Source organism: Sphingomonas sp. PAMC 26605 (genome assembly GCF_000241485.1).
Lineage (GTDB): Bacteria > Pseudomonadota > Alphaproteobacteria > Sphingomonadales > Sphingomonadaceae > Sphingomonas.
In genome coordinates, this window is record NZ_JH584241.1 from 3,268,353 (window position 1) to 3,326,023 (window position 57,671).

At 66.7% G+C, this 57,671-nt stretch carries 48 protein-coding genes and 1 tRNA gene (2 of these 49 cut by a window edge); 18 read left to right on the plus strand and 31 right to left on the minus strand.

The annotated features are described in order from the left end of the window. The 11 genes from bamA to RH90_RS15205 all read right to left on the minus strand — a co-directional run. Window positions 1–2,154, minus strand: partial view of an outer membrane protein assembly factor BamA gene (gene bamA, locus RH90_RS15155; protein WP_010186717.1) — the 5' portion only. The gene continues 636 nt to the left of window position 1, outside the view; 2,154 of the gene's 2,790 nt are visible here — the first part of the coding sequence; it begins with the start codon at window positions 2,152–2,154; its stop codon lies off the left edge, out of view. Window positions 2,155–2,222: 68 nt separating this feature from the next. Beyond that, window positions 2,223–3,356, minus strand: coding sequence for a M50 family metallopeptidase (locus RH90_RS15160; RefSeq protein ID WP_029625354.1), 1,134 nt, complete (start codon window positions 3,354–3,356; stop codon window positions 2,223–2,225). Next, entirely contained in the window at window positions 3,353–4,546 is a 1,194-nt protein-coding gene (locus tag RH90_RS15165) for a 1-deoxy-D-xylulose-5-phosphate reductoisomerase (protein ID WP_051124686.1), read from the minus strand. Before RH90_RS15165 ends, RH90_RS15160 begins: the two co-directional genes overlap by 4 nt. Beyond that, window positions 4,543–5,343 (minus strand): phosphatidate cytidylyltransferase, encoded by an 801-nt coding sequence (locus RH90_RS15170; RefSeq protein ID WP_010186720.1) that lies wholly within the window; start codon window positions 5,341–5,343, stop codon window positions 4,543–4,545. The genes RH90_RS15165 and RH90_RS15170 overlap by 4 nt, the downstream gene beginning before the upstream one ends. After that, a complete protein-coding gene (locus RH90_RS15175; RefSeq protein ID WP_010186721.1) occupies window positions 5,340–6,083 on the minus strand; it encodes an isoprenyl transferase in 744 nt (247 codons plus the stop codon). The genes RH90_RS15170 and RH90_RS15175 overlap by 4 nt, the downstream gene beginning before the upstream one ends. After that, window positions 6,080–6,637: a ribosome recycling factor gene (gene frr / locus RH90_RS15180; protein WP_010186722.1), complete on the minus strand. Its 558-nt coding sequence runs from the start codon at window positions 6,635–6,637 to the stop codon at window positions 6,080–6,082. The genes RH90_RS15175 and frr overlap by 4 nt, the downstream gene beginning before the upstream one ends. Window positions 6,638–6,640: 3 nt before the next feature. After that, a complete protein-coding gene (gene pyrH / locus RH90_RS15185; RefSeq protein ID WP_051124828.1) occupies window positions 6,641–7,315 on the minus strand; it encodes a UMP kinase in 675 nt (224 codons plus the stop codon). A 355-nt stretch (window positions 7,316–7,670) separates the two neighbouring features. Continuing rightward, a complete protein-coding gene (gene tsf / locus RH90_RS15190) occupies window positions 7,671–8,615 on the minus strand; it encodes a translation elongation factor Ts (protein WP_010186725.1) in 945 nt (314 codons plus the stop codon). Between the two features lie 84 nt (window positions 8,616–8,699). Then, window positions 8,700–9,548, minus strand: coding sequence for a 30S ribosomal protein S2 (gene rpsB / locus RH90_RS15195; protein ID WP_010186727.1), 849 nt, complete (start codon window positions 9,546–9,548; stop codon window positions 8,700–8,702). A 420-nt stretch (window positions 9,549–9,968) separates the two neighbouring features. Next, window positions 9,969–10,763: a CDP-alcohol phosphatidyltransferase family protein gene (locus tag RH90_RS15200; RefSeq protein ID WP_010186730.1), complete on the minus strand. Its 795-nt coding sequence runs from the start codon at window positions 10,761–10,763 to the stop codon at window positions 9,969–9,971. A gap of 79 nt (window positions 10,764–10,842) precedes the next feature. Then, window positions 10,843–11,571, minus strand: coding sequence for a phosphatidylserine decarboxylase (locus RH90_RS15205; protein ID WP_010186731.1), 729 nt, complete (start codon window positions 11,569–11,571; stop codon window positions 10,843–10,845). Window positions 11,572–11,731: 160 nt separating this feature from the next. On the opposite strand from RH90_RS15205, the gene RH90_RS15210 reads away from it, so the two are divergent. Then, window positions 11,732–12,955 carry an NADP-dependent isocitrate dehydrogenase gene (locus tag RH90_RS15210; RefSeq protein ID WP_010186735.1) on the plus strand — a complete coding sequence of 408 codons (1,224 nt, stop codon included), beginning with the start codon at window positions 11,732–11,734 and terminating at the stop codon, window positions 12,953–12,955. Between the two features lie 140 nt (window positions 12,956–13,095). Here RH90_RS15210 and RH90_RS15215 read toward each other — a convergent pair whose 3' ends face one another. Then, window positions 13,096–14,292, minus strand: coding sequence for an FAD-dependent oxidoreductase (locus tag RH90_RS15215; protein ID WP_010186737.1), 1,197 nt, complete (start codon window positions 14,290–14,292; stop codon window positions 13,096–13,098). Between the two features lie 38 nt (window positions 14,293–14,330). Here RH90_RS15215 and RH90_RS15220 point away from each other — a divergent pair, with 38 nt between their 5' ends. The 3 genes from RH90_RS15220 (at window position 14,331) to RH90_RS15230 (ending at window position 17,866) form a co-directional block, all read left to right on the plus strand. Beyond that, the gene (locus tag RH90_RS15220) at window positions 14,331–16,121 is read left to right on the plus strand and encodes a cation:proton antiporter domain-containing protein (RefSeq protein ID WP_010186740.1); all 1,791 of its coding nucleotides are present in this window, start codon (window positions 14,331–14,333) and stop codon (window positions 16,119–16,121) included. A gap of 385 nt (window positions 16,122–16,506) precedes the next feature. Beyond that, window positions 16,507–17,553, plus strand: coding sequence for a M4 family metallopeptidase (locus tag RH90_RS15225; protein WP_010186742.1), 1,047 nt, complete (start codon window positions 16,507–16,509; stop codon window positions 17,551–17,553). Between the two features lie 40 nt (window positions 17,554–17,593). Continuing rightward, window positions 17,594–17,866 carry a hypothetical protein gene (locus RH90_RS15230; protein WP_010186744.1) on the plus strand — a complete coding sequence of 91 codons (273 nt, stop codon included), beginning with the start codon at window positions 17,594–17,596 and terminating at the stop codon, window positions 17,864–17,866. 17 nt (window positions 17,867–17,883) lie between these two features. Here RH90_RS15230 and alaS read toward each other — a convergent pair whose 3' ends face one another. From alaS to RH90_RS15250, 4 genes are all read right to left on the minus strand, one after another. Beyond that, window positions 17,884–20,553, minus strand: coding sequence for an alanine--tRNA ligase (alaS, locus tag RH90_RS15235; protein WP_010186746.1), 2,670 nt, complete (start codon window positions 20,551–20,553; stop codon window positions 17,884–17,886). A gap of 660 nt (window positions 20,554–21,213) precedes the next feature. After that, window positions 21,214–24,279, minus strand: a complete 3,066-nt coding sequence (locus RH90_RS15240) for an efflux RND transporter permease subunit (protein WP_029625356.1) — start codon at window positions 24,277–24,279, stop codon at window positions 21,214–21,216. Continuing rightward, on the minus strand, window positions 24,279–25,310 hold the full coding sequence (locus RH90_RS15245; protein WP_010186749.1) for an efflux RND transporter periplasmic adaptor subunit: 1,032 nt from the start codon (window positions 25,308–25,310) through the stop codon (window positions 24,279–24,281). Before RH90_RS15245 ends, RH90_RS15240 begins: the two co-directional genes overlap by 1 nt. Next, on the minus strand, window positions 25,307–26,635 hold the full coding sequence (locus RH90_RS15250) for a TolC family protein (protein ID WP_010186751.1): 1,329 nt from the start codon (window positions 26,633–26,635) through the stop codon (window positions 25,307–25,309). The genes RH90_RS15245 and RH90_RS15250 overlap by 4 nt, the downstream gene beginning before the upstream one ends. Window positions 26,636–26,821: 186 nt before the next feature. Between RH90_RS15250 and RH90_RS15255 the strand changes: the two genes are divergently transcribed. From RH90_RS15255 to RH90_RS15270, 4 genes are all read left to right on the plus strand, one after another. Next, window positions 26,822–27,499: a winged helix-turn-helix domain-containing protein gene (locus RH90_RS15255; protein WP_010186752.1), complete on the plus strand. Its 678-nt coding sequence runs from the start codon at window positions 26,822–26,824 to the stop codon at window positions 27,497–27,499. Continuing rightward, window positions 27,486–28,877 (plus strand): sensor histidine kinase, encoded by a 1,392-nt coding sequence (locus tag RH90_RS15260; protein WP_010186754.1) that lies wholly within the window; start codon window positions 27,486–27,488, stop codon window positions 28,875–28,877. The genes RH90_RS15255 and RH90_RS15260 overlap by 14 nt, the downstream gene beginning before the upstream one ends. 67 nt (window positions 28,878–28,944) lie before the next feature. Next, window positions 28,945–29,955, plus strand: coding sequence for a YncE family protein (locus tag RH90_RS15265; RefSeq protein WP_010186757.1), 1,011 nt, complete (start codon window positions 28,945–28,947; stop codon window positions 29,953–29,955). A gap of 208 nt (window positions 29,956–30,163) precedes the next feature. Then, entirely contained in the window at window positions 30,164–32,722 is a 2,559-nt protein-coding gene (locus RH90_RS15270) for a TonB-dependent receptor (protein WP_010186763.1), read from the plus strand. Between the two features lie 268 nt (window positions 32,723–32,990). Here the strand turns inward: RH90_RS15270 and RH90_RS15275 are convergent, their stop codons facing one another. Continuing rightward, window positions 32,991–34,277, minus strand: coding sequence for a M24 family metallopeptidase (locus tag RH90_RS15275; RefSeq protein ID WP_010186764.1), 1,287 nt, complete (start codon window positions 34,275–34,277; stop codon window positions 32,991–32,993). A gap of 143 nt (window positions 34,278–34,420) precedes the next feature. Between RH90_RS15275 and RH90_RS15280 the strand changes: the two genes are divergently transcribed. Continuing rightward, on the plus strand, window positions 34,421–35,728 hold the full coding sequence (locus RH90_RS15280; protein WP_010186766.1) for a dicarboxylate/amino acid:cation symporter: 1,308 nt from the start codon (window positions 34,421–34,423) through the stop codon (window positions 35,726–35,728). Window positions 35,729–35,868: 140 nt separating this feature from the next. Here the strand turns inward: RH90_RS15280 and RH90_RS15285 are convergent, their stop codons facing one another. The 8 genes from RH90_RS15285 to smpB form a co-directional block, all read right to left on the minus strand. Then, complete coding sequence (locus RH90_RS15285) at window positions 35,869–36,501, minus strand: glutathione S-transferase family protein (protein ID WP_010186768.1); 633 nt, start codon at window positions 36,499–36,501, stop codon at window positions 35,869–35,871. Window positions 36,502–37,035: 534 nt separating this feature from the next. Then, the gene (recA, locus tag RH90_RS15290) at window positions 37,036–38,145 is read right to left on the minus strand and encodes a recombinase RecA (RefSeq protein WP_029625358.1); all 1,110 of its coding nucleotides are present in this window, start codon (window positions 38,143–38,145) and stop codon (window positions 37,036–37,038) included. Between the two features lie 134 nt (window positions 38,146–38,279). Further along, on the minus strand, window positions 38,280–39,161 hold the full coding sequence (locus tag RH90_RS15295) for an SDR family oxidoreductase (protein WP_010186774.1): 882 nt from the start codon (window positions 39,159–39,161) through the stop codon (window positions 38,280–38,282). An 86-nt stretch (window positions 39,162–39,247) separates the two neighbouring features. After that, on the minus strand, window positions 39,248–39,598 hold the full coding sequence (locus RH90_RS15300; protein WP_010186776.1) for a response regulator: 351 nt from the start codon (window positions 39,596–39,598) through the stop codon (window positions 39,248–39,250). 37 nt (window positions 39,599–39,635) lie between these two features. Then, window positions 39,636–42,041 carry a response regulator gene (locus tag RH90_RS15305; RefSeq protein WP_010186778.1) on the minus strand — a complete coding sequence of 802 codons (2,406 nt, stop codon included), beginning with the start codon at window positions 42,039–42,041 and terminating at the stop codon, window positions 39,636–39,638. A 136-nt stretch (window positions 42,042–42,177) separates the two neighbouring features. Then, window positions 42,178–44,232 carry a M13 family metallopeptidase gene (locus RH90_RS15310; protein ID WP_010186779.1) on the minus strand — a complete coding sequence of 685 codons (2,055 nt, stop codon included), beginning with the start codon at window positions 44,230–44,232 and terminating at the stop codon, window positions 42,178–42,180. Between the two features lie 57 nt (window positions 44,233–44,289). Then, window positions 44,290–44,862, minus strand: coding sequence for a DUF2062 domain-containing protein (locus tag RH90_RS15315; RefSeq protein WP_157134605.1), 573 nt, complete (start codon window positions 44,860–44,862; stop codon window positions 44,290–44,292). Between the two features lie 4 nt (window positions 44,863–44,866). Further along, entirely contained in the window at window positions 44,867–45,349 is a 483-nt protein-coding gene (smpB, locus tag RH90_RS15320; RefSeq protein ID WP_010186783.1) for an SsrA-binding protein SmpB, read from the minus strand. Window positions 45,350–45,501: 152 nt separating this feature from the next. Between smpB and RH90_RS15325 the strand changes: the two genes are divergently transcribed. Next, window positions 45,502–45,918, plus strand: a complete 417-nt coding sequence (locus RH90_RS15325; RefSeq protein WP_010186785.1) for an acyl-CoA thioesterase — start codon at window positions 45,502–45,504, stop codon at window positions 45,916–45,918. Window positions 45,919–46,047: 129 nt separating this feature from the next. On the opposite strand, the gene dapA is transcribed toward RH90_RS15325, so the two are convergent. Then, on the minus strand, window positions 46,048–46,929 hold the full coding sequence (gene dapA, locus RH90_RS15330; protein WP_010186787.1) for a 4-hydroxy-tetrahydrodipicolinate synthase: 882 nt from the start codon (window positions 46,927–46,929) through the stop codon (window positions 46,048–46,050). Window positions 46,930–47,014: 85 nt separating this feature from the next. Between dapA and RH90_RS15335 the strand changes: the two genes are divergently transcribed. The 4 genes from RH90_RS15335 (at window position 47,015) to RH90_RS15350 (ending at window position 50,845) form a co-directional block, all read left to right on the plus strand. Continuing rightward, entirely contained in the window at window positions 47,015–49,006 is a 1,992-nt protein-coding gene (locus RH90_RS15335; protein ID WP_010186789.1) for a lytic transglycosylase domain-containing protein, read from the plus strand. A gap of 270 nt (window positions 49,007–49,276) precedes the next feature. After that, entirely contained in the window at window positions 49,277–49,792 is a 516-nt protein-coding gene (locus tag RH90_RS15340; RefSeq protein ID WP_010186790.1) for a GreA/GreB family elongation factor, read from the plus strand. Between the two features lie 137 nt (window positions 49,793–49,929). Then, window positions 49,930–50,205 carry an acylphosphatase gene (locus RH90_RS15345; RefSeq protein WP_010186791.1) on the plus strand — a complete coding sequence of 92 codons (276 nt, stop codon included), beginning with the start codon at window positions 49,930–49,932 and terminating at the stop codon, window positions 50,203–50,205. 67 nt (window positions 50,206–50,272) lie between these two features. After that, complete coding sequence (locus tag RH90_RS15350; protein WP_010186793.1) at window positions 50,273–50,845, plus strand: Uma2 family endonuclease; 573 nt, start codon at window positions 50,273–50,275, stop codon at window positions 50,843–50,845. A 24-nt stretch (window positions 50,846–50,869) separates the two neighbouring features. Here the strand turns inward: RH90_RS15350 and ettA are convergent, their stop codons facing one another. Next, a complete protein-coding gene (ettA, locus tag RH90_RS15355) occupies window positions 50,870–52,549 on the minus strand; it encodes an energy-dependent translational throttle protein EttA (RefSeq protein WP_010186795.1) in 1,680 nt (559 codons plus the stop codon). Between the two features lie 101 nt (window positions 52,550–52,650). Between ettA and RH90_RS15360 the strand changes: the two genes are divergently transcribed. The 4 genes from RH90_RS15360 (at window position 52,651) to RH90_RS15375 (ending at window position 55,199) form a co-directional block, all read left to right on the plus strand. Then, a complete protein-coding gene (locus RH90_RS15360) occupies window positions 52,651–52,923 on the plus strand; it encodes a hypothetical protein (RefSeq protein WP_010186803.1) in 273 nt (90 codons plus the stop codon). Continuing rightward, the gene (locus RH90_RS22135; RefSeq protein WP_010186804.1) at window positions 52,920–53,363 is read left to right on the plus strand and encodes a type II toxin-antitoxin system VapC family toxin; all 444 of its coding nucleotides are present in this window, start codon (window positions 52,920–52,922) and stop codon (window positions 53,361–53,363) included. Before RH90_RS15360 ends, RH90_RS22135 begins: the two co-directional genes overlap by 4 nt. Further along, window positions 53,360–54,763 carry a M20/M25/M40 family metallo-hydrolase gene (locus RH90_RS15370; protein WP_010186806.1) on the plus strand — a complete coding sequence of 468 codons (1,404 nt, stop codon included), beginning with the start codon at window positions 53,360–53,362 and terminating at the stop codon, window positions 54,761–54,763. The genes RH90_RS22135 and RH90_RS15370 overlap by 4 nt, the downstream gene beginning before the upstream one ends. Window positions 54,764–54,920: 157 nt before the next feature. Continuing rightward, window positions 54,921–55,199 carry a hypothetical protein gene (locus tag RH90_RS15375; protein WP_010186807.1) on the plus strand — a complete coding sequence of 93 codons (279 nt, stop codon included), beginning with the start codon at window positions 54,921–54,923 and terminating at the stop codon, window positions 55,197–55,199. Window positions 55,200–55,273: 74 nt separating this feature from the next. Here RH90_RS15375 and RH90_RS15380 read toward each other — a convergent pair whose 3' ends face one another. The 4 genes from RH90_RS15380 to gspN form a co-directional block, all read right to left on the minus strand. Further along, window positions 55,274–55,897: a tetratricopeptide repeat protein gene (locus tag RH90_RS15380; protein WP_198283415.1), complete on the minus strand. Its 624-nt coding sequence runs from the start codon at window positions 55,895–55,897 to the stop codon at window positions 55,274–55,276. A gap of 99 nt (window positions 55,898–55,996) precedes the next feature. Next, the gene (locus RH90_RS15385; RefSeq protein WP_010186811.1) at window positions 55,997–57,049 is read right to left on the minus strand and encodes a Leu/Phe/Val dehydrogenase; all 1,053 of its coding nucleotides are present in this window, start codon (window positions 57,047–57,049) and stop codon (window positions 55,997–55,999) included. A 27-nt stretch (window positions 57,050–57,076) separates the two neighbouring features. Beyond that, a tRNA-His gene (locus RH90_RS15390) sits at window positions 57,077–57,153 on the minus strand. A gap of 54 nt (window positions 57,154–57,207) precedes the next feature. Beyond that, window positions 57,208–57,671 carry the 3' portion of a type II secretion system protein N gene (gene gspN / locus RH90_RS15395; RefSeq protein WP_010186813.1) on the minus strand. Its footprint extends 268 nt past the window's final position, so the window shows 464 of its 732 coding nt (coding positions 269–732); its start codon lies beyond the right edge, outside the window — the gene reads right to left on this strand; the stop codon is at window positions 57,208–57,210.

Consider the following 57,671-nt stretch of genomic DNA (forward strand, 5'->3'; position numbering starts at 1 on the left):
GCGAATGTCGAAGCCGCGGAAATCGGGTTCGCCGAGATAGAATCGATCGGTGATGCGGACATTGTCGATGCCCAAGCCACGGCTCTTCTCGAGCGACTTGATGTAACCGCCCTCGAGATTGGCCGAAGCGATGAAGCCGCTGCCGATGTTGAAGAACTTCGACCCTTCGAACTTGGTACGGATATACTTCACGTCGCCGCCGAGCCCGGCGAAATCCTGGCTGAAGATCAGGCGATGGCCCGCCGTAGGACGCAAGCGGCTGTTGAGGCTGTCATAGATCAGCGAGTAACCGACCGACGAGGTCCAGCGGTTGCCGATCGCGTCGCAGAGGTAGCGGCCAGCCTGGAGCGGGTCGCACGCGTCATTCGCCGAGTTGCCGCGGATGCCGTCAAAATTGGTGTCGGTGTAATAGGTCGATTTGTCGAGCCCGACCTGATCGTAAGTCAGACCATAGCGCCCGGCGAGCTGCCAATATTCGGTCAGCGGAACGCCCGCCCGGACCTGGAAGCCGGTCGAGACCTGCGTGTAGGTCGTCTGCCGCTGGTTATCGATCGTGTAGTTGAACGCGTTGTAATCGCGTCGGAAGATGTCGCCGCCGACCGCGATGTTCTTGTTGAACAGATACGGCTCGGTGAAGCCCAGCTCGACCGACTTGGAATAGGTCGAATAGCTGACGCTGGCGCGCAGCTCCTGGCCCTTCCCGCGGAAGTTGCGCTGGCGGATCGAGGCCTGGATGATGAACCGCTCGAGGCTGGAATAGCCTGCCGACAGCGACAATTCGCCGGTCGACTTCTCCTCGAGGTTCGCGGTCAGCACGACGCGGTCGGGCGATGACCCTTGCGTCTGCTTGATCTCGAACTTGTCCTGGAAATAGCCGAGCGAGTTGATGCGGTCCTGCGAGCGCTTGACCTGGAAGCTGTTGAACGCGTCGCCTTCGGACAGGCGGATCTCGCGCCGGATCACCTTGTCCTGCGTCTGCGTGTTGCCGTTGATGTCGATCCGCTCGACATACGTCCGCTTCGCCTCGGCGATGTGGAAGTTGATCCCCATCGTCAGCGTGTCCTTGTCACGCTGGAAGTCGGGGTTCACTTCGGTGAAGGCGTAGCCGAACAGCCCGGCCGCCTCGCTCAGCGAATCGACCGAGGTCTCGACCTTCTTGGCGTCGTACCAGTCGCCCTTCTTGATCCCGAGATTGGCGGCGAGCTTCTTGTTGTCGAAGTCGCGAATGTCGCTGTCGACGCTGACGTCGCCGAACTTGTAACGCTTCCCCTCCTCCACCACATAAGTGATGATGAAGTCCTTCTTGTCGGGCGTCAGCTCGGCGACCGCCGAGGTCACCTTGAAGTCGGCATAGCCCTCGGTCAGGTAGAACTGCCGCAGCTTCTGCTGGTCGTAGGCGAGACGATCCTGGTCGTAGCTGGTGTTCGAGCTGAGCAGCGTGGTGAGACGTGCCTGCTTGGTCGCCATCTGCTCGCGCAGCTTCGAATCCGAGAACACCTCGTTGCCGAGAATGTTGATCTGGCGGACCTTCGATTTCGGGCCTTCCGAAACCTCGAAGATCACATCGACGCGGTTCTGGTCGAGGCTGACCATCTTTGGCTCGACGACAGCCGCGAAGCGGCCTTGGCGGCGATACAATTCGATGATCCGCGCGACATCCTGGCGGACCGCGGTGCGCGTGAAGATCTGGCGGGGGGCGAGTTTCACCTCCTTCTTGATCTTGTCTTCCTTGAGGCGCTTGTTGCCCTCGAAAATGACACGGTTGATCACCGGATTCTCGCGCACGCGCAGCACCAGTTCGCCGGTATCGGCACCGGCGATGACCACGTCGGCGAATAATTCGCTCGCGTAGAGATCCTTGATCGCCTGATCGAGCGTCTCGTTGGTGAAGGGCTGGCCGGTGCGCAGCTTGGTGTAGGACAGCACCGTCTCGGGCTCGAGCCGCTGCGCGCCCTCGACGCGGATCGACTTGATCGTGCGCGATACGGCCGGCGTGGCAACCGCTGCGGCCGGAGCCGTCGTCTTCGCGGCAGGTGCAGCGGTCTGACCCGCCGTCTGCGCCGCCGCCGCGACGGGCAGGCCCGTCAGCATCGTGCCGGCGAGCAACACGGCGGTGGCCCGTGCGCCGAAATTGGAAACCTTGATCGCTGTCACATCCCACCCCAAATCGGAGAAAATTCCGCGTGGCCGATAAATCGTCGGCCCGCCCTGCCTTACCTGCGTCAACCGATCAAGCCGGTCAGCGACTTCCACAGGCCGAAAGCGCCGAGATCGTTGATCGTGACCATGATCATCAACGCCAGAATTGCCGCCAGACCGCCACGAAACGCCCATTCTTGAATCGCGGGGGTCACGGGCCGGCGCCGGATCGCCTCGATCGCGTAAAAGAAGAGATGGCCGCCATCGAGCAACGGGACTGGCAACAAATTGATGAATCCGAGATTAATCGACACGCCCGCGATCAGGAAGATCAGATCGGGCCAACCAAGCGCGAGCTGCTCGCCCGACACCTTGGCGATGCGCAGCGGCCCGCCCAGCTCATCGACCGAGCGTCGCCCGGTCAGGATCTGGCCGAGCCCGTCGAGCGTGGTGCGCAGGATTTTGCCGGTCATCGCGACGCCCTCGCCGGGCGCCTCGATCAAGCTCACCGGCCGCGCGACCGGCGCCGTCGGGCCGATCCCGAGCAGGCCCTTTTTGTATTCGTTGCCGAAGCGGTCGCGCTCGGTCGCGGTGCCGAGCACGGCCTCGCGCTCGATTGCGGTGCCATCGCGGACGAAATCGACCGCGACATGCTCGCCCGGGCGGAGCACGGCAAATTGCGCGACGTCGTTGAAGGTTGCGACCGACCGTCCGCCGAGCGCGGTGATACGATCGCCCGGCTGCAGGCCGATCGCCGCGGCCGCACTTCCGGGACTGACCAAGCCGACCACCGACGGCGTCCGGTCGATCCCGAAGGTCATCGCGAAGCCTGCCAGAATGATGATCGCGACGATGAAGTTGGTCACCGGCCCCGCCGCGACGACGATCGCGCGCTGCCACACCGGGCGCGCCTGCAAAGTGCGCGCGCGTTCCTCGGGCGGGAGTTCGAGCCAGGCCCGATCAGGCACGCTCGCGGCATTGAGGTCACCGGCAAATTTTACGTATCCGCCGAGCGGCAGCGCGCTGACCTTCCAGCGCGTGCCGCGCTGGTCGGTCCAGCCGAAGATCTCATGGCCGAAGCCGATCGAGAAGGCGTCGATCGTCACGCCGAACAGCCGCCCGGCGAGATAATGCCCCAGTTCGTGCAGGAAAACGAGCGGCCCGATCACGAGCGCGAAAGCCAGGATGGTAAGCAACAGACCTGGGGAGTGGCTCAAACCGAGATATCCTTCACGTTCGCCCCTCTCGTCGACCCACCGCGCGACCCGACATGGCCGCGCGCCATTCTACGTGCTTCGGCATCGACCACGAGCACGTCTTCCAACGTGGCCGGCGCGGACGGATCATAGCCCTCGAGCGTATCGCCGACGATTGCGGCAATTTCGAGGAAGCCGATCTCGCGGGCAAGAAAAGCCGCGACCGCGATCTCATTGGCGGCGTTCAAAATTGCCGGGCGCGCGCCACCCGCATCGAGCGCGTCGCGCGTCAGGCGCAGCGCCGGGAAGCGCACCGGATCGGGCGCGGTGAAGTCGAGCCGGCCGATCGCGACGAGGTCGAGCGGCGCCATCGGCGTCGCCATCCGGTCGGGCCAGGCGAGGCACGAGGCGATCGGCACGCGCATGTCGGGCGGGCCCATCTGCGCGAGCACCGAGCCGTCGACATAATCGACCAGCGAATGGATCACCGACTGCGGGTGGATCACGATCTCGATCGCATCGTGCGGGACCGGGAAGAGCCGCGCCGCCTCGATGAGCTCGAGTCCCTTGTTGAACAAAGTGGCCGAATCGACCGAAATCTTCGCGCCCATCGACCAGTTCGGGTGCGCGACCGCCTGTTCGGGCGTTACGCTGCGCATCTGCTCGGTCGACCATTCGCGGAACGGCCCACCGCTGCAGGTCAGGATGATCCGCCGCACGCGCTCGGGCCGCGCTGCGTCGAAGCACTGGAAGATCGCATTATGCTCGGAATCGGCCGGCAGCAGCGTCGCGCCCGATTGCGCGGCGGCCGCAAGGACGACCTCGCCCGCGGAAACCAGCGGTTCCTTGTTGGCGAGGATCACCGTCTTGCCCCCCGCGATCGCCGCCATCACCGGCTCGAGCCCGGTACAGCCGACGATCGCGCCCATCGTGATGTCGGCACCCATCGCCGCCGCCTCGATGATCGCGGCGCGTCCGCCCGCGCAGCCGATGTTGGTCCCGGCGAGCGCGGCGCGCAGTTCCGGCAGGCAGCTCTCATCCGCGACCACGGCAAGCTTGGCCTTGGTCCGGATCGCCGCCGCGGCGAGCCGTGTGACGTCGCAATTGGCGGTCAGCGCGAGCACCTCGAACCGATCGGGCTCGCGCTCGATCAGATCGAGCGTCGACGTACCGATCGAACCGGTCGCGCCGAGAATGGAAATCGTCTTCACCACCAATAGACTTTCGGTAACAGGACCAGCAGCGCGGCGACCGGCGCGACCGGAACGAGCCCGTCGAGTCGGTCGAGCACGCCGCCGTGTCCGGGGAGCAGCGAGCCGCTGTCCTTGACGCCGGCCTGGCGCTTGAGCCAGCTCTCATAGAGATCGCCCGCCTGCGCGAGCACGGCGAGCGCCGGCGTCGCAAGCGTCAGCCGAAGCGGCAGGCCGTATTGAACGTGCATCAGCGCGCCGAACAGGCTCGCCGCCGCGACTCCGCCGGCAAGCCCCGCCCAGGTCTTGTTCGGGCTGATCGTCGGCGCGAGCTTCGGCCCGCCAAGGAAGCGCCCTGCGGCATAGGCGCCAATATCGCATGCCCAGACCAACGCCAGCGCCCACAAGGTCAGCACGACGCCTTCGCGCTGATGCCGGATCAGCAGCAGCGCCATGATCGGCAAGCCAACATACAGAATGCCGCGCGCGAGACCGGGAAGCCGCGTCACGATCACGACGAAGAACGCCGCACCGATCAGCAGCCCAAGCGACAGGAACCCCGCCCCCGCCCCGATCACCGGCATCATGATCGCGAGCGGGACCGACAACGCATATTGCGCGAGCCGCTTGGTCTGCGGCGGCACGCCTTGCAGATCGGACCATTCGGCCATCATGAACAGGCCGAGTACGACGCACAACAGCCAGAAGGCGATGCTGCCGAGCACGATCCCGGCGAGCGCCACCGCGATCAGGCCGAGCCCGACCACGATCCTGAGCGTGAGGTTCGACGGCCCGGCGGTCTTGGGCGCAGCGCTCACAGGCCGCCGAACCGCCGCTGGCGCTGCCCGAAGGTCGCAATCGCCTCGGCCAGCGTCTCGCCATCGAATTCGGGCCAGAGGGTATCGACGAACAGCAACTCGGCATAGGCCGCCTGCCACAGCAGGAAATTCGACAGCCGGATCTCGCCCGAGGTGCGGATCAGCAGGTCGAGCGGCGGCAAATCGCGTGTCTCGAGTTCGTCTTCGAACATCGCCGCGTCGATCATCGCGGGATCGAGCTCGCCTGCGCGCGCGCGCTCGGCCATCCGCCGCGCGACATCGACGATCTCGGCCTGCGCGCCATAATTGAGCGCGATCACCAGGATCGGCCCGCTATTGACCGCCGTCCGCGCGATCGCGGTGTCGATCAGCTCGACCAGATCGGGGGTGAAGCGGCGATAGTCGCCGATGATGCGCAGCCGCACATTGTCGCGCACCATCTCGTCGAGATCGCTCTTGATGAAGACGCGCAGCAGACCCATCAGGTCGCTGACCTCTTCCTCCGGACGCCGCCAATTCTCGCTCGAGAAGGCGTAGAGCGTCAGCGCCTCGATCCCCATCGCCCGCGCCGCGCGCGCGACGCGGCGCACCGCCTCGACCCCGGCGCGATGCCCGGCGAGCCGCGGCAGATGCCGCTTCTTGGCCCAGCGGCCATTGCCGTCCATGATGATCGCGACGTGGCGCGGGAGCACCCCGGCCACGGTCGCAGGATCGGCAGCCCGGGCGGCGAACGGCCTCACTTGCCCAGGATTTCCTTTTCCTTGGCCGATGCCGCGGCATCGATGTCGGCGATCGTCTTGTCGGTCAGCTTCTGGACCTCGGTCTCGAGCTTCTTGCGATCGTCCTCGCCGAACAGGCCCTTCTTCTCGTCGACCTTGAGCGAGTCCATGCCGTCACGACGCACGTTGCGCGCAGCGATGCGCGCCTCCTCGGCATACTTGCCGGCGAGCTTGGCGAGCTCCTTGCGGCGCTCCTCGGTCAGATCGGGGATCGGCAGGCGCAGCGTGGTGCCGTCGACGATCGGATTGAGACCGAGGCCGGCCGAGCGGATCGCCTTGTCGCACGGTCCGACGTTCATCTTGTCCCACACCTGGACCGAGATCATCCGCGGCTCGGGCACCGAGACGGTCGCGACCTGGTTGAGCGGCATCTGCGCGCCATACACTTCGACCGTCACCGGATCGAGCAGCGAGGTCGAGGCACGACCCGTCCGCAAACCGCTGAGATCGCCCTTCAGCGATTCGACGCTGCCGGCCATGCGGCGTTCGAGATCAGCCTTGTCGTAAGCGGCCATGGATCAGTCTCCCTTGATATGCTGAACGGTCGTCGAGACGCCCTCGCCGCGCAGCACCGCGGCAAGATTGCCCGACTGACGGATGTTGAAGACGACGATCGGAATATTGTTGTCACGACACAAGGCGATCGCGCTGGCGTCCATCACCTTGAGATCCTGGGCGAGCACGGTGCCGTAACTGACGGTGTCATAACGCTTTGCGGTCTGCACGAGCTTCGGGTCGGCATCGTAGACGCCGTCGACCGAGGTGCCCTTGAACAGCGCATCGCACTTCATCTCGGCAGCGCGCAAGGCGGCGCCGCTGTCGGTGGTGAAGAACGGGCTACCGACGCCGGCCGCGAAGATCACGATGCGTCCCTTCTCGAGGTGGCGCTCGGCGCGGCGGCGGATGAAGGGCTCGCACACCGAGGCCATCGGAATGGCGGACTGGACGCGCGTCTCGACGCCGATCTGCTCGAGCGCATTCTGGACGGCGAGGGCGTTCATCACGGTTGCGAGCATGCCCATGTAATCGCCCGTCGCGCGGTCCATGCCGCGCGCGGCGCCCGAGATGCCACGGAAGATGTTGCCGCCGCCGACGACGACGCAGAGTTCATAGCCCTGGTGCTTCACGTCGGCGATTTCGGCGGCGACGCGCGCGATCACATCCGGATCGATCGACAGGCCGTTCGAGCCCATCAGGACTTCGCCCGACAATTTCAACAGGATGCGTTTGTGGGCGGTGGTCACGGTATTCCAGACTGCAATGGGCTTCGACCGCCAAAGGGCGGTGCGGCGCGGACCTTATCGGCGACGCCGGGCGATTGGAAGCGCGGAAACCGTGCAGGGCGCTCGGGTGGGCACGGATGGCTGGTCTCGCCCCCGCTTCCGTCACCCTCGCGAAAGCGAGGGTCCCGCTTCTTCTACTGTGCGCGGCCCAAGTAGCGGGATCCCCGCTTTCGCGGGGATGACGGGCGGCGGACGCAGCAAGGGCCGCACCATGCGGCGCGGCCCCTGCCCTTTATCGCGTAACCCAAAGGCGAAACCGAATCGCTTACGCGGTCGGCTGCGGCTGCTGCGGAACGCCCGAAGCGGCAGCGACTTCGGCTGCGAAGTCGCTCGACTCCTTCTCGATGCCTTCGCCAAGCTGGAAGCGGACATAGTCCTTGAGCTCGATCGGCTTGCCGGCGGCCTTGGCGGCGTTGGCGACGACGTCCGAGATCTTGGTCTTGCCGTCCATCACCAGCAGCTGGCTGACGAGCGCGTTTTCCTTGCAGTACTTTGCGATCGCACCGTCGACCATCTTGGCGACGATCTCGGCGGGCTTGCCGCTCTCCGACGCCTTCTCGGTCGCGATCGCGCGCTCGCGCGCGACGATCTCGGGGTCGAGGCCGTCCTCGTTTAGCGCGAGCGGGAAGGCCGCCGCGATGTGCATCGCGATCTGCTTGCCGAGCGGCAGGAGCACGTCCTCACCCGCTTCGCTCTCGAGCGCGACGAGCACGCCGATCTTGCCGAGGCCGGGAGCCGCTGCGTTGTGGATGTACGGCACGACCGCGCCGGCGGTCACTTCGAGGCGCTTGGCGCGACGCAAATTCTGGTTCTCGCCGATCGTCGCGATGTTGCTGGTCAGCGTCTCTTCGACGGTCTTCTCGCCGATCGAGGCCTGCTTGATCGTCTCGATATCGTCGCCGAGAGCGAGCGCGACCGCAGTAACGTCACGGACGAACGTCTGGAACTGGTCGTTCTTCGCAACGAAATCGGTCTCGGAATTGACTTCGACCGCAGCACCCTTGGTGCCGTTGACTTCGACGCCGATCAGGCCCTCTGCCGCGGTGCGGCTCGACTTCTTGGCAGCCGCCGCGAGGCCCTTGGCGCGCAGCCAGTCCATCGCCGCGGTCATGTCGCCAGCCGCTTCGGTCAGCGCCTTCTTGCAGTCCATCATGCCCGCGCCGCTCTTTTCGCGCAGGTCCTTAACCGCTGCTGCAGTGATCTCGGCCATGTGAAAATCCTCTTGTCTGTAGATACGAATATAGGCGGAGCGGGGCTGCTGCCCTACCCCGCCCATAGGTCAGTTCGGTGACGCTTACGCGTCGATCTGGCGCTCGGCCTCGGCGACCATTTCGGCCTGCAGCGCAGCGTCCGATGCCGGCGTGATTTCGGCGGCAGGCGCTGCTTCCGGGGTCGCGGTCAGCGCTTCCTCGGCGGGCGGCGCTTCCATCGAACCGATGTCCTGCTTGCGCGCCATCTGCTCGTTGCCACCGCGCGTCGCGGCGATCGCGATCGCTTCGCAATACAGGCGGATCGCACGGCTGGCGTCATCGTTTGCCGGAACCGGGAAGGCGATGCCGTCGGGCGAGACGTTCGAATCGAGGATCGCGACGACGGGGATGCCGAGCGTGTTGGCTTCCTTGATCGCCAGCTCTTCCTTGTTCGCGTCGATCACGAACATCACGTCGGGAATGCCGCCCATGTCGCGGATGCCGCCGAGGCTCAGCTCGAGCTTGTCGCGCTCGCGCGTCAGCTGGAGGACTTCCTTCTTGGTGAGACCGACGGTGTCGCCCGAAAGCTGCTCTTCGAGCGTCTTGAGGCGCTTGATCGAACCCGAAATGGTCTTCCAATTGGTGAGCATGCCGCCCAGCCAGCGATGGTTGACGAAATGCTGGCCCGAACGGCGCGCGGCGTCAGCGACGGGCTCCTGCGCCTGGCGCTTGGTGCCGACGAACAGGACCTTGCCGCCAGCGGCGGTCGACGCCGAGACGAACTCGAGCGCGCGTGCGAACAGCGGAACGGTCTGCGAGAGATCGAGGATGTGGACGCCGTTGCGGTCGCCGAAGATGTAAGGCTTCATCTTCGGGTTCCAGCGATGCGTCTGGTGTCCGAAATGCGCGCCCGTTTCGAGCAACGCCTGCATGGAGACGACTGGTGCCGCCATAATGTATTTCCTTTCCGGTTGTGCCTCTGGGAAGCGAGTAATCCGTTGATCCTGGGTGAAACCCCGGACGGACACCGGCAATATGTGCTTCCCATGCGGTGTGAAGGCGGCCCCGTTAGCCGAACCCGTCGCGCAAATCAAGCGCGACAGCGGCTTGACAAGTGGAACGTAAATGGAACATATCATGCTCACGAGCGGAACGGGGAACCGAGTTGCTCGAAAGATGTTGCTGGTTTGTGACGTCACACCGTGATGGACGGAGTTGAACGATGGCTGTTGTCGGTTTCCTGGTTTTCGCGAGCGCGTTTGCGGCGAGTGTTTCGGTGTTTTGGTTCACGCTCGCCCCGGCGTTGCCGCGGATCATCTCCCTGCTGCGCGACGGCGTCGACCCGATGGCGACGCGCGCGCCGGCCTGGATCGTCAGTGAGCCGCGTCTTCGGGCGCGGGTGCGGACGGTGTCGGCAGTGGCCCGCCCGACGCTGCGCGCAGCCGCTTGATCCTTGCATAGGCGGCGATGCTGAACGGCACCGTCGCCAGATAGGCCGCGCACAGGAATGTCAGCGTGTGCCAGGGCGCGGAGATCAGCGCCGCGCCGAGCATCACCACCACCGCGATCGCCTCGAAGCGGATATTGGTGCGCAGCTTGAGCGAAGACCAACTGAAGGTGGCGACGCTCGACACCATCAGTAGCGCCATCAACGCGACCCAAGGTCCGACGATGAATGGCGAGCGCCACAGATTGAGCCCGGTCCAGAACCACAGATAGAGCGGCAGCATCGCGAGCCCGGCGCCGACCGGCGCGGGTGCGCCGGTAAGAAAGCCCGCCGATTTATGCGGCTGCTCGGCGACATCGATCCCGGCATTGAATCGCGCCAACCGCAGCGCGCAGAAAACCGCGAACACCAAAGCGACGAGCCAGCCGAAGCGCGGCACTTCCTTTAGCGACCAGAGATACAGGATCAGCGCCGGCGACACGCCGAACGAAATCGCGTCGGAGAGCGAGTCGAGCTCGGCGCCGAAGCGGCTTTCCCCGCGCACCATCCGCGCGATGCGGCCGTCGATCCCGTCGAGCACGCTGGCGATCATCACCATCAGCACCGCGGTTTCCCACTGCCCAGAAATCGCGAAGCGGATCCCGGTCAGGCCCGAACACAGCGCCAATGCGGTGACGGCGTTGGGCGCGACCGCGCGCAGCGGAAGTCCACGGGTCGGCATTCGCCGTGTCGGCGACCTCATGCCGCAAAGCTCGCCTGGGCCGGGGTCGATCGAACGTGCAACCGAATCGTACGGAGCCTCACTGCGCGATCCCGCTCGCAACCGTTCCGCCGACGCGCCCGAGAATCGTTTCACCCGCGACGCTGCGCTGGCCGAGCACCACCTGGCAGGCGCAATCGTCGGGCAGGAAGACGTCGAGCCGGCTGCCGAAGCGGATCAGCCCGATCCGTTGGCCCGCCGCAACCATATCGCCCGGCTTGACGAACGGCACGATTCGCCGCGCGAGCAGCCCGGCGATCTGCGTAAAGCCGATCCGCCGACCATCGCGCCCCTCGACCACGAGATGCTGGCGTTCATTGTCCTCGCTCGCCTTGTCGAGCTCGGCGTTCACGAACTTGCCCGAAATGTAGACGACCTGCTTGACCGTCCCCGCGATCGGCGTCCGGTTGATGTGGACGTCGAACACCGACATGAAGACCGACACTCGGATCAAGGGCGCATCGCCCAGCCCGTTCGGCCCCGCAAGCTCGCGTGGCACCGGCACGCGCTCGATCATCGAGACGAGTCCGTCGGCGGGTGAAATGATCAGCCCGTCACCCGATGGCGTGACGCGCACCGGATCGCGGAAGAACAAGGCGACCCACAACGCCAGCCCGAGCAACGGCCAGGTCAAGACGGGCACGAAGAGCCACGCAAGAAAGGCGATCAGCAGCGCGATCGCGACATATTTGCGGCCTTCGGGGTGCAGGTCGGGCACTCGCCATTTGACGGCTTCGGCGGGCGGGTTCGGCTTGTCGTTGGATATCATGCGCGAAACTGTAGCCGACCCCCCTCCCCGCGACAATCGCCAACCCGAGCGGCAGTCGCGGTCGGCCGAGCCGGCGTCCGTCGCGACACGCGGCGCGGGTTGATCAGCGCGCGCCTTGCTCCTAGACGCTCCCCAAACCTCCCTTCAGGAAAGAGCGGAAATGGCCAAGATCAAGGTAAAGACGCCCGTCGTGGAAATCGATGGCGACGAGATGACGCGGATCATCTGGCAGTGGATCCGCGAGCGCCTGATCCTCCCCTATCTCGACATCGATCTCGAATATTACGACCTCGGCATGATGAGCCGCGACAATACCGACGACAAGATCACCGTCGACAGCGCGCGTGCGATCCAGAAATACGGCGTCGGCGTGAAGTGCGCGACGATCACCCCTGACGAGCAGCGCGTCGAGGAATTCGGCCTCAAGAAGATGTGGAAGTCGCCCAACGGCACGATCCGCAACATCCTCGGCGGCACGATCTTCCGCGAGCCGATCGTGATCAAGAACGTCCCCCGCCTGATCCCGGGCTGGACGCACCCGATCGTCGTTGGCCGCCACGCCTTCGGCGACCAGTATCGCGCGACCGACTTCCTCGTCCCCGGCCCCGGCAAGCTGCGGATGGTGTTCGAGGGCGACGACGGCAAGGTCATCGACCAGGAAGTCTTCCAGTTCCCGAGCCCCGGCGTCGCGATGGCGATGTACAATCTCGACGATTCGATCCGCGATTTCGCCCGCGCCTCGATGCATTACGGCCTCAACCTGAAGTGGCCGGTGTATTTGTCGACCAAGAACACGATCCTCAAGGCCTATGACGGCCGCTTCAAGGACCTCTTCGCCGAGGTGTTCGAGGCCGAGTTCAAGGACAAGTTCAAGGAAGCGGGCATCGTCTACGAGCATCGCCTGATCGACGACATGGTCGCATCGGCGCTCAAGTGGCACGGCGAGTTCGTCTGGGCGTGCAAGAACTATGACGGCGACGTTCAGTCGGACCAGGTTGCACAGGGCTTCGGCTCGCTCGGCCTGATGACCTCGGTGCTGCTGACCCCGGATGGCAAGACCGTCGAGGCGGAAGCCGCACACGGCACCGTCACGCGCCACTTCCGCCAGCACGAGCAGGGCAAGGCGACCTCGACCAACCCGATCGCGTCGATCTTCGCCTGGACCGGCGGCCTCAAGTATCGCGGCAAGTTCGACGGTACGCCCGAGGTGACCAAGTTCGCCGAGACGCTCGAGCGCGTCTGCATCAAGACGGTCGAGGACGGTCACATGACCAAGGATCTCGCGCTGTTGATCGGCCCGGAACAGCCGTGGATGACGACCGAGCAATTCTTCGAGCAGGTCCGCGTCAACCTCGAAGCCAAGATGGGCGAGATCACCGGCTGAGGCGCAATCCTCCCCCGCAAGGGGGGCACGCGCAGCGGGACGGAGGGGGCGGGGGCGCGGCGCTCTGTTGCGGAGGTGCCGCTTCCTCCCCCTCCGTCGCCTTCGGCGCCACCTCCCCCTGGCGGGGGAGGATTTTTCGGCTACCCCTCGGGCGACCGCACATGCTCCGGCCGGAGGCCGAGCCCGATCAATCGGGCCGGGAGCCGCCTGAGCAGCGGCAGATGATCGAGCAGCTGCGCCGCTAGCGGCGGCTGGGTCACCGGCGCCGAGCTCGCCAGCAACGGTGCGATCACGCGGTCCTGCACCAGGAGTTGCGCCTCCTGCGTCACCCTTGCGGGTCCCTTTCGCCGTCGCTCGACCCGTTCGAGCAGCGGATCGGGATCAGCGCCCGCCGCCATCGGCCCCGCCAGCACGTTCGCCGCCGCGACCCCATCCTGGACCGCCAGATTGATCCCGATCCCGCCGATCGGCGACATCGCGTGCGCCGCATCGCCGATCACCAGCAACCCCGGCCGATGCCAGCGCTCGAGCCGGTCGACGCTCACGCTCAGCAACTTCACCGCGTCCCAATCCGGTAGCGCCGCATCCACGCCCGCCGTTTCCGGCCCGACCGCGCGGACGCGTTCGCGAAACGCGGCTATCCCCTCGCCGCGGATCTGGTCGGCCGCGCCCTTCGCGAAGACGAAGGCGCATTGCCAATAAGCACCGCGGTCGATCAGCACGAAGATCCGGCCGCGGTCGAACACCCCCATCGACGCGTTGTCGGGCGCTTCGGTCTTCGGCAGGCGGAACCAGAAGACGTCCATCGGTGCCCCGACCGTGGTCAGCGGCAGCCCGGCCCGAAAATGCGAATCCCGGCCATCGCACGCGAGCACGAGCCGCGCTTCGATCGCGTCGCCATCGCCCGTCCGCACGCCGACCACGCGCCCGCCAGCTTCGATCGGCCCGACAGCGCGGCAATTCCGCCGCAGCGCGAAGCCCGGATACCGCCCCGCCGCCGCCGCGACGAAATCGAGAAACTCCCATTGCGGCATCAACGCGATGTAGGGCGCGGGTACGGGCAGATGCGTGAAATCGACGAGCTCGAGCTGCTCACCAGCAATCCGCGCACCGAGCATGCGCAACTTCTGATGCGGACGCGCGAGCAGCGCATCGAGCAATCCGAGCTCGGCGAAGATCCGCAGTGTCGAAGGATGCACCGTGTCCCCACGGAAATCGCGGAGGAAGTCGCCATGTTTTTCGAGCACCACCGTCTGCAATCCGGCACGGGCGAACAACAGCCCGGCGACCAGCCCGGCCGGCCCACCGCCGACAATCACCACATCCACGTCACGCATCGGCTGACAAAGCGTCTTCGAGCTGGTCTAACAGTGACATGGCATCCCCCCTTCTCTCTTCCGGTTTCAGCGACGCGCTCGTCATTCTCGGCGCAGCGGGACTGGTCATCCCGGCCTTCGCCCGCGCGAAGATCAGCCCCGTTATCGGTTTCATCCTGGTCGGCCTGCTCGTCGGGCCGTTCGGGCTCGGCGCGCTCGTCACGAGCTACCCCTGGTTGTACCACATCACCATCTCCGATCCGCATGCGATCGAACCCTTCGCCGAATTCGGCATCGTGTTGCTGCTGTTCTCGATCGGGCTCGAATTGTCGTTCAAGCGGCTTTGGTCGATGCGCCAATTGGTGTTCGGAACGGGCGCGGCGCAGCTGATCGCATCGGGCATCATCCTCGGCACGGGGTTGCATCTGCTGCTGGGCCTTAACTGGACGGGGTCGATGGCGCTCGGCATCGCGCTCGCGCTGTCGTCGACCGCGCTTGTCCTGCCGATCGCGGGGACCGCAAGCCCGGTCGGGCGCACCGCCTTTGCGATGCTGCTGTTCGAGGATCTGGCGCTCGTCCCGATCATCTTCGTGCTGGGTGCGCTCGGCCCGATGGCGGCGGCGGCGGGATGGTCGGGGTTCGCGAAGGTCGGCGGCCTTGCGGTGCTGACCGTCGCGATCCTGTTCGTCGGCGGACGGCTGCTGCTCCCGCGGCTGTTCGCCCAGGCGGCGCGGACCAAGAGCCCAGAGCTCTTCCTCGCCGCCTCGCTGCTCGTCGTCATCGCGGCGAGCCTTGCCACCACCGCGGCGGGCCTGTCGCCGATCGTCGGTGCGCTGATCGCCGGGCTGCTGATCGCCGAAACCGACTATCACAGCGAGGTCGAAGTGATGACCGCGCCGTTCAAGGGGCTCGCGCTCGGGGTGTTCCTGATTACCGTCGGGATGAGCGTCGATATCGGCGCGATCCTCGCCGACTGGAGCCGCTACCTGCTCGGCATCGCCGCGGTCGTCGCGATCAAGGCGGTGGTGACCTTCGGCCTGCTGCGGCTGTCGGGAATCCGCGGCGGGGTCGCCGCCGAGACCGGCGTGTTGATGGGCAGCCCGTCCGAGACGACGCTGATCGTGCTCGGTGCGGCGAGCCAGGCGCAGCTGCTCGCGCCCGGGCTTGCGAGCTTCTGGCAGACCGTGACCGCGATCGGCCTGACGATCACGCCGCTGCTGGCGATGCTCGGCAAGCGCGCGGCGAAACGGATTGAGCAACGCGCCGATACGCTGCCCGAGGCCGAGATTTCGCCCGAGGGACCAGGTACCGTGGTGATCGGCTTCGGCCGCGTCGGGCGGATGGTGTGCGACATGCTCGCGGTCCACGGCCAGCCCTATGTCGCGGTCGAGGCCGATATCGACGCGGTCACCGCTGCGCGCGCCGAAGGCTATCCGGTGATCTTCGGCGACGTGGTGCGTCCCGAGCTGGTCGACCGGCTCAACCTGGGGCGCGCCAAGGCGCTGATCCTGACGATGAACGATCCCGTGCTGAGCATCTCGATGACTCGGCGCGTCCGCGGCTGGGTGCCCGATCTCCCGATCATCGTCCGCGCGCGCGACACGGCGCATGCCGCGCAGCTCTACAAGGCGGGCGCGAGCGATGCGGTGCCCGAGACGCTCGAAAGCTCGCTGCAACTCGCCGAGGCGGTGCTGACCGATCTCGGCGTCGCGGTCGGGCCGGTGATCGCGTCGATCCACGAAAAGCGCGACGAACTGCGGCAGGAGATCAAGGCCGCAGCCGAGATGGAGGTCGTCCCACGGCTCAAGCGCGTTCGCAGCGGGGTTCGCACCGAAGGAACGATGAGCTGAGGGCGCATCGCCGCTTTCCCCGGAAACAAGGTCCGAAACGCTGCAATGACATCTGCTCGATAAGGCATGCGCGCGCGATAATTCTTCAGGGTATCTCCGTAACGTAGCGCTGACTCTTGCGCGCGCGCGGGCGTATCGTGCCCCGGGCTCGCGCCGACCGTCATCCGGGTCGGTCCGGAACTGCCGCAACCGGCTTTGACGACACCGACCACGAGTGCGACCAAGAGCGGCGCCACCGGTCGCACTGTCGAAACCATCCCCGATCGAACCGAACCCGCGGTGGACCCGGCCGCTGCTGCGACGGTCGTGGTGGGACCTTCCGGCGGCCCGCCGTGCTGCGCGCGTGATCGCGTCATCGCTTCATCATCGCTCAGGAGGGGGTAACATGGCTTGTCGTTGCTGCATCATTCCGGACGACGTGCTGCTCCGGTTCGCATCCGATCCCGACCTATCCGACGAAACCCGCCAGGCGCTGCATCACACCGCCGCGCTCAGCGACCAGATCCGCGCGCTGCGCCAGCAGAACGCGGCGCTGACGCTGGCCGCGATCCAGCTCCCGATCGCGAAGGGCGCGAGCAACGCGGCGCTCCCGCAAGCGCTTCCCGCGGCGCATATCTTCGATTGTCATCATACGATGACGCTGCCGGGCGCGCAGGTGGCCAATCCGGGCTCGTCCACCACTGGAACGATCAAGCGCGCCTATGGCGAGTCCGAAAACGTCGCGAAATTCTATTGGGATATCTTCCAGCGCGATTCGATCGACGGCAACCACATGACGCTGGTCTCCTCGGTCCATTACGGCGTGAAGTATAACAACGCCTTCTGGAACGGCGCCCAGATGACCTATGGCGATGGCGACGGCCAGATCTTCCTCGACTTTACGCGCGGCAACGACGTGATCTGCCACGAACTCACCCACGGCGTCACGCAACACAGTCTCGGTCTCGCTTATTCGGGCGAAGCGGGCGGGCTCAACGAAAGCATGTCCGACGTGTTCGGCTCGATGTTCCGGCAATGGGAAAAGCGGCAGGACGTTCATCAGGCCGACTGGCTGATCGGCGCCGACATCATGGGGCCGCTCGCGCATAAGAAAGGCTTTACCGGCCTGCGCGACATGGCCGCGCCCGACAGCGCCCACGCCATGGCACCGCAGCCCGCCCATTACTATCCCGGCATCGGCAATCTCGACCCGCATAGCTCGAGCGGACCGCCCAATCTCGCTTTCTACAAGGCCGCGAAGGCGATCGGCGGGCATTCCTGGGAAAAGGCGGGCAAGATATGGTACAGGGCGCTGACGACGGCACCCGCGACGCCGAACATGAAAATGGCGCAATTTGCTGCGCGCACCCGGACTTCCGCGAAGAGCTTGTTTCCCGATGACGCTTCGATCCATACTGCTGTCGACAACGCTTGGACTGCTATCGGCTTGTGATCCGGGCCAAGCGGCGGTCGTTCCAACAAAGGCTGTCGCTATGCGCGAGATCACGATCGAGGCGTTTGGCGGGTTCGTCGGCGCGGGTGGGCCGGGAAGCCATGTCCACCAACGCGGCAAGATCGCCTGGTCCGCTTTGTCTTCGGCCGACCAGGCGGCGCTCGAGCGGCTGTTCGCCGCGCGGGCGAAGGTCAACGCCAATCTCTATTACCGGCTGACGCGGACCGGCGACGGCGCGACCGAGACGGTCGATGCGCTCCCCGATCAGGTACCGGCCGCACTGCTGGCGAGCGTGCAGAGCACGCTCGACTGAGATCCAGCGCGGGGGTGTCAGGCGGTCGCCAGCGCCGCCTTGACCGCGGCGATCGCCGCATCGGCTTTGGCGCCGTCGGGTCCGCCGCCCTGCGCCATGTCGGGCCGGCCGCCGCCGCCTTGCCCGCCGAGCGTGGCGACCGCGATCTTAAGCAGGTCGACCGCGCTCCGCGTCGCGACGAGATCGGCGGTGACGCCGACCGCGACCGAGGCGCGGCCGTCGTTGACCGCGACGATCATCGCCACGCCCGACCCGATGCGCTGTTTCATCTCATCGACGGTGCCGCGCAGACCCTTGGGGTCGAGGCCGTCGACCATCTGGCCGAGGAAGGCGACGCCGTTGATCGTGTCGGGGCCAGCTTGTGCCGCCCCCGCCCCGCCGCCGAGCGCGAGCGCCTTCTTGGCTTCGGCCAGTTCGCGCTCGAGCCGACGCCGATCCTCGACCAAGGCGGCGACGCGCGCGGGCACTTCGTCGGGCGAGGATTTGAGCGCGGTCGCCGCCTCGCGCAATTTCTCGTCGCGGCCGGTGAAATAGGCGCGCGCGGCTTCGCCGGTGAGCGCCTCGACGCGGCGGATGCCCGACGACACCGCGCCCTCGCCAATTACCGCGAACAACCCGATATCGCCGAGCGCGCGAACGTGCGTGCCGCCGCACAGCTCGAGCGAATAGGTCTTATCGCCTTCGGTGCCCATCGAGACGACGCGGACCTCATCGCCGTATTTCTCGCCGAACAGCGCCATCGCGCCTTCTTCGATCGCTTCGTCGGGCGTCATCAGCCGCGTCGCGACCGGGCCATTGGCGCGGATGTGGTAGTTCACATCGGCCTCGACCAAGGCGAGTGCGGCGGGATCGATCGCGCTCGGCTGCGAGAAATCGAAGCGCAGGCGCTCGGGCGCGACCAGGCTCCCCTTCTGCGCGACGTGCAAGCCGAGCCGCTGGCGCAGCGCCTCGTGGAGCAGATGCGTCGCGCTGTGGTTGGCGCGGATGCGGTCGCGCCGCGCGCGGTCGATCGTCAGGTGGAGCGCGTCACTGACCGCAATCTCGCCCTCGGCGATCGTCGTGGCGTGCGCGAACAGGCGACCAAGATACTTCCGCGTGTCCTCGACCTGCCCGAGCACGCCCGGCGCGGTGAGCGTGCCGGTGTCGCCGACCTGCCCGCCGCTCTCGGCGTAGAACGGCGTCTGGTTGAACAGGATCTCGACGCTCTCGCCCGCGCTGGCGCGCTCGACGCGCACGCCGTCCTTGACGATCGCGACGACCTGGCCCTCGCCTTCCTCGGCGGTGTAGCCGATGAATTCGGTGCTGCCGGTCGCCTCGGCGATGTCGAACCAGACGTCGTCGGAGGCGCGCTGGCCCGAGCCCTTCCAGGCGGCGCGCGCGGCGCGCTTCTGCTCGGCCATGGCCACGTCGAAGCCCGCGCGGTCGATGCCGAAGCCCTGTGCGCGCAGCGCGTCCTCGGTCAGATCGTAGGGGAAGCCGAACGTGTCGTAGAGCTTGAACGCGGTCTCGCCGGGGAGCGTCGCGCCCGGCGCCATGCTCGCGGTCGCCTCGTCGAGCAGGCGCAGGCCGTTGACGAGCGTGCGGCGGAACTGGGTCTCTTCCTGCAGCAAGGTCGATTCGATCGAAGCCTGTGCACGGACGAGCTCGGGGTACGCCGCGCCCATTTCCGCGACGAGCGCGGGGACGAGCCGGTGCATCAACGGCTCCTTCGCGCCGAGCAGGTGCGCATGGCGCATCGCGCGGCGCATGATCCGGCGCAGCACATAACCGCGCCCCTCATTCGACGGCAGCACGCCATCGGCGACGAGGAAGCCCGACGAGCGCAGATGATCGGCGATCACGCGGTGGCTCGCCTGCGTCTCCGCCGTCAACGCCGCGCCCGACTGCGCGACCGAGGCGGCGATCAGCGCCTTGAAGGTATCGGTGTCGTAATTGTCGTGGACGCCCTGCAGCACCGCGGCGACGCGCTCGAGCCCCATGCCGGTGTCGATCGACGGGCGCGGCAACGGGTTGCGCGTGTCCTTGTCTACCTGCTCATATTGCATGAAGACCAGGTTCCAGATCTCGACGAAGCGGTCGCCATCCTCGTCGGGGCTGCCGGGAGGGCCGCCGGGGATGTGATCGCCGTGATCGAAGAAGATCTCCGAGCACGGACCGCACGGCCCGGTGTCGCCCATCGACCAGAAATTGTCGTTGGTCGCGATGCGGATGATGCGCTCTTCGGGGAGCCCGGCGATCTTGCGCCACAGGTCGAACGCCTCGTCGTCGGTGTGATAGACGGTGACGGTCAGCCGGTCGGGGTCGATCCCCCATTCTCCGGTCAGCAAATTCCAGGCGAGCGTGATCGCGCGCTCCTTGAAATAATCACCGAACGAGAAATTGCCGAGCATCTCGAAGAAAGTGTGGTGGCGCGCGGTATAGCCGACATTGTCAAGGTCGTTATGCTTGCCGCCGGCGCGGACGCACTTCTGCGACGAGGTGGCGGTGACGTACGGTCGCGATTCGAGCCCGGTGAAGACGTTCTTGAACGGCACCATCCCGGCATTGACGAACATCAGCGTCGGATCGTTCTGCGGCACGAGCGGCGCCGAGGCGACCTTGGCGTGGCCCTCGCCCGCGAAATAGTCGAGGAAGCTGCGACGGATGTCGTTGGTCGAGACGGGCGTCGAGATCGAAGGCTGGGTCATGCGCGTGGGCTTAGGCGAGCGCGCGGCTTAGCTCAAGCGGGGGGCGGTTGGTCTTGGCGCGGTATTGCGATGGTGATGATGCCGATGGTTGCGGTCTCGGGTGTGCGGAGGCGGGGACGGAGCGTTGAACGGAGTAGCTGGTTGACGCGATTGACCCCTAGACGTGGTATTTAAAAATGCGATCGTTTCCATTCCTGCGCTAATGCAGATGCGGTGGATCCGACGATTTCAAAGAGCAGCATCGCTCCATACCATAACTGCGGCGATGTAGGACAGAGCCATGTCGGCAAGCGACCAGTTTAAGCCATTCCGCGGTGGACGCTCGAACGTCCGCTCATGCCTGAACCGGTCATTCGCACGCAATTAAGCAGCTGGACGAATGCGGGACCAGTTGTTGCAGTTCAATCGCACATCACGGAATCTCGAGATCGGTCTTACATCGAGCAGCGCAGGCGGTCAGTCGTTGGGACGTTTACGATTGACGCAGCGTGACGTTCGGCCTCGCATCGGCCGAATGCCGTAAAAACCTGTTTGTCGCACAATCGTGATCGGTGCCGGGTTGCCCGTGAATCTGACCGCCGACAGCAATGGAGGACGAAAGGTCGCGGCGAACGGCCGGTTATGGGGCACGACCGATAAGCTGGTTGTCCCACGGTAAGATCAAGGCGTCGGAACCGGGACAGGATGTCGCCCCTCCTTTGGTAACGTGAGCCGGACGAGGACCGGCATCGCAAGCAGCACTAATGGATATTGCAGCATGAGGCCGGCAATGATCGCAATCGCGAGCGGCTGCTGGATCCCCGAGCCCTGGCCGATCGCCAGCGCCAGCGGCAGCAGCGTGAAGATCGCCGCCAGCGTCGTCATCGTGATCGGGCGGAGCCGGTTGCGGCTTGCCGCGCGCGTCGCTTCCGCGGACGGCATGGTCCGGGCCAGTTCCTCGAATTCCGAGACGTAGAAGATCGCCATCTCGGTCCCGATGCCGATGATCATCGTCATACCCATCAGCGCGGTGATGTTGAGATCGACCCCCGCCGCCCAGAGCGCCGTGAACACCGCGGTGGTCGACAGCAGCGAACAGCCGATGATGATCAGCGGCAACCAGAAACGGCGATAGAGAATCAGCAGCAACGCCAGTTCCGCGATCAGCGCCGCGCCGAACACCTTGATCAGCCCGGCAAAGGCGATCTGCTGCTGCTGGTAGAGGCCGCCCAGTTCGTAGCGCACACCGGCGCCGAGAACGCTTGGCCGGTCGAGCGCCGCCTGCACGTCGCCGACCGCCGCACCGATGCCGCGGCCCTGGATCCGCCCGGTCACCGCGATCATCGGCTCGAGATTCTCGCGGCTGATCTGCGGCTGGCCCGTCACCGACTCGATCGTCGCGACGCGCGACAGCGCGAAGACGTGCCCGTCGCTCGCGCGGATCGGCAATTGGGCGAGCCCGGCTTCGCTGAGCGTCAGCGCATCGGGCAAGCGCACGCGCACGTCGACCGCCTTGCTCGGCTGGGCGAGCGTGGTGGCGACGCTCCCGGTCAACGCGGCGCTGAGTTGCGCCTCGACATCGGCGGGGGAAACGCCCTCGAGCCCGGCGCGGACCGGATCGACATGGACGTCGAGCGCATCCCCCGCGAGCTGCACCCCATCCTTGACCTCGACCACGCCGTCGATCTTGCCGATCAGCGCGGCGACCTTGCGCGCCTCGCTCTGCAGGACCGAAGGGTCGGTGGCATAGAGCTTCACCTCGATCGGCTGCGGCACTGCGGTCAGATCGCCAATGAGATCCTCGATCAGCTGCGCGACCTCGACCTGGACGCCGGGCACCTCCGCGGTGATCCGGTCCGCCACCGCCGCCGCGATTTCCTCGGTCGGGGCGGCATGATCGGGCTTGAGCCGCACGAAATAGTCGCCGTGATAGCTTTGCCCGAGATCGCCGCCGAGCCCGGTGCCGAGCCGGCGCGAGAAGGTCAGGACCGCCGGATTGGCCTTCAGCATCGCGTCGATCTGGCCAACCTGCCGGCCGGTCTCGTCGAGCGACGTGCCGGGCGCGGTGTAATAGTCCATTACGAACCCGCCTTCGTCGACCTTTGGCATGAAGCCGCTCGGCACGTTTTCGTAGCTGATATAGCCGATCACCAGCAGTGGCACTGCGGCGACGGCAAGCAGCCAGGGTCGCGCCGACAGCCGGTCGAGAATGCGGTCGTGGACCCGCGCCACACGCCCGACGCCGGGAGAACCGGGGTCATGCCACGCGCTGAAATCGACCAGCCAGCGCACCAGCACCGGCACCACGAAGGCGGTCATCGCCCAGGAGATTGCGAGCGCCGCCGCCATCGTCAGCGACAGCGCCTTGGAGAAGGCGCCGGTGACCCCGGTCAGGAACGACAGCGGCACGAACACGATCAGCGTCGCGAGGCTCGATCCGGTGAGCGGCGCGAGGAACTCGCGCGCCGCCGGGATCACCGCAGCGTCGCCGGCGGGGCGGCCATCCGCGCCGATCGCCCCGGCGCGGCGCGCGATATGTTCGACCATCACGATGACGTCGTCGATCAGCAGCCCGACCGCCGCGGCGATCCCGCCGAGCGTCATGATGTTGAAGCTCATCCCCAGCATGCTGAGGACGAGCACCGTCGCCGCGAGCGTCGCGGGCACGACGATGACCGCGACCAGCGTCACCCGCCAGCTGCGCAGAAACCCCAGCAGCACCGGGGCTGCGAGCACGAGCCCGATCAGCACCGCGTCGCGCACGCTCGCGACCGATTGCGTGACGAGCTCGCTCTGGTCGTACCAGCACACCAATTTGACGCCAGGCGGGAGCGCAAGCGTGGCGAGCTTCTGCTGGACGGCCTGCGCGATCTGGACCGCATTGCCGTCGGGCTGTTCGTAGATGTTGAACAGCACCGCGGGCGTGCCGTCCTCGACGATGCGCTGCCAGACCGGGACGGCACCGTTCTGCACGCTCGCCACGTCGCGCACGCGGACGACGCCCTGCGGATCGGCGGAAACGACGATCGCGCCGATCTGCGCCGCGGTCGTCACGCTGCGATCGGCGATGACGAGCGACAGGCGGCCGCGATCCTGCACCTGTCCGACCGCGCTCAGCACATTGCCGTTGCGGATCGCGGTGGCGAGGTCGGCCATCGACAGAGTGTGATCGGCGAGCCGGTGCGGATCGGCGAGCACCTGCACCTCGGCGGTGTCGCCCCCCTGCACCCCGACGCGCGCGAGCCCTGGCACCGCGGAGAGCAGCGGGGTTATCTGGTATTTCGCGATATCCTGCAGCGCGACCGGATCGGCGGCGGTCGAGACGAGCGCATAGGAGATGATCGGGAACACCGTCGGGTCCATCCGCCGGACGGTGTATTGCGTGCCGGTCGGGAGCGACGGGATCGTCCGCGCGATCGCCGAATCGACCAGCAGCGTGCTCGCGACCATGTCGCGACCCCAGCCGAAATCGATCGAGATCTGCGCCGAGCCGCGGCTGGTCGCGGAGCGGACGTCCTGCACACCGGGAATCGCGCGGAGCGCTTCCTCGATTGGGCGGGTGACGGTCAGCGCGGTCTGGTCGGCGGGGCGGCTGCCGGCATCGAGATCGACCACGACGCGCGGGAAGGACACCTGCGGAAACAGGCCGATCGGCAAAGACAGCGCGGCGACGAGCCCCGCCAGCGCCAGCGCGAGGGCGATCAGGACGAAGGCGCGCGATTGCTCGCGCAGCAACCGTTCGAGCATCAGCGCGTCCACCGCACGGCGGCACCGTCGCTGACCTGATAAGCGCCATCGACGATCAGGCGATGCCGAGGATCAATCGGCCCGCTGACGACATCGCCCGCGTCGGAGGCGAGCAGCACCGTGACGGGGACGGCGACCGCCTTGCCGCCGCCGACCTGAAAGACGTGCGCCGGCCGGCCCGCGGTGACGACCGACCGATGCGGCACGACCCAGCCGGCGATCTGCCCCGTGGAGATCGCGACCTGCATGCCTTCGCCCGGCAACAGGCTCCCGGCCGGAAATGCCACGTCGACATCGATCATCCGTGTCTTGGCATTGAGCGCAGTGCTGACCCGCAGCACCCGCCCGGCCAGCGGCGTTCCGCCCGACAGCCGGACGAGCGACGCCGATTGCCCAACCGCGACGCGACCGCGCTCGGCAGGATCGACCCCAGCGGTCACGACGATGCCGCCGGCCTTGGCGACCGTCAGGATCGGCGCGCCCGCTTGCGTCCGGTCACCCTGCGCGACGCTGACGGCGGTGACGACGCCGTCGAACGGCGCGGTCAGCGTCTGTTCGCCGTTCCCCGCGCCATCCGCCTGCAGCGCGGCGAGCGCGGTCTGCGCGTCGGACACCGCCTTTTCCGCCTGGACGAGCTGGTCCTGCGTCGCGAGGTGCTGCGACAACAACTGCGCAGTGGTCGTGCGTTGCTTGCGCGCCGCGGTCAGCGCGTCGATCGCTTGTCGGTACAGGCTTCGCGACGCGGGCGCGGTGGCGAAGGTGGCGAGCGGCTGACCACGGCGGACCGCGGTGCCGGGTACGACCATCAGCCGGGTAATCTGGCCCGGTTGCGCCTCGTTCAAGGTGCGCGTTCCGTTCAGCGCCGGCGCGACCGAGCCGTAAGCGGTGACGGTTTGCGGCAACGACCCTTGCGCCGGCGCGACGGTGGAAACGAGCGCGCTCGGTACCGCCGTTTGCGCGGCCTCGGAGTTACCCCCCGCGCCGCATCCCGACAGCGCCAGCGCGATCGACAGGCAAAGCGGCGCCCTCATTGCGGCACCGTGCGAGCATCGCCGGTGGGCAAATCCACGGTTGGCAGGCCATCGCCGACGAGTGTCTGGATCGCGACCTGTCGATCGAGCAGCCCCAGTTCGAGCGTCATGATCTCCTGTTCCTTGGCAAAGCGGTTGTAGACGAGGTCGACATAGCCCCGCTCGTCGATGTTGGAGGCGCCGAACGCGGCCTGCGCCCGCTCGGCGGCGGAGCGCGCCGCAGGCAGGTCGCGGCGTGCGACCGCGAGTTGCGCGGACAGCTGCTCGATCTCGCGCAGCAGCGCGCCGACAGTGCCGATCGCCGTCGCGAGGCGCGCCGTATAGTCGGCATGGAGCTGGGCACGGGTCGCACGGGTGATCAAGACATTGCCCTGGTTGCGGTCGAAGATCGGCAGGCCGATCGCGGCATTGGGGCCGCTGTTGATGACCTTCGAGCTGTCGCTGCTGACGCTGCCGCCGAGCACCAGATCGGGGAACTGCGCGATGATGGCCTGGCGCAACTGTTCGTCGGCGGCGGCATAGCCCAGCCGCAGCGCGATCAGATCGGGGCGGCGGTCGGGCAAGGTCGCGAGCCCGGCGCGGATCGCGGCGGGGTCGAACTGCGGCAGATCGAGTTGCGTCGCGAGCGGGACGACGACGTCCGGCGCGAGCCCGAGCAACGCGTCGAGCTGATGCATTAAAGCCAGTTGCCGCTGATCGAGCGCATCGAGCGCGGTCCGCGCGGCCTGCAGTGCGACCCGGTCGGGCGCGACCGTCACCAGCGTGACGTTGCGCGCGGCGAGCGCCTGTTCGAGCTTGGCGTTGCGCGCGGCGAGCAATCGATAGGCCGCGACATAGCTTTGCCGACTGGCCGCGCCGAGGATCAGGTCCCCGGCGACTTGCCGCGCCTGTCCCGCGACCTGCCATTCCTGCCAGACGATATCGGCGGCGACCTGGCGTTCGCTGTCGATCGCGGCGCGGCGGCGCGTGCGGTAGGTGAGCAGCGCCTTGATGTCCTGGCTGAGCCCGATGTTCCACGCGGGCACCGACCCGCCACCCGACAGCAGCGGAAGGAAGGCGCCGGTCAGCGACGGATTGGGCAGGACGCCGGCCTGCCGCGTCTGGCCCGCGGCGATTTCGCGGCGCAACCGTGCCGCCTTGAGGTCGGGGTTGTTCGCGAGGACGAGGTCGACCACCCGCGCGACCGACAGCGGCTCCGTCCCGACGATGGTTTCCGCGCGCGCCAGCGATCGTACGTCGGTCGCCAGCGGCGGCGCGGTCGCAAGCGGCAGCGGGGTGTAGCGCGCGCACCCGGTCACCCCGCTCAGCGCGGCGAGCGCGACCATGGCGCGGCGCGATAGGGGACGTCTCAACGCATGCAACTCCGGAAGCCAGGCGACGGTACGGACGTGCGCCTATCGCGCGATATGGCATAGGCGGGTGATGATCCGGATGTTGTTTATTCCCAACTTGCGCGCGAAGCGTGACGTCCGGCTAGGCGTTCGTGCTAGGCGGCTGGTGGAGGTGATGCGGTGAAACTGCTGCTGCTCGAGGATGACGAGGCGACCCGCACCCATCTGGAGCGTACGCTGGTGGCGGCGGGGCATGTCGTCGACGCCTGCGACAACGGGAGCGACGCGATCGTCCTCGGGTCCAGCGGCGATCATGCCGTCCTGATCCTCGATCGCATGGTCCCTGGGGTCGATGGGCTCGGCGTGCTCAAGGCGCTTCGCGCGGCCGGCGTGCGCGCGCCCGCGATCTTCCTCACCGCGATCGACGGGGTTCATGACCGTGTCGAAGGGCTCGACGCCGGCGCGGACGACTATCTGGTCAAGCCGTTCGCCGGGATCGAGTTTCTCGCCCGGGTCAACGCGCTGTTGCGCCGCCAGCCGGCCCAGGATGTCGCGACGGTGCTGCGCGTCGCCGATCTCGAAATCGACCTGATCAAGCGCAGCGTGCGGCGTGGCGGACGCACGATCCCGTTGCAGGCGCAGGAGTTCAAGCTGCTCGAATATCTGATGCGGCACGCGGGCGAGATCGTCACCCGGACGATGCTGCTCGAAAACGTGTGGTCGTTCCATTTCGACCCGCAGACCAACATCGTCGAAAGCCACATGAGTCGCTTGCGCTCGAAGGTCGATCGTGGCTTCGATCAGGAACTGATCCAAACGGTGCGCGGATCGGGTTATCGGTGCGATGGCCTGGCTTAGCGGTTTCCGGAGCGGAGCGTTCCGCTTCGCCTGCCTGCTCGCGCTCGCGTTCGCAGCGGGATCCGCGCTCGTCTTGAGCGTCGTCGAGCGGTCGATCGCGCATTATGCGGTCGACGCCACCGAAGGCGGCTTGACCAGCGAGGCCGCGATCCTCGCGGGCGAGGATCGCGAAGGAGGGCGGCCGAGCCTGCTCGGGGCGATCGCCCGGCATCGGCGCGCGAGCGGCGCGGAAGCGTTCCGATACCAGGTGATCGACCGCGCGGGACGGCTGCTGGTCGACGATATCGGCGCGCCGACGGTCAGGCTCGGCTGGGGGCAGGTCGCGGTGCACGACGACCCGCAGGACCCCGCCGCCGAAACCTTGAAGAGCCTCGGGGTTGCCCTCCCCGGCGGCGGCACGCTCGTCGTCGCCACCGACACCTACGACATTCAGGAATTGCGGCGTGGCCTCGACCGCTTCCTGGTCGTGGCGGGAGCGGCGATCACCGGGCTTGCGCTGTTGGGTGGCTATACGATCGGCGCGCTCTTCATGCGTCGGCTCGACCGCGTCAATGCCGCGATCGGCAGGGTGATGGCGGGTAATACGGCGGAGCGCCTGCCGCCGATCGGCATCAGCCGCGAATTCGACCAGCTTTCCACCAACCTCAATGCGATGCTCGACCGGATCGACGCGCTGATGGACGGCCTGCGCCAGGTCACTACCGACATCGCGCACGATCTCCGGACTCCGCTCGGGCGGCTTCGCCAGCAACTCGAGCAAACCCGCGACGCGCGGGACCCGGCGCGGATCGAGGCCGGCATCGACACCGCTATCGCACAGACCGACGAGGTTCTCGCGATCTTCCGGGCGCTGTTGCGGATCGGGACGCTCGAGGGGGGCGACGGGCGCCAATACTTCGCTACACTCGACCTGAGCGAATTGGTCGGGCGGGTGATCGCCGCATATCAGCCGGTCGCCGAGGACGCTGGCAAAAGCCTCGTCGCGGAGCATGCCGACGGTCTGCTGGTCGAGGGCGATGCCGAACTGCTGGCGCAGATGATGACCAATCTGATCGACAATGCAATCCGCCATACCCCGCGCGGCAGCACGATCGTCAGCCGGCTCGAGCGGATCGACGGCGCGATCGTCGCGAGCGTCAGCGACGACGGACCCGGCATTCCGCCGCACGAACGCGACGCCGTGCTGACGCGCTTCTATCGCCTTGACCGCAGCCGGAACTTGCCGGGCGCCGGGCTCGGTATGGCGCTGGCCGCCGCCATTGCGGCGCTGCATCACGTTCGCCTCGACCTGCTCGACAATCGCCCCGGATTGCGGGTGCGCCTCGCTTTCGCGCTGCATGGACGGGGGGTCGAGCCCGGCGGTGGGTCGGTGGGTTAGCGATCCCTAACGTGACCGCGCGCGCGTGCTGGGGCAAAAGCCGGCCCTCATCTTCGTGGAGACTGCAATGCGCCGCCCTTCGCTTCTCGTCCTGCTCGCCGCCACTGCCGTTACGCCGTCCGCGCTCGCGGCGAAGCCCATGCCGACCTATGCCGTCGCCCAGTCGATCGCCGGGCCCGATGGATCGTGGGACTATGCCCGCGCCGACGAGGACGGCACGTTCGTGTATGTCGCGCGCAGCAACGCGGTCACGGTGCTGGACGTGGCGACCGGGAAGGTCACCTCGCTCGGCAGCGTGCAGCGCGGCCATGCGGTCGTGCCGCTGCGCGGCGGCAAGCTGCTGGTGACGAGCGGGACCGATGGCACGGTGCGCTTGTACGATCTGCGCTCGGGCGCCCAAACCGCCAGCATCGCGGTCGGCAAGAAACCGGACGCCGCCATTCTCGACCCGCAGAAGACCCATGCCTATGTCATGAATGCCGATAGCGGCACCGTGTCGGTGATCGAGCTCGCTACGAGCAAGGTGTCTCGGACGATTCAGGTCAAGCCCGCGCTCGAATATGCCGCGTTCGGCGCGGACGGGACGCTGTTCGTCAACAATGAGGATGCCGACGAGATCGAGACGGTCGACGTCGCACGTGGGGTTGCTGGCAAGGCGATCGCGCTGCCGGGCTGCAAGGCGCCGACCGGGCTCGGCTATGACAGCGCGCACGACCGCCTGATCGCTTCGTGCGCCAACGGCAAGGCCGCCATCGTCGATGCCGGTCGGCGGCAGCTGACCACGCTCGTCGATATCGGTTCGGGACCGGACGCCGTGATCATGGACGAGGCGCGCGGGCTCGCCTTCATCCCCTGCGGGAAGGACGGGGTGCTCGACATCCTTTCGCTGAAGGGTGCGAGTGTCGAAGCGGTCGGTGCGGTAAAGACCGAGGTCGGCGCGCGCACCGGCGCGCTCGATCCCAAGACTGGCGCGCTGTATCTGCCAACCGCGACGTTCGGCCCGCCAGTGGCGGGCGGCGGTCGTCCCGCGATGGTGCCGGGCTCCTTCCATATTCTGGTGGTCAAACCAGCGCGCTGAAGGTGCGGTTTGCCGATCATCGAAATTTTGTTGAATGATCTCAATAGAGTCGTGGCGGTGCGCCGGCCGCGCCAATATTGATTCTTGCCAACCTAATAAGAAACAAAGATAAATTCGCCGTCCTGTAACAATTGAGTCCCACCCGAACCTCTTCGGGAGCGTCATAACGCGCAGTCGTTGTCGACCGCTCAGCGCAAGGACTGGGACCATGACGAAGACGCGAGCACTGTTGCTTATCTCCACGACGGCGTTCGCGCTGGCACCGCTCGGCGCGAGCGCCCAGGTCGCGGCAGGACCGGCCGACCCGGCGGACAGTGACATCGTCGTCACCGCGACGCGCGCGGCGAAAACCGCGCGCGCCGAGGAGAAGGCGGCGCCCAATCTCATCAACGTTCAGTCCGCCGAGGACATCGTCAAATATCCCGACTTCAACGCCGCCGAGGCGCTCGGTCGCGTTCCCGGCGTCAGCCTGGCGATCGACACCGGCGAAGGGCGCTTCGTCAATATCCGCGGGATCGACGGTAACCTCAACGGCACGACGTTCGGCGGCGTCACCTTGCTCAACACCCAGCCCGGCGGCACCTATTTCGGTGGCGGCGGTCGTGCGGTCGAACTCGATACGGTCCCGATCGGCGCGGTCGATCGCCTCGTCGTCCGCAAGAGCGGGCTACCCGATCAGGAGGCCGAAGGGCTCGGCGGATCGGTCGAACTGACGCCGCGCACCGCGGTCGGCCTGACCAAGCCGTTCTTCGAAGGGACGATCGGCGGCGGCTATCAGAGCGCGCACAACAATGGCGATGTCTTCATCGGCGAGGCGGCGGCGGGAACGGCGTTCGGTCCGGACAAGCAGTTCGCGATCGTGCTGACCGGGTCGTTCCACACCGACCAGCGCGGCTTCGACGACGTCGAGCCGGGTTTGCTCGATGCGGTGCAACCGGGGACGCCGGGCGACAAGGTGCTCGATGCGCTCGACCTGCGGCGCTATTCGTACAACCGCCGCCGCTTCGGTTTCGGGGGCGAGCTCGACTGGAACCCGGATGCGCAGAGCCATTATTATCTGCGCGCCAACAATGCCGGCTACACCGAGTCGGTCCATCGCTCGATCCTGCAATATCGCGGCCTCGGCGACGCGACCACGCAGAGTGGCAACGTCATCACCGCGACCGGCGTCGATGCCCGCGTGACGCTGCGCGACGAACAGGAATCGCACCTCAATTTCATCGCCGCCGCCGGCGGTCGCAACGATTTCGGCAAGGTGATCATCGATTACCAGCTGTCCTATACCGCCTCGACCTATCACCGCGACTATGATCGCAACACGACGTTCTCGCGCGTTGGGCAGCCCGGCTTCACCGTCGCCTATGACAATGCCACGCGACTGTATCCAACGCTGACGCCGACCGGCTTCAATCCAGGCGATCCGACGCAGTTCACGCTGACGGGCGCCAATAACGCCACCGAACGGGCGCACGACCGCGAATATGCCGGCGTGCTCAACATCACCGTACCCACCACACTGCTCGGCGGGGACGGACGGTTCCAGTTCGGCGGCAAACTCCGCTTCCGCGACAAGATCGACCAGCCCAACAACCTGAGCTATGCGGGCGTCCCGACGACATCGCTGGCCGCAGTGCTGGGCGGCGGCCCCTATACGGACTATTACGACGGCGCCTTCAACGTCGGCTATGCGCCGGGGATCGGGGCAGTCCGCGCGGTGCTCGCACCCTTGGCCCAGTTCACCAGCGCGGCGAACGCCGTGCGCAATGCGCAGGCATCGTTCAACGATACCGAGAACGTCTATGCAGGCTATGCGCAATATACCGGCACGTTCGGCAAGCTCGGCGTCCTGGCCGGGGTGCGCGTCGAGAATACCGACGGCACCTATCGCGGGACGAGCGTCACCAACGGCAACCGCTTCACGCCCTCGGCGCGCAAGTCGGCTTACACGAATGTCTTTCCGACGCTTCAGCTGCGCTACGACATCACCCCGAAGTTCGTCGCGCGCGCAACCTACTCGACGGGGATCGGCCGGCCCGGTTTCCTGCAGCTGCTGTCGGGGGCCGTCATCGATACGGGCAACCTCGCGGTATCGGTCGGAAATCCCAATCTCAAGCCCACTACGGTGAACGCATTCGACGCGCAGATCGAATATTATTTGCCCAATTCGGGGATCGTGTCGGTCGGCGGGTTCGACAAGGAATTCACCAATTATATCGTCAACAATCTCCAGCAGAACGTAACCTATGTCGACGGCAGCGGCGCTTCCTTTCCGGGCTATGACGTATCCAGCTACACCAATACCAAGACCTCGCACGCGCGGGGAATTGAGGCGCAGTACAATCAGAAACTGAGTTTCCTGTCGGCCCCGTTCGACGGCTTCGGCGTGCTGGGCAACGTGACCTATGTCTGGTCGAAATTCGCGATCCGGCCCGGCGAAACCAGTCGCCTGCAGGGTACGTCACCGCTGACGTACAACCTTGCGGCCTATTACGAAGCGCACGGGCTTCAGTTGCGGCTTTCGCTCAGTCATGTCGATGCGGCGATCTTCGGTGCCGGCGGGAGTGCCGGGTTCGACACGTTCGAGGACCAGCGGACCCAGCTGGATCTGACCTCGTCCTATCAGGCGACGCGCAACATGGCGGTGTACTTCAATGCGAAGAACCTGAACAATTCGCCGCTGCGATACTATGAAGGATTTGCGAACCGCACGACGCAGCGCGAATTCTACGATCAAAGCTACGAGGCGGGCTTCCGGTTCAAGTTCTGATCGATAGAACGCATCGTACAGCTTTGCCGTGCCGTGATATGGCAGGGAGCAGCGGCAACTTTTCTCGCGTGAGACCAATCTCGGCTAAGTCGCTTCCTTGCAGACCCAGCTGATCTCGAAAGCCCCGCGAATGGCCAGTTTAACTGAAACCTGACGTTCACGGCTGAATCCTCGAACGACGGCTTCGTCCCAAAATCTAGACACCCCGCCCCACCATCAGGCCGTTTCGGCGCAAGCACAGCATCAATCGTGCCGGCCCCGCGCCGCGTCATCCGAGCGGCGCGTCGAGCGACGTCGGCGGCGCGCTGAACCATTTGGGCCCCGCCGCGGTCATGTGGAAGCAATCCTCGATCCGCACGCCGAACTTGCCGGGCAGATACAGCCCCGGCTCGTCCGAGAAGCACATCCCCTCCGCAAGCCGGGTCGTTTCGCCGTGGACGAGGTTGACCGGCTCGTGTCCGTCGAGCCCGATGCCGTGGCCGGTGCGGTGCGACAGGCCGGGGAGCGCGTAGCGCGGGCCATAGCCGAGCGAGGCGTAATAGCCGCGGACCGCGTCGTCGACCGCGCCCGCCGGCGTGCCGAGTTGCGCCGCAGCGAAGGCTTTCGCCTGGCCGGTGCGGACCTGGTCCCACACCGTGCGCTGCTCCTTGCTCGCCGCGCCGTAGACGAAGGTGCGCGAGACGTCGGATTGATAGCCCTGCACGGTGCAGCCGCAATCCATCAGCACGACCTGCCCGTCGGCGACGATCTGCGGATCGCGGCTGCCGTGCGGGAAGGCGGCGGCGGGGCCGATCAGGACGAGCGCGAATTCGGGGTCGCCGCCGAGCTGCACCGTCGCGGCGTTCATCAGCGCGGCGATGTCGGCTGGCTTCATGCCCTTTTCGACGCGCGGCCAGGTCCAGCGATAGGCCGCGATCGTGACGTCGGTGGCGGTCTGCATCAGCGCGATCTCGGCGGCGGTCTTGCGCATCCGCACGCCGCGCACGACGGGGTTGGCGCTCACGATCTTCGCGCCCGGCAGCGCATGCGCGAGCCCGTCGACCGCGAAATAGCGCACCGTCTCCTCGATCGCGATCGGGCGGCCGGCGAGCTTGCGGTCGCGCAGGAAACCGGCGACGAGCGTCGCGGGGTCCTCGTCCTCCTGCCAGACGCGCACCTCGGCCGGGACGCCGAGCGTCTGGCGGACCGAGGGTTCCTCGAAGAACGGCGTGACGATGCAGGGTTCGCCCTCGACCGGCAGGATCGCCGCGGTGAGGCGTTCGCTGCGATGCCAGGTGATTCCGGTGAAATAGACCAGGCTCGACCCCGATTCGATCAGGACGGCGCCGATCCCGTTCGCGCGCATCAGCCCCTGCGCGCGCTCGATCCGGGCGCGGCGTTCGGCCGGTCCGATCGGCGTCGTGCCGACGGTCAGCGGGCGCAGGCCCGCCAGATCCGGCGCGGAGGCGCGGACCACCGCGGACGACAAAGCGGGGATCGCGACCGCTGCGCCGACGAGCGCGCGCCGTGTGATCGCTCCGCGTGGCACCAACGCGGTTCGGTTCTGATCGGCCATGCTCGCACTCTCCCATTCGGGTACCGCTCTGCCAGCCCTGCGCTCGAGCCGCAACGCCCCGACCGGCCCCGACCCGCGGTGTGCGCTTGACCGCGCGGATAATCTCCCCTTGATGACCCGAAAGATGAAAACTGGGGCGACACGTGGCGAAACGGCTGACTAGCTATATTCTGATCGGGCTGGTGCTCGGGTTGATCGTCGGCTGGGCGATCAATTTCCAGATCGCCGACGGCAGCCCGCAAGCGACCGCGCGGCTCAAGGAGATCGGCGCGGGCTTCACGATCGTCACGACGATCTTCCTGCGGCTGATCAAGATGATCATCGCGCCGCTCGTCTTCTCGACGCTCGTCGTCGGGATCGCGCATATGGGCGACATCACCGCGCTCGGCCGCGTCGGGGGGCGTACGATGGCGTGGTTCGTCACCGCATCGCTCGTATCGCTCGCGCTCGGGCTGCTGCTGTTCCACGGGATCGAGGCGGTGATCGACCTGGTCGCGCCGGGCACCGGCTTCGGCTTCAAGCTGCCGCCGCCCGCCGCCTCGGTCGGGCTCGACGAGAAGGCGTTCAACCTCACCAATTTCATCACGCATATCGTGCCCTCCTCGATCGTCGAGGCGATGGCGACCAACGAGATCATCCAGATCGTGTTGTTCTCGGTGTTCGCCGGCGTTGCTCTCACGGCGATCGGCGAGAAGGGCGAACCGATCGTGCGCGGCGCCGAGGCGCTCGCCGCGATGATGCTGCAGATCACCGATTACGTGATGCGCTGCGCGCCGTTGGCGGTGTTCGCGGCGATCACCGCGACCATCACGGTCAACGGGCTCGGCATATTGTGGTCGCTCGGGCTGTTCGTCGGGGGCTTCTATCTGGGGCTCGCGACGCTGTGGCTGCTGCTGTTCGGCGCGGCGTTCGTGTTCGTCGGGCCGCGGGCGTTTGGCCTGGCACGCTATATCCGCGAGCCGATCCTGCTGGCGTTCTCGACCGCGTCGTCCGAGGCGGCGTATCCGCGCACGCTCGAGGCGCTCGACCGGTTCGGCGTGCTGCGGCGGATCTCGAGCTTCGTGCTGCCGCTCGGCTATTCGTTCAACCTCGACGGGTCGATGATGTACATGACCTTCGCGACGCTGTTCATCGCGCGGGTCTACGGGATCGACCTGCCGCTCGGCACGCAGATCGTCATGCTGCTCGTGCTGATGATCACCTCGAAGGGGATCGCCGGCGTGCCGCGCGCCTCGCTCGTCGTGATCGCGGCGGTGATGGGGCAGTTCGGGATCCCCGAGGCGGGGCTGCTGCTGATCCTGCCGGTCGACCAGTTCCTCGACATGGGGCGATCGGCGACCAATGTCGTCGGCAACGCGGTGGCGACCACGGTGGTGGCGAAGTGGGAGGGCGCGCTTGGTGAGCCGGTGGCGGCGGAAGTCGAACCGCCGCACGCGCCGCATCGGGCATAGCGGTCAGCGCGCGATTCCTTCCTACCGTCACCCCGGTCTCGTGCCGGGGTCTACCGGGCCGCGCGTGCTACGACGGCAAGAGCGGGATCACGGTGGAACCCGGGACGGGCCCGGGGTGCCGGAGTGTGTGGCAGGCCTGCTCACGCATAAGCGTAGGGGCCGCCCTTTTCGAGCGCGGCCTGATAGGCCGGGCGGGCGTGGATCTTGTCGAGCCAGGCGATCGTCGCGGGGCGGCTGTCGTCGAGCCCGGCGCGGCTCTTGGCGGCTTCGAGCGGGAAGCTCATCATGATGTCGGCGCCGGTCAGCTCGCTGCCCGCGAACCACGGGCGCTTGGCGAGTTCGGATTCGACATAGTCGAGATGGACGTCGATCATCGGCTGGATGCGCTTCGCAGCGGTTGCGCCGATCACCGGGATGCGGTTGAGCACGAGCAGCAACAGCAGGGGCGGCATCACCGAACCTTCGGCATAATGCAGGAACTGGCGATAGCGCAGCACGTCGTCGCGGTGCGCCGGCGGCCCGAGCTTGCCGTCGGCATATTCGACGAGATAGTCGATGATCGCACCGGTCTCGGCCAGGGTCTGCCCGGCGGCGGTGTCCTCGAGGATCGGTGACTTACCGAGCGGGTGGACGCGCTTCAGTTCGGGCGGGGCGAGCATCGTCTTGGCGTCGCGCTGATAGCGCTTGAGCTCGTACGCCAACCCGAGCTCCTCGAGCATCCACAGGATGCGCTGCGAACGCGAATTGTTGAGGTGGTGGACGATGAGGGTCATGCGCGCGCTCCGATGGGTCGATCGTCTAGATCGTAGCGCGGAACGCGGAAGCTCGCACTAAAGTCGTAATGTAACGGGGTTCGCCTCGTCGCGACGATGCCAGGACCGACCGGCATCGGTGTTCCCCGACTTCGGATGCTGCTCGGGCAGAGGGGTGGACCCCGGCACGAGGCCGGGGTGACGGGGGGCTTTTGGATTGGCGGCCGATCCCGTGATGGGCCTGCCGTGTGGCGACATCGCCACTCACCACGCCGCCACTGAGACGCCCGTCACTGACCCAACCCTTACTGACGCGCCCATTACCGACGCGCCCTCTCTGGAGAGCCCGTCACTGGCGCGCCCGTCACTGGCGAGACCGCCACTGGAGAGCTCGCCACTGGCGAGGCGCTCACTGGCGAGCCCACCATATGAAAGGCCCGCCATTGCTGGCGGGCCTTCCCGGTTTTGCGACGGCGTGGTCATGCCGCCTGTCGTAAGAGCGCGGCCGAGCCCTGCCGTCGCTCCCTGCCCCGGACCGACCGGCCCGGAGCGAACTCACATCTCGGGTTCGTCCCCGTCGTCGGGCTCGCCGCCGACCATCATTTCCTCGGCGACCTTGTCGGTGCGCGCGCGGATCGAGGCTTCGAGCCGGTCGGACATTTCGGGATGCTCCTTGAGGAACGTCTTCGAATTCTCGCGGCCCTGGCCGATGCGGACGCTGTCATACGAGAACCACGCGCCCGACTTCTCGACCAGCCCGGCCTTGACGCCGAGATCGAGGATCTCACCGATCTTCGACACGCCCTGCCCGTACATGATGTCGAACTCGACCTGCTTGAACGGCGGAGCGACCTTGTTCTTGACGACCTTGACGCGCGTCGTGTTGCCGATGATCTCATCGCGATCCTTGATCTGCCCGGTGCGGCGGATGTCGAGCCGGACCGAGGCGTAGAATTTCAGCGCATTGCCGCCGGTCGTCGTCTCGGGATTGCCGTACATCACGCCGATCTTCATGCGCAGCTGGTTGATGAAGATCACCATGCAGCGCGAACGGCTGATCGAGCCGGTGAGCTTGCGCAGCGACTGCGACATCAGACGCGCCTGCAGGCCGACATGGCTGTCGCCCATCTCGCCTTCGATTTCGGCGCGCGGCACGAGCGCCGCGACCGAATCGACCACCAGCACGTCGATCGCGTTCGAGCGCACCAGCGTGTCGACGATCTCGAGCGCCTGCTCGCCGGTGTCGGGCTGCGAGACGATCAGCTCGTCGATGTTGACGCCGAGCTTCTTGGCATAGACCGGATCGAGCGCGTGCTCGGCATCGACGAACGCCGCGGTGCCGCCGGTCTTCTGCGCCTCGGCGATCACGTGGAGCGCGAGCGTCGTCTTGCCCGATGATTCGGGACCGTAGATCTCGATCACGCGGCCGCGCGGCAGACCGCCGACCCCGAGCGCGATGTCGAGGCCGAGCGAGCCGGTCGAGATCACCTCGACCTGCATCGTCTGCTTCGAACCCAGCTTCATCGCCGAGCCCTTGCCGAACGCGCGATCGATCTGCGCGAGTGCGGCTTCGAGCGCCTTCGCGCGCTCGTCCTTGGCCTTTTCGGCGGCCTTGTCCGTGGATGCTGCCATTTTGCTGTCGATGACCTTCAAAGATACCGCCATTGGTAGCTCCCGTCGCTAGACCGAACGCCCGTCGCGTTCAATGCGTGACGACGATGTATCGCATTTGTTCTGCGAGAACAAGTGCGGAACGACGGGCGTTTTGCGAAGGTCACAGCACAGGTTACAGCGGCAGGTTAGGGAAGCCCGCCGCCGCCCATCGCGCCATAGACCTGACCGGTGGTGAAGCTCGCATCGTTCTCGGCGAGCGCGACATAGATGTTGGCGAGTTCGCCCGGCTGGCCGGGGCGGCCGAGCGGAGTCTGGCTGCCGAACTGTTCGAGCTTCTCCATCGTCGCGCCGCCCGAGACCTGCAGCGGCGTCCACACCGGCCCCGGCGCGACGCCGTTGACGCGGATGCCCTTCTCGGCGAGCTGCGCCGCGAGGCTGCGCACATAGCTCGTCGTCGCGGCCTTGGTCATCGCATAGTCGTACAAATCCTTCGACGGCATCGTCGCCTGTTCCGAGGTCGTGCCGATGATCGACGCGCCGGGCTGGAGATGCGGCAGCGCCGCCTTGATGATCCAGAACGGCGCGTAGATGTTGGTCTTGATCGTCGCGTCGAAATCCTCGCTGGTGAGGTCGAGGATCGAGGCGCGCGTCTGCTGGCGCGCCGCGTTGCTGACGAGGATGTCGAGCCCGCCCAGCTGTTCGACCGCGGTCGCGACGAGCGTCTCGCAGAACGCCTCGTCGCGCAGATCGCCCGGGATCGCGACGCCCTTGCGCCCGGCCTGCTCGATCAGCGCGATCACCTCGCGCGCATCCGCTTCTTCATCGGGGAGATAGTTGATCGCGACGTCGGCGCCTTCGCGCGCATAGGCGATCGCCGCCGCGCGGCCCATGCCGGAATCGCCGCCGGTGATGAGCGCCTTGCGCCCTTCGAGCCGGCCCGAGCCGCGATAGCTGTCCTCGCCGTGATCGGGCTTCGGGTTCATGTCGCGCGCGAGCCCCGGCCAGGGCTGCGTCTGCTTTTCGAACGGCGGCTTGGGCCCCTGCCGCGGATCCTTGAGAATGGCCATGTCATGTTCCCGTCGTCTTGAGGTTCGACGGGGAAACCCGTCAGCCCATCACGGGTTCATTGAAAATCGACAGGCCGCGCCGTGTGTCAGCCGAGCGCGTCGAGCGCCTTCGCCACACCGTCCATCGTGAACGGCTTCGGCAATGTCGGCCGGTCGCGATATTCCTCGGCGACCGTGTCATGCGATCCGCCGGTCGCGAAGACGAACGGAATGCCCTTCTGCGCCAACACGTCGGCGATCGGGAAGCTCTTCTCGCCGCCGCGCAGGTTGACGTCGAGGATCGCAGCCTCCACCCCGCCACCAGCGATCACCGCGAGCGCCGCCTCGACCGTATCGGCCGTGCCAGCGACCGCTTTGCCGAGCACGTCGAGGAAATCCTCGATCATCATCGCGATGAGGGGTTCGTCCTCGACGATCAAAATGCTGTGCACGCTCATTCGGCGGCCTTAGCGCCACCCGGCGCCATCCGCCAAGTCATTTCGCGCGCAGCGCCTCGCGCGTCGCCTCCGCAAGCTGCTGGACGGTAAAGGGTTTGGCGAGAAAGGCGACATTGTCGAGATCGATCGACTTGCGCAGCGTTTCCTCGGCATAGCCCGACATGAACAGGATCGGCAGATCGGGATAGCGCGTGCGCACCTGGCGGACCATCGTCGGCCCGTCCATCAGCGGCATCATCACGTCGGAGATGAGCAGATCGGGCTTGTCGCACGATACGAGCAGTTCGAGCGCCGCCTCGCCATTCTCGGCGGTCAGCACGGTATAGCCCTGCCGCGTCAGCGCGCGCTCGGCGACCGCGCGGACCATGTCCTCATCTTCGACGAGCAGGATCGTCCCCGTTCCCCACAGATCGGCGGGCTTCCCGCGCGGCGCGGCCTTTGCCGGCGCTGCATCGACCAGCGCCCCCGCCGTGTGGACGGGAAGGTAGATCGTGAAAACCGCCCCGGCCGGGCCCTGGGGGCCGGCCTTGACGCTGTCGGCGAAGATCCAGCCGCCCGATTGCTTGACGATGCCGTAGACGGTCGAGAGGCCGAGCCCGGTGCCCTTCCCCACTTCCTTGGTGGTGAAGAAGGGTTCGAAGATCTTGGGCAGGATCTCGGGCGGAATGCCGCCGCCGGTATCGGAGACTTCGAGCACGACATAGTCGGCCGGGGGCAGGATGTCCGAGCCGAGCTTGCGGACCTGCGCCGCGGTGACGGCATAGGTCTGAATCGTCAGCGTGCCGACGCCGCGCGGATCCTTCGCGATCATCGCGTCGCGCGCGTTGACCGCGAGGTTGACGACGACCTGTTCGAGCTGCCCCGGATCGGCGCGCACGGGGGAAAGGTTGCGGCCGTGCTTGACGGTCAGCGTTACCGTCTCGCCGAGCAGGCGCTTCAACAGGTTCGAGACTTCGGAAATGATGTCGGGCAGTTGCAGCACCTGCGGGCGCAGCGTCTGCTGGCGCGAGAAAGCGAGCAATTGCCGCGTCAGACTCGCCGCGCGGTTCGAATTGGCGCGGATCTGCTGGATGTCGTCATAGTCGCTGTCGCCGGGCGAATGACGCATCAGCATCAGGTCGCAATGCCCGATGATCGCGGTCAGGATATTGTTGAAATCGTGCGCGACACCGCCGGCGAGCTGCCCCACCGCCTGCATCTTGGTCGCCTGTGCGACTTCGCGCTTGAGCCGCGTCTCCTCGCTATTGTCCTTGAGGCTGAGCAGCACCGCCGAATCGCCCAGCCCCCGCGCGCCCGCGATCGACAGCGCGACGGGCTCGTCGGGATGATCCTTCAAGCGCACCGCGAGATCGGTCGAATGCGTCGCCCCCCCGGCGAAGCGCCGGATCGCGTCGGCGACGACGCCCTTGTCCTCGCGCACCAGCAGGTCGCCCGGATAGATTGGCGGGCTCGCCGGATCGACCGCCGCGGCGCGCGCGAAGGCGTCGTTCATCTGCAGGAAGCGGCCGTCGCCACCGATCAGCGCGACGCCGAACGGCATCAGCGCGACGAGACTCTTGATATGCGCGCTCGCGCTCTCGCCGATCGCGGCGTGGCCCTCCTCCTCGTCGATCAGCGCGACGAGCATCGGTGCGTCGTCGCCGTCGAGGAACGGGATCTGGAGCACGCGCAAGGGGTTGCGCGTCAGCCCCTCGCGCTCGAAGCGCGCCATGCCCTGGGCATCGGTGATCAGGAAGCGAGCAAAGTCGCGTCCGACGATCGCGCCTTCGTCCTGCCCCATCGCGCGTGCGCGCAGCACACGATTGGCAGCGCGGATCCGGCCGTCGGGATTGATCAGCGCCGCCATGATTCCGGCGCCGCCGAGCCGATCGCCGGTCGCGCCGGCGATCAGGTTTTCCATCGTCTGTGCAAGGTCGAGCCCCTGCGGGGCGAAGAACCGCCAGACGAGCAGATTCTCCTCCTCGCCCGCGCGCGTGACTTCGGCGGCGAGCTTGGCACCCTTGAGCGCGAGCCGGTCGAGCGTCGCCCGCCCGTCCCGCCACGCAGCCCGACCGACGCTACCGAGCCGATCGATCTCGCCCGGCTCGAGCGGCAGGCCGGGGGGCGTCGGGAAGCCGCCGAACACCGTCTCGTAGCGATCGTTGGCGCAGACCAGCCGGCCGGCGCGGTCGGTTACCGCGATCGCATCGGGGCTGCTCGCGGCGAGCGCACGCGCGACGCTCCAATCGGGTTCGGGCGCGGTCCCGCCACTCGGCGGGAAGAAACGCCGCGCGGCGATCAGACCGCCGGTGAGCACGAGCGATCCGGCAAGAAACGCCGCCGCCAGCGCCACGCTGTGGACGAGCAGCAGGATCACCGCCGCCGCCGCAACGCCGCAGCCGAGCGCGATCAGGGCGGGGTTGCGCGGCGCGGGAGCGGAAGGGGGCGCGGGGAACGTGGCCATTGCCGCATGCTGTGAGCGCTGCGCCGCGCGCGTCAAGGCTTAAGCGGCGGGGTGCCGCGGCGAGCGAGCGGTTTCGCGACGAAGCCCAGCCGCGAAGCGATCGGGCCCCCGCGGCGGACGCGGGGACCCGAGCATCTTACCAGACCTTCACGCGCTCGGCGGGCGCGAGGTACATCTTGTCGCCCGGCTTGACGCCGAACGCCGCGTACCAGGCGTCGACGTTGCGGACTTCCGCGGTGCGGAACGGACCCGGCGAATGCGGGTCGCTCAGCAGCTGCGAGCGCAAAGCGGGCTCGCGGAACTTGATCCGCCAGACCTGCGCATAACCGAGATAGAAACGCTGATCGCCGGTCAGACCGTCGATCACCGGCGCAGGCTTGCCGCCGAGCGAGCGATGATAGGCGTCGTACGCGAGCGCGAGGCCGGCGAGATCGGCCATGTTCTCGCCGAGCGTGAGGCCGCCCTTGATGTGCTGACCCGGGAGCGGCTCGTACGCGTCGTACTGCTTGACCAGCTGATCGGTCATCGCGGTGAAGCGCGCGACGTCCTGCGGCGTCCACCATTCCTTCAATGCACCGGTCGGATCGAACTTGCGGCCCTGATCGTCGAAGTGATGGCTGAGCTCATGGCCGATGACCACACCGATGCCGCCGTAATTGACCGCGGGATCGGCCTTCGCGTCGAAGAACGGCGGCTGGAGGATCGCCGCCGGGAAGACGATCTCGTTCATCGGCGGGTTGGCATAGGCGTTTACCGTCATCGGGGTCATGCCCCATTCGGTGCGGTCGATCGGCTGGCCGAGTTTTTTCAGATCGCGCTGATACTCGAACTGGTTGCCCGCCGCGACGTTGCCGACGAGATCGTCGCGCTTGACCTGCAGCGCGCTATAGTCGCGCCACTTGGTCGGATAGCCGATCTTGGGGGTGAAGGCGGCGAGCTTGGCGTGTGCCTTGACCTTGGTCTCGGGCGCCATCCAGGTCAGCTTGTCGAGCCGGTTGCCCATCGCCGCGATGATGTTCTTGACGAGCTGATCGGCCGAAGCCTTCGACGCGGGCGGGAAATAGGCGGCGACATATTGCTGGCCGACATCCTCGCCGAGCGCACCCGACACCGTCGCGACGCCGCGCTTCCAGCGCACCGGCTGCTGCGGCGCGCCGCTCAGCACGGTGCCGTAGAAGGCGAAATTGGCGTCGTTGATCGGCTTCGACAGATAGCCGGCATAGGAGCGCAGCGTGCGCAGGATCATGTAATCCTGCAGCACCTGCATCGGCGCATCGGCGAACGCCTTGGCTTCGCCCGCGATCGCGCTCGGCATGCCGACGATATAGGCCGGCTGACCCGCCGTACCGGTCGCCTGGAGATAGGCCGCCCAGGGGAAGCCCGCTGCCTTGCCGTCGAAATCGGCGGCAAGATACTTGTTGTAGGTCAGGTCGGCGTTGCGCGACTTGACGCGGTCCCAATGCGCCTCGGCGAGCGTCTTTTCGAACGCGAACACCGCGGCTGCGCGCTGCGCGGCATTGTCCTGCCCGGCAAGGCCGAGCATCGTCGCCTGATACGCCTGGTACTTGGTGCGCGTGTCGGCGAGCTTGGGGTCGTCCTTCAGGTAGTAATCGCGATCGGGGAGGCCGAGGCCGCCCTGATAGACGTGGACGATGTAATTCTCGGGCGCCTTGTCGTCCTGGCCGACGCCGACGCCGAACAGGCCGCCGACGCCGCGCTGCTGGAGCTTGGCCATTTCGCTGGCGAGCGCGGCCTTGTCCTTGGCGGCCTTGATCTCCGAGATCCATGGCTGGATCGGGGCGATGCCCTTCGCGTTGACCGCGGCTTCATCCATGAAGCTCGCGTAGAAGTCGCCGATCTTGTTGCCCGGCGCCTGCGTCGCCTTGTCGAGGATGATCCGCGTCCGCTCGAGCGAGCGGTCGGCGAGGACGTTGAACATCCCGTAGGTCGCCTTGTCGTCGGGGATCTGCGTCTTGGCTTCCCATGCGCCGCCGGCATATTTGCCGAAATCGTCGCCCGGCTTGACCGCGCTGTCCATGCCGGAAAGGTCGAGCCCGAAGCTGCCGATCTCGGCGCCGGTCGCGGCACTCGGCGCAGCGGCGGCGGGCTTGGGCTTGCCGGCCTGGGCATAGGTCACGCCGCCGACTGCGGCCGATGCCAATAGCGAGAGCGTTAGGAGCGACAGCCGCATAGAATGTATCCTTCCTGAACAATATTGCTGCGTGTTGTACCGCTATGACACAAGCAGTCAAATCGTTCTTGTCGCTCCGTGGCGATGCGCGCGTGCGCGCCATTTACGCGCGATCCGCAGGCGCCAGACGAAGCTCGTCGCGACATAGCCGAGGATCGCGAGAGCGATCGCGAGGATCACCAGCCCGACGATCGTCGCCGGGCCACCGTGCGACACCAGCCAGTGCAGCCAGCTCGCATTCGCCTGGACGTTGCGCGCGATCGGCGCGCCGGGAACGTCGCGGTCGAGCCGCAGCACCCAGTGGCCGATCTCGTACGCGCCCCAGAACAGCGGCACGGTGGTGATCGGATTGTGCAGCAGCGTCGTGCCGACCGCGACCGGCACGTTGGCGCGCACCGGCAGCGCGGTCACCGCGGCGAGCGGCATGTGCGCGAAGGGAAACAGGATCCCGGTAAACAGCCCGAGCGCGACGCCGCGTGGCACGGAGCGGCGGGTGAAGCGCCACAACGACGGCGCGAGGATGCGGTGTGCGACGGGGCGCAGGAAGCGATTCGCCTCGATGCTCTCGCGCGTCGGCACATGCCCGCGCACCCAGCCCGCCGCACGGGCAACGGGACCGGGCCGCGCCACATGCTCAGCCACGGTCGCGCATGATCCGGCCCTGTTCGCGCTTCCAGTCGCGCTCCTTGATCGAGTCGCGCTTGTCGTGATCCTTCTTGCCCTTGGCGAGCGCGAGCTCGATCTTGGCGCGGCCCTTCGAATTGAAATAGACCATCAGCGGCACGAGCGTCATGCCCTCGCGATTGACCGCGCCGTGCATCTTGTTGATCTCGCGCTCCTTCAGGAGCAGTTTGCGCACGCGCTTGGGCTCGTGATTGTAGCGGTTGCCGTGGCTGAATTCGGGCACGTTCGAATTGATCAGCCAGACCTCGCCATCCTTGACCTCGGCATAGCTCTCGGCGATCGAGCCGGTGCCCGAGCGCAGCGATTTCACCTCGGTGCCCGTCAGCGCGATCCCGGCCTCATAGACCGTCTCGATATAATAATCGTACCGTGCGCGCCGGTTCTCGGCGACGATCTTGGTCTTTTCGAACAGGGGAGGTTTGGGACGCGCCATGGGAGGCGCGATGTAGGCGTTGCCGCGCGGAAACAAAAGCCACGCTTCGCATTTAACCAAGCGAATCGGGTAAAACACGCGCTAACCTCCTATCTAGGGTTAGGGTGTAATGTCCGCTCGCGCCGCTGCCCGTTTCATTGTAGGCTTTTCTCATGTCCGATCTCGCCGCTCCCAAATTCGCGACCCACAGTTTCGCAATCGCCATCGAGGCGGCCGACATCGACTTCATGGGGCATGTCAACAATGCCTCCTATCTGAAGTGGGTGCAGGACGCGGTGGTCAGCCACTGGCAGCGCTTCGCGCCGAGCGAGGCGCTCGCGACGCACGCCTGGGTCGCGCTCAAGCACGAGATCACCTATCGCAAGCCGACCTTCCTCGACGACGAGGTGATCGCGACCGTGCTGCTCGAAAAGGTGCAGGGCGCGCGGGCGTTCTACGAGACGGTGATCAAGCGCGGCGAGGAGGTGCTCGCCGAGGTCAAGTCGAGCTGGTGCTGCCTCAACGTCGAGACGATGCGGCCAGCACGGCTAGCGCAGGGCGTGATCGACCGGTTCTTCGCCAAGGATTGAGGGCGTCTCTAGCCCCTCCCCTTCAGGGGAGGGGTTGGGGTGGGGACGTGTCCGGATTGCGCTGGTCTCTGCGAGGCTTCCTTCCCCCACCCCCTACCCCTCCCCTGAAGGTGAGGGGCAAGAAGTGAGTCAGACCAGCCCCGCAGCCGCCAGCCCGGCATCGACCGCACGCTGGCTCGCTTCGCTCGGCCAGGTCATCGGCAGCCGCAGCGCCTTGGGGAAGTCCGGGCGGAGCTTGTTGACGGCATACTTCACCGGCCCCGGCGAGGCATCGGTAAACAACGACACGTGCAGCGCGAACAGCCGATCGTGCAGCGCCAGGGCCTCGACATAATCCCCTGCCCCGCACGCCGCCTGGAACTCGGCGCACAACTTCGGCGCGACGTTCGCGGTCACCGAAATGCACCCGATCCCGCCGGTCGCGTTGAACGCGAGCGCCATGTCGTCATTGCCCGACAATTGCTCGAACCCCGCGGGACACGCCGCACGCTGCGCCGAGACGCGCTGGATCACGCCGGTCGCATCCTTGATGCCGATCACGCTCGGGAAAGCATGCGCGATCCGCGCCACGGTCTCGACCGCGATATCGGTCACGGTGCGGCCGGGCACGTTGTAAAGCACGATCGGCAGGTCGCACGATCCCGCCACGGCCTCGAAATGGCGGGAGATGCCTTCTTGGTTGGGCCGGTTGTAATAGGGCGGCACCATCAACGCGGCGTCGGCCCCCGCCGCCTTGGCCGCCTTGATATTGTGGATCGCGACGCGCGTGTCGTTCGACCCCGCGCCAGCCAGCACCGGCACGCGTCCGCGCGCCTGATCGACGCACACCGCGACGATCGCGAAATGCTCCTCGGCCGACAGCGTCGCCGCCTCGCCCGTCGTTCCGCACGGCACGAGCCCGGCCGAACCTTCGGCGATCTGCCACTCGACGAAATCGCGATAGGCGCGCTCGTCGAAGCTGCCGTCAGCGGCGAACGGCGTGACCAACGCCGGGATCGATCCCGAAAACATACGAATTGCTCCTGCGGACGGAATTCCGTCGCATTTCTGGTTTATTGATCGGGACAAATACGGACCGGAGGCATAGTCTGTCCACATGATTGCATGGCTCATCAAATCCGGCGTTTTCCTCGCGGGCGTTTCCACGCTCGCCGTCACTTCGGGCGATGCGCAGGACCAGCTCGGCTGGGGCCGCGCGACGCAAGTGCTGACCGGCACCACCGCCGCCAACACCGCGCTCGCCTCGTCGATCGCCGAATGGAAATCGCTCCAGCAATCGTCGAGCTACAGCTTCGACAGCTATGCCCGCTTCCTGCTCGCGCACCCCGGCTGGCCCGCCGAGACCGCGATGCGGCGGATGGCGGAAAAGTCGCTCGACAGCGGCGGCTGGTCGCCTTCGACCGTCGTCGCCTTCTTCCGCCGCTTCCCGGCACTGACCGGCGCGGGCAAGACGCGCTTCGCCGAGGCGCTCGCCGCGACCGGGCAGCAGGGCGAAGCCGCCAGCGCGGCGCGCACCGCCTGGATCTCGGGAACGCTGTCGAGCGTCGACGAGAGCAAGATCCTCACCAACTTCTCGAGCGCGCTGTCGCCGGCCGATCATGACACTCGGATGGACATGCTGCTGTGGCAGGGCGCGACCGCCTCGGCGCAGCGCCAACTGATGCTGACCAGTCCGGCGCGCCAGAGCGTGTTTGCCGCGCGGCTCGCCTTCCGCACCGGCGCGCCCGACGCCGGCGACCGCATGATCGCGACGCAGGCGTACGGTGCGAGCGATCCCGGCTGGATCGCCGACCGCGCGACCTGGTATCGCAACACCGGCGCATCGTTCAGCGCGCGCAACACGCTCGCACAGCGGCCTGCGCTCGCGGTCGTGCCGGGAAGCGCCGAGCAGTGGTTCGAGGTCTTGCTGACCAACGCGCGTGCGGCGGCGAACGACGGGCAGAACTCGGTCGCCTATGATATCGCGCGCCAGCTCGGTGACGCCTACCCGGCGGGTACGGACGTCAGCACGCGGCCCTATGGCGAACGCGACGATTATACCAGCCTCGCCTGGCTCGCGGGCCGCACCGCGCTGAAGCAGCTCGGGCGGCCCGGCGATGCAGTGCCGCTGTTTCTCAACTACGCCGCCGCCTCGAAGACCCCGACGACGCAATCGAAGGGCTATTACTGGGCCGGTCGCGCGGCCGAAAGCGCCGGCCGTCGCGCGGAGGCCAACGGCTATTACGCGCGCGCCGCGGCGTTTCACGATCTGTTCTACGGCCAGCTTGCCGCCGAGCGGATCGGCCAGCCGCTGGTCGCGCCCGGCGATCCGATCCTGCGCCCGGTCGATCCTTCGACGCGCGCGGCCTTTTACGGCCGCGAGACGGTGCGTGCGGCGCAATATCTCGGCACGGTCGGCAATTGGGAGGACCAGACCGCGTTCGTCCGCCAGATCGCGCTCGACGCCAAGACCGACAGCGATCATGTCCTCGCGACCGAGCTCTCGCGCACGCTCGGCCGGCCCGACCTCGGCGTGATGGTCGGGCGCAGCGCGCTGCAGAACGGCCTCAGCGAATATTCGACGGTCGGCTTCCCCAACGTCCGTGTGCCGGTGGGGAGCCAGGACGACTGGACGATGATCCACGCGATCGCGCGCCAGGAAAGCCAGTTCGACCGCGCCGCGATCAGCCATGCCGGCGCGCGCGGGCTGATGCAGCTGATGCCCGGCACCGCGCGCGACCAGTCGACCAAGCTCGGCCTCGCCTACAATGCCGCGGCGCTGACCACCGACACCGATTACAACATCATGGTCGGCTCGACCTATTTCCGGCATATCTACGAGCTCTACGGCAGCTATCCGCTCGCGGTGGCGGCGTACAATGCCGGCCCGGGCAATGTGAACAAATGGCTCCGCGCGAATGGCGATCCGCGCTCGGGCGGCGTCGACATGCTCGACTGGATCGAGGCGATCCCGATCTACGAGACGCGCAACTACGTCCAGCGCGTGCTCGAGAATGCGGTGGTGTACGATCTGATGAACCCGGCGCGCTCGCGCTCGTCGGGAAATAATCGGATCAGCTGGTATCTTGGCAAGAGCACGCCCGGCTGAGGCATAGCCACGAAGCGGTCCCAGCGGCTCCCTCCCTCCCTGAAAGAGCGTCGGGTGAACAGCGCCCCGCGCTGTTCAGGTCATGCCGGGGGCACGACCGACCCGACGCTGGGTTGGGGGTGGGTCGCTCTCCGGATCGCGCGCCCTCACCCAACGGGCCGACCCACCCCTACCCCTCCCTCCCAGGGAGGGGAGGCGCGCGTGGCAGGACCGCTTGCGTTCGGCCTGCGTGGGGATGACATCGGGCGCCGCACATCGGTAGATAGCGCGATGACCGACCGACCCAATTACATCACCCCCGCGGGCTATGCCGTGCTCAGTGCCGAATATCGCCAGCTCCTCGGCGAGGAGCGGCCCAAGCTCGTCGACGTCATCTCCTGGGCGGCGGGCAATGGCGACCGCTCGGAGAATGGCGATTACATTTATGGCCGCAAGCGGTTGCGCGAGATCGACCGGCGGCTGGGATTTCTCGCGCGGCGGATGAAGGCCGCCAAGGTGATCGATCCGGCCGCGCAACCCGATCGCGCCCGCGTGTGGTTCGGCGCGACGGTGACGATCGCCGACGCCAATGACCTTGGGGACGATGCCGAGCGCGTGCTCACGCTGGTCGGCGACGACGAGACCGACGCCGCGGCGGGCAAGATCGGCTGGCATGCGCCGATCGCGCGCGCCTTGCGCGGCGCCGCGGTTGGCGACCTCAGACGCGTGCTCCTCCCGGCGGGCGAACGCGACTATGAAGTGATCGCGATCACCTATCCGACGCCCGAGGCGCGCGCGAAGTCATGACCGTCATCGTGCTTGTACGGATGCGACGAAACTGGCGCGACGTGCGATCGAAGGCCGTGCCTTGGCCGATAGAGATGGCTATAGCGCGCGCTCGTCGCGCCGCCTGAGCGCGCCGTGTTCGGGAGCAGTGCAATACGATGACGATGCAGCGTGTGTTTGTGAGTGGGAAGGTGCAGCGGACCGGATATCGCGACTGGGCGGTGCGCCGCGCGCAGGAACTGGGGATCACCGGCTGGGTACGGAACCTGAGCGATGGCCGGGTCGAGCTGCTGCTCGTTGGCGAGGACGACGCGATCGTGGCGATGACCGATGCGTGCCGCGAGGGATCCGAACATTCGCGGGTCGAGCATGTCGAGGCGCATGCCGCCACCGAGCGCGCGCCAAAGGGCTTCACCAAACGCTTCACGGCCTGAGCGACCGCGCCGGAACGGCGCCAATTTCGCACCTGCACTTAACCTGCAGCAGTGTTATTCTGACCGCATGACGGATGGGCCGCCTCTCAATACCGCACCGCTGCCCGTCCGGCTGCGGATCGAGGATTATCTGCTGCTTCAGGAATCAGGAGCTTTCGCCCCCTACACTCGCACCGAGTTGATCGACGGGGGGGTCTATTTCGTGAACGCTCAGCATCGACCGCATGCGCTCGCCAAGATCGAGCTGTACGACGCGATCCGCGCCGCGCTGTGCGCGATCGACTCGCCGCTGCGGCCACTGGTCGAGGCGAGCATCGCGCTGTCGGGCCATGACGTCCCCGAACCCGATATCGTGCTGACGAGCGAGCCGCGCGGCGAAGGGTTCGTGCCGCTGCATTCGGTGCGTCTCGTCATCGAAGTGTCCGACACGACGATGCGCAGCGACATCCGCCGCAAGGTGGCGAGCTATGCCCGCGCCGCGATGCCCGAATATTGGGTGGTCGATATCAAGGCGCGGACGATCCACCAGATGTGGTCGCCCGCGGGCGGTCTCTACGCGGACCGCTGCGCGATCGCGTTCGGCGACATCATCGCCGCGGCGACGATCGCCGGGCTGAACGTCGATACGGCGAGCCTGTAGCGCCCGCCGTATCGACCGCGCCGATCAGCGCGTCAGTTTCTTGTAGGCGAGACGCGTCGGACGGTCGGCCGCATCGCCGAGGCGACGGCGCTTGTCTTCCTCATACGATTCGAAATTGCCCTCGAACCATTCGACATGGCTGTCGCCCTCGAACGCGAGGATGTGCGTCGCGAGGCGATCGAGGAAGAAGCGGTCGTGGCTGATCACCACCGCGCAGCCCGCGAAGCTCTCGAGCGCTTCCTCGAGCGCGCGCAGCGTCTCGACGTCGAGATCGTTGGTCGGCTCGTCGAGCAGGAGGACGTTGCCACCCTCCTTGAGCATCTTCGCGAGGTGGACGCGGTTGCGCTCGCCGCCCGACAACTGACCGACCTTCTTCTGCTGGTCCTGGCCCTTGAAGTTGAACGCGCCGACATAGGCACGCGTGCCGAGCTCCTGCTTGCCGAAGCGGAACACTTCGAGCTTGTCGGACACTTCCTCCCACACGGTGTTCGAGGGCGTCAGGTCGTCGCGCGACTGGTCGACATAGCCGAGCTTGACGGTCTGGCCGACCTCGATCGAGCCGCCATCGGGCTGTTCCTGGCCGGTGATCAGCTTGAACAGCGTCGACTTGCCCGCGCCGTTCGGCCCGATCACGCCGACGATCCCGCCCGGCGGGAGCACGAAGTCGAGATTGTCGAACAGCAGCTTGTCGCCATACGCCTTGGTCAGGCCCTTGGCCTCGATCACCTTGCCGCCAAGACGTTCGGGCAGCTGGATCAGGATCTGCGCCTTGCCGACGCTGCGGTTCTCCTGCTTCTCCATAAGCTCGTCGAATGCGCGGATACGCGCCTTGGACTTGGTCTGGCGCGCCTTCGGAGTCTGGCGCATCCAGGCGAGCTCGTCGGAGATCGCCTTGGCCTTGCCCTGCTCTTCGCGATCCTCCTGCTCGAGCCGCTTGACCTTCTTTTCGAGGTAACCGGAGTAGTTGGACTCATAGGTGTAGTAGCGCCCGCGATCGAGCTCGAGCACCCAGTTCACCACGTTGTCGAGGAAGTAGCGATCGTGGGTGACGAGGATGACGTTGCCGACATAGTCGCGCAGGTAGTTTTCGAGCCAGGCGACGCTCTCGGCATCGAGATGGTTGGTCGGCTCGTCGAGCAGCAGGATGTTGGGCTTTTCGAGCAACAGCTTGCACAAAGCGACGCGACGCTTCTCACCGCCAGAGAGGTTGGTGACGGGGCTGTCGCCCGGCGGGCAACGCAGCGCTTCCATTGCGATCTCGAGCTGGTTGTCGAGGCTCCAGCCGTCGACCGCGTCGATCTTCTCCTGCAGATCGCCCATCTCGGCGAGCAGGCCGTCGAAATCGCAATCCTCGGGCGGATCGCCCATGATCGCGACGATCTCGTTATAGCGATCGACCATCCCGCCGATCGGGCCCGCGCCCGCGCGGACGTTGCCGATCACGTCCTTGGTCTCGTCGAGCTTGGGCTCCTGCGGCAGATAGCCGACCTTGATGCCCTCGGCGGCCCACGCCTCGCCGGTGAATTCGGGGTCGATCCCGCCCATGATCTTCATCAGCGTCGACTTGCCCGAGCCGTTCGGCCCGATGATCGCGATCTTGGCGTCGGGGAGGAACTGGAGCGAGATGTTGTTGAGCACCGGCTTGGGGGCGCCGGGGAAGGTCTTGGTCAGGCCCTTCATCACATAGCTGTACTGCACGGCCATCGGCTGCGGACTCCGGGGGTAAAGATGGTGGATTGTTGGCGTGGCAGATAGCGATGCGCGGGGGCGTTGGCAACGTGGGCGGTCTGCGGTAGCTTCTTGGAATGGAACGGATCGACATCTCTGACGGGCGGCGTGTCGCGGATCTGGTCGAAGCGGTCGAGCGCGGCGACGAGGTCGTGATCATGCGCGATGGCGCAATCGTCGCGGAAGTTCGGGTCCCCGCAGCCAAGGTTTTGCCCGGCGACGGGCAAACGAGCGAAAGCGGCATGATTGACCTCGACGCGATCCGCGGTTTCCATACCCGCTTCCCCGGTCTGCGCATTGAGAGCGCAACGACATTGATCCGCGAGATGCGCGACGAGGATGATCATTGAAGGCGTATTTCGATACGAGTGCCTTTGCCGCGATCCTCTTCGAAGACGACCGGTGGCAGCACATTGCCGACTGGATCGAGGCGCAGCAGACCCAAGGATGTTTCAGTGATTTCGGATGGGGCGAATTCGTTTCGGCGGTCGGGATGCGCGTACGCCTCGGCCGAATGCCCGCAGCGGAAGCGCGGGATTTTCTGGACGTCGTGTCGCCCGGGCTGCGCGGTTGGACGCGCGTCGAGATCGTGCCCGCCGACATTGCCGCTGCGACCGCGCTGCTTTCAGAATTCGCGCTCGGCCTGAGACTTCCCGACGCAATTCATATTGCGGTCGCTCAGCGTCTCGGGCTTACACTCGTTTCGACCGACATCCGCCAGGTCCGCGCCGCCGCCTCGCTCGGTGTCGCCGCGATCAACCCCTTGCAACCAGACGGGACTCCTTCTTGACCAAGCTTCGCGCCCTCGCCCCTTCGCTGCTGCTCGCCTCCAGCTTGCTCGCCGGTCCAGCGCTCGCCCAGCGCGCCGCGCCGCTGGTCGATCCCGCAGTTGCCGCGCTGCGCGACAAGGCGCTGAACGACGACTTGGCCTATGAGATCGTCGAAGGGCTGACCACCGAGGTCGGCCCCCGCCCCGACGGCTCGCTCAAGGAAGAGCGCGCGCGACAATGGGCGGTGACGAAACTGAAGAGCCTCGGCTTCAAGAACGTGCGGATCGAACCGTATGAACTCAAGAACGTCTGGGTGCGCGGCGTCGAGACCGCCGAGGTTGTCGCGCCGTTCGAGCAGCCGCTGCGGCTCACCGCGCTCGGCAATTCGGGCGCGACTCCGGCCGCGGGGCTGACGCTGCCGGTCGTCTTCTTCCCCTCGCTTGCCGATCTGCGACAGGCGCCCAGCGGCAGCCTTACGGGCAAGATCGCGTTCGTCTCGAACGCGATGCAGGCCAATCAGGACGGATCGGCCTATGGCCCCGAAGGCCAGGCGCGCCGTGCCGGGCCGAACATCGCGGCGCAAAAGGGCGCGAGCGCGATCGTGATCCGCTCGATCGGTTCGGACCATGGCCGCGGGCCACATGCCGGCGTGACCAATTTCGAGCCCGGCGTCGCGCCGATCCCCGCCGCTGCGCTGTCGGTCTCCGATGCCGACAATCTCGAACGGATGATCAAGCGCGGCAAGCCCGTCACGCTGCACCTCACGCTCACCCCGACCTTCGTGCCGAGCCGCATGTCGGGCAACGTCGTCGCCGAAGTCCCCGGTACCGACCCGAAGGCCGGCACGATTTTGATCGGGGGACATCTCGACAGCTGGGATCTCGGCACCGGGGCGATCGACGACGCGTCGGGCGTCGCGATCACCACCGCTGCCGCCAAGCGCTTGATGGACGCCGGCCGGCATCGTCGCACGATCCGCGTCGTGTGGTTCGGCGACGAGGAGACCGGCGGGTTCGGCGGCCTGGCCTATGCCAAGGCGCATGCCGGCGAGACGCACGCGATCGCGGCCGAATCCGACTTCGGCGCCGACCGCGTTTGGCGCTTCGAAACCAACCTGCCCGAAACCGCCAAGCCCGTCGGCGATCGGCTGAGCGCCGCGCTCGCGCCGCTCGGCATCGTCCATGGCGCCGGCATCGCCGGCGACGGCACCGATGTCGGCCCGACGCTCGCGACCGGGGTCGCGGCGGTCGATCTCAACCAGGACGGCACGCGTTATTTCGACTATCACCATACGCCCGAAGACACGCTCGAACGGATCGATCCGCAGCAATTGCGCCAGAATGTCGCGGCTTGGACGACGATGCTCGCGGTGGTCGCGGACGCACCCGAGGCAATCGGTCCGGTCACACCGAAACGATAAAGGCGGCTCGGCTCGTCGCAAATATGGCGAAAAGGTGGCAGAAGCGCCCGCCATCGGCTGATTTGCGATTGACGCACCGCAGCGGGACGTTATGCGTCCGGTCTTCGCGGCGGCATAGGGCCGGTTGCGAAACGCTTATTTGCTTGGGAGCAATTGCATGAAGAAGATCGCCCTTGTTCTCGTCGCCGCCGGCCTGGTTTCGCTCGCCGCTTGCAACAAGAACCCTGAAGCAGCTGCAATCGAAAACAACGCCGACGTCATGGCTGACGGCATCGACAACAATGCCTCGATGATCGACGATATGGCTTCGAACACCTCGAACGCGGTTGCTTCGGACGTCCTGTCGAACAAGGCTGACGAACTGCACGACGCTGCCGACAACGTCCGCGACGCGGGCGATGCCAAGGCTGACAACGTCGCCAAGGCTGCCAAGTAAGATTTCCGGGCTTCGGCCCGGGTCTGACGGATCGGGGCGTCTTCCTAGCGGAAGGCGCCCTTTTTCATGCCCGTTCAGGTGCCGCGAGCGAGGATCAGGTCGAGCGTGACAAGGTCGCGTGCGATCGTGGCACGATAGGAGGCGCCGCGCGGCGCCAACGCCAAAGCGCGCGACCAATAGGGCCGCGCCGCCCGATAGTCGCCGGCGTTGGCATAAGCGAGCCCCTCGAAGAACGGCGGCGCGGGATGCTCGGGTGCGAGCCGTGTCGCTTGCGCGAACGCCAGCCGGGCTGCGGGCGACATCGCGCCGTCGTGCTGCGTCAGCGCCGTCCCGAGCCCGGTCCAGAGCGTCAAGCTGCGCGGATAATGGTTGAGCCCGAGCAACACGACGGTCGCGCCGCTGCGACGACTGCCTGACCGCATCAGCGCGTCGGATGCCATCAGATACGCGCCATCGCCGGTAAAGCGCCCGAACATCGCATCGCGCAGTTCGACGATGTCGGGTGCGACCAGCACCGGCGCCGCATCGGACACCGCGAGATGTTCGCCGAGCCCGGCATGCTGCTGAAGCGCATAGCCCGCCGCCCCGAGCATCAGCGTCGCACCCGCCAGCGTCCACAGCCGCCGCGCCACGCCGCTCAGCCACAGCGCCGTCGCCACCGCGACGCCGATCAGGGCTAAGGCTATCCAGCCCATCATTGCGTGCACCGTCCCGTCATCGCGCCGCTCTAGGCGATTTCGGCGAAAGGTCTAAGCGCAAGCGACGCGCGGCCCGCAATCGGCAAGGCCGCGCGCGTTTCAGCCGCGGCCGATCAGCCGCTGTGCGATCGTGTCGGCGACGTCGGAGATCGGCGCGCCGGTGCGGTCAGCCTCGTCCCACACCTGGACGAGCCGATCGGGGATCCGCTTGATCCGCGTCTCGACTTCGTCACGGTCGCCCTGCCCGAGATATTCGAGCGCGACGTTGATGATGCCGCCGGCGTTGATGACATAGTCGGGCGCATAGAGGATGCCGCGCGCCTGGAGCGCCGCACCTTCGGCCTTGGTCTCGAGCTGGTTGTTTGCGCCGCCCGCGACGATCGTCGTGCGCAGGGCGGCGATCGATGCCGGGGTGAGGATCGCGCCGAGCGCGTTGGGGCTGACGATATCGGCTTCGACGCCGAGAATCGCATCCGCGGCCGCGGTCTGCGCGCCGAGTTCCTCGGCGAGCGCCGTGGCGCGATCGGCATTGACGTCGGCTAGCGTGAGCACGGCGCCGTCCTTCGCCAGCAAACGGGCAAGACCGCCGCCGACGCTGCCGACCCCCTGGATCGCAACGCGGACGCCCTTCATGTCGCTCGCGCCCAGACCACGCTGCGCCGCCGCCTTGACGCCGAGATAGACGCCCATCGCCGTATACGGCCCGGGATCGCCACCCGCGCTCCCCGCCGCGACGGGCAAGCCCGAGACGTGCTTGGTCCTGGTCGCGATCGTCTTCATGCTCGCTTCGGACATGCCGACGTCCTCGGCGGTGACGTACCGCCCGCCGAGCGAATCGACCGCGTTGCCGAACGCTTCGAGCTGCGCGCGGCTGATCGTCTCGCCGGGGTTCGCCGCGAGCACGACGCCCTTGCCGCCGCCCATCGGCAGATCGGCCATCGCATTCTTGTAGCTCATCCCGCGCGACAGGCGCAGCGCATCGGTGATCGCGCGGTCGTGATCGGCATAGTGCCAGAAGCGCACGCCGCCCGCTGCCGGGCCGAGTTTGGTCGAGTGGATCGCAATGACCGCGCGGAGACCCGAGGCCGGATCGGTGAAGAGGTGCACGCCCTCATGATCGTCGAAATCGGGGAAGCCCCAGCCGGTGGTCACGGACAAATTCCTGGCTGCTGAAAAGAATGGGGCGACCGACGGGACTTGAACCCGCAACATCCGGCATCACAAGCCGACGCTCTAACCAATTGAACTACGATCGCCGCAGAGGAAGCGCCCCTAGCGGGGTCGAGGGGCCAGCGTCAAGAATGGATCGATCAGAATTTACCGTCGATCGTCAGGCGATGCCCCGACGGGCTTGGCTGGAAGCCGCTTTGCTCGAGCTTTTGCGCGGCGGCCGCATCGACCGGCTTGACCGTCAGATCGGCGCGGAAGCGGCCCGGCAGCCACAGCCGCAGCGCGATCTGCTCGGTCCCCGCCTGGCTCGCGAGCGGCAGCAGCAAGGCGCCTGCGTCGCACCGTGCACTTCCGGCGAGCCCCTGCCCCAGGCTGATGCCCGCGATATCGGCGCCAAGCGTCGCCCTGACGCGACCTTCGGCGGTCTCGCACTTTCCGTCGACGAAATGAACGGTGACGGCGTCGAGATCGACCCCGCTGATCGGCAACGGGGCGAACACCGCGCCCGCGGGAACGCTCGCGGTCATGGCGTCGAGCCCGACACCGTGCCGCGACACGCTGACCGCGCCATGCACCGCGCGGCTCGCGTCGGCGGCCGTCGCGG

What these genes read in the sequence shown, in the direction of transcription:
- RH90_RS15215 (WP_010186737.1), bottom strand. Translation starts at nt 14,292, where the DNA reads ATGCGTGACGTGGATGTGGTGATTGTCGGCGGTGGGCCGGCCGGGCTG.
- RH90_RS15345 (WP_010186791.1), top strand. Translation starts at nt 49,930, where the DNA reads ATGACGATGCAGCGTGTGTTTGTGAGTGGGAAGGTGCAGCGGACCGGA.
- RH90_RS15350 (WP_010186793.1), top strand. Translation starts at nt 50,273, where the DNA reads ATGACGGATGGGCCGCCTCTCAATACCGCACCGCTGCCCGTCCGGCTG.
- frr (WP_010186722.1), bottom strand. Translation starts at nt 6,637, where the DNA reads ATGGCCGCTTACGACAAGGCTGATCTCGAACGCCGCATGGCCGGCAGC.
- RH90_RS15305 (WP_010186778.1), bottom strand. Translation starts at nt 42,041, where the DNA reads ATGGCCACGTTCCCCGCGCCCCCTTCCGCTCCCGCGCCGCGCAACCCC.
- RH90_RS15335 (WP_010186789.1), top strand. Translation starts at nt 47,015, where the DNA reads ATGATTGCATGGCTCATCAAATCCGGCGTTTTCCTCGCGGGCGTTTCC.
- RH90_RS15260 (WP_010186754.1), top strand. Translation starts at nt 27,486, where the DNA reads ATGGCCTGGCTTAGCGGTTTCCGGAGCGGAGCGTTCCGCTTCGCCTGC.
- ettA (WP_010186795.1), bottom strand. Translation starts at nt 52,549, where the DNA reads ATGGCCGTGCAGTACAGCTATGTGATGAAGGGCCTGACCAAGACCTTC.
- RH90_RS15230 (WP_010186744.1), top strand. Translation starts at nt 17,594, where the DNA reads ATGCGCGAGATCACGATCGAGGCGTTTGGCGGGTTCGTCGGCGCGGGT.
- RH90_RS15210 (WP_010186735.1), top strand. Translation starts at nt 11,732, where the DNA reads ATGGCCAAGATCAAGGTAAAGACGCCCGTCGTGGAAATCGATGGCGAC.
- RH90_RS15240 (WP_029625356.1), bottom strand. Translation starts at nt 24,279, where the DNA reads ATGCTCGAACGGTTGCTGCGCGAGCAATCGCGCGCCTTCGTCCTGATC.
- RH90_RS15285 (WP_010186768.1), bottom strand. Translation starts at nt 36,501, where the DNA reads ATGACCCTCATCGTCCACCACCTCAACAATTCGCGTTCGCAGCGCATC.
- RH90_RS15225 (WP_010186742.1), top strand. Translation starts at nt 16,507, where the DNA reads ATGGCTTGTCGTTGCTGCATCATTCCGGACGACGTGCTGCTCCGGTTC.
- dapA (WP_010186787.1), bottom strand. Translation starts at nt 46,929, where the DNA reads ATGTTTTCGGGATCGATCCCGGCGTTGGTCACGCCGTTCGCCGCTGAC.
- RH90_RS15245 (WP_010186749.1), bottom strand. Translation starts at nt 25,310, where the DNA reads ATGAGGGCGCCGCTTTGCCTGTCGATCGCGCTGGCGCTGTCGGGATGC.
- pyrH (WP_051124828.1), bottom strand. Translation starts at nt 7,315, where the DNA reads ATGGGCTCGAACGGCCTGTCGATCGATCCGGATGTGATCGCGCGCGTC.
- RH90_RS15250 (WP_010186751.1), bottom strand. Translation starts at nt 26,635, where the DNA reads ATGGTCGCGCTCGCCGCGCTGAGCGGGGTGACCGGGTGCGCGCGCTAC.
- smpB (WP_010186783.1), bottom strand. Translation starts at nt 45,349, where the DNA reads ATGGCGCGTCCCAAACCTCCCCTGTTCGAAAAGACCAAGATCGTCGCC.
- RH90_RS15360 (WP_010186803.1), top strand. Translation starts at nt 52,651, where the DNA reads ATGGAACGGATCGACATCTCTGACGGGCGGCGTGTCGCGGATCTGGTC.
- RH90_RS15300 (WP_010186776.1), bottom strand. Translation starts at nt 39,598, where the DNA reads ATGAGCGTGCACAGCATTTTGATCGTCGAGGACGAACCCCTCATCGCG.
- RH90_RS15220 (WP_010186740.1), top strand. Translation starts at nt 14,331, where the DNA reads ATGGCATCCCCCCTTCTCTCTTCCGGTTTCAGCGACGCGCTCGTCATT.
- RH90_RS15265 (WP_010186757.1), top strand. Translation starts at nt 28,945, where the DNA reads ATGCGCCGCCCTTCGCTTCTCGTCCTGCTCGCCGCCACTGCCGTTACG.
- RH90_RS15340 (WP_010186790.1), top strand. Translation starts at nt 49,277, where the DNA reads ATGACCGACCGACCCAATTACATCACCCCCGCGGGCTATGCCGTGCTC.
- recA (WP_029625358.1), bottom strand. Translation starts at nt 38,145, where the DNA reads ATGGCGGTATCTTTGAAGGTCATCGACAGCAAAATGGCAGCATCCACG.
- RH90_RS15325 (WP_010186785.1), top strand. Translation starts at nt 45,502, where the DNA reads ATGTCCGATCTCGCCGCTCCCAAATTCGCGACCCACAGTTTCGCAATC.
- RH90_RS15275 (WP_010186764.1), bottom strand. Translation starts at nt 34,277, where the DNA reads ATGGCCGATCAGAACCGAACCGCGTTGGTGCCACGCGGAGCGATCACA.
- alaS (WP_010186746.1), bottom strand. Translation starts at nt 20,553, where the DNA reads ATGACCCAGCCTTCGATCTCGACGCCCGTCTCGACCAACGACATCCGT.
- RH90_RS15375 (WP_010186807.1), top strand. Translation starts at nt 54,921, where the DNA reads ATGAAGAAGATCGCCCTTGTTCTCGTCGCCGCCGGCCTGGTTTCGCTC.
- RH90_RS15310 (WP_010186779.1), bottom strand. Translation starts at nt 44,232, where the DNA reads ATGCGGCTGTCGCTCCTAACGCTCTCGCTATTGGCATCGGCCGCAGTC.
- RH90_RS15270 (WP_010186763.1), top strand. Translation starts at nt 30,164, where the DNA reads ATGACGAAGACGCGAGCACTGTTGCTTATCTCCACGACGGCGTTCGCG.
- RH90_RS15380 (WP_198283415.1), bottom strand. Translation starts at nt 55,897, where the DNA reads ATGATGGGCTGGATAGCCTTAGCCCTGATCGGCGTCGCGGTGGCGACG.
- tsf (WP_010186725.1), bottom strand. Translation starts at nt 8,615, where the DNA reads ATGGCCGAGATCACTGCAGCAGCGGTTAAGGACCTGCGCGAAAAGAGC.
- rpsB (WP_010186727.1), bottom strand. Translation starts at nt 9,548, where the DNA reads ATGGCGGCACCAGTCGTCTCCATGCAGGCGTTGCTCGAAACGGGCGCG.
- RH90_RS15205 (WP_010186731.1), bottom strand. Translation starts at nt 11,571, where the DNA reads ATGATATCCAACGACAAGCCGAACCCGCCCGCCGAAGCCGTCAAATGG.
- RH90_RS15200 (WP_010186730.1), bottom strand. Translation starts at nt 10,763, where the DNA reads ATGCCGACCCGTGGACTTCCGCTGCGCGCGGTCGCGCCCAACGCCGTC.
- RH90_RS15295 (WP_010186774.1), bottom strand. Translation starts at nt 39,161, where the DNA reads ATGGCCATTCTCAAGGATCCGCGGCAGGGGCCCAAGCCGCCGTTCGAA.